Below are 57,671 nucleotides of genomic sequence, written 5' to 3' on the forward strand. Positions count from 1 at the left end.
AGCTCGCTGCTCTCGCCGCGCCCCTCGTGAAAAGCGGCTACGGCACCTACCTCCAACGACTCCCCGAACTCGGACGCTGAGGCGCCGCGTGCCGGGTCGGGTGGAGGACCGGCTCAGCGCCGCGGGCGCAGGCGCATGAGTGCCACCCGAGCACCGAGCCCGAGTCGCATCGCTGCCCGCACCGGCGCCTGATACCAGGCGTCGTACTTCTGCGAGAGGTAGAGGTAGGCGCTGCGGTGGTGCACCGCGAGCATCCGAGCAGAGGCGAGGCGCGTCGAGTGCCCGCCGAGGTGCGAGACGAGGGCGTCGGCGAGGTAGACGTTGGTCCAGCCATGCCGACCCAGGGAATCGCCAAGCTGGACGTCTTCGAAGTACATGAAGTAGCGCTCGTCGAAGCCGCCGATCTGCTCGAAGGCGCTCCTGCGCACCATGACGCAGGCGCCCGAGAGCCATCCCGCCTCCATGCGTCCGTGCTCGAGCGTGCCGACGGCCTTCGAGCGGCGGTAGCGCGCCGACCACGGATTGCCGGGCCAGACGTGAGCGAAGACGGCGTGTCCGATGCCGGTGCCCAGCGAGGGCAGCGCCCGCGCCGAGGGGTACACGCTGCCGTCGGAGTCGAGGATTCGGGGGCCGATGGAGCCGATGCGCCGATCGGCGACGGCCGCGTCGTAGAGCAGGTCGATCGAGCCGGGGAGGAAGACCGTGTCCGGGTTCGTCACCAGGATCCACTCGACCTCGGGGCCGAGACGGTCGACCGCGTAGTTGACGGCCTTGCCGTAGCCGAGGTTCTCTCCCGTCTCGTGGAACACCACCTCGGGGTGACGCGAGACGACGGTGCGCACTGAGGAGTCGGTCGTGGCGTTGTCGACGACCACGACGCGCACGTCGTGCTCGGTCGCCTCCGACACCGACTCGAGGCAGGCGCCGAGGACCTCACCCGAGAAGTGGGTGACGACGACGACCGCGATGGGCAACGTCGAGCGGGCGATGAGGGCCTCCGGGGGAACGGCGTCGGCGCGCCCTGAGGCGTCGCCGGAAGAACTCGACGAGGCTAGCACGGGCCTCCTGCGGGCAGGGCGGCGCCTCGCCCAGCGGCACGTGGCCCAGCGGCGACCGCTTAGCGGACGATGTCGACGGGCTCGGTGCTGACCGCGACCGCGGCGGGCGAGATGGTCTCGATCGCGGGCAGCGTCTCTTCGCCCGGCGCGCGGAAGACCACGAACTTGTACATGCAGAAGTTCCACACGAGGCCGACGAGGACGGCGACGGCCTTCGCGATGTTGATGGCCAGGAACGCGTTCTCTCCCGAGCTGGGGAGGAAGAGGAGAGAGTTGCCGAAGCGAGTGTCGAAGAAGACCTCGAAGCCGTAGATGATCACGGACTGCAGGACCAGCGAGCTGAACCCGGTGACGAGGAAGAACTTTGCGAAGGTCGCGATCGAGATGCGCCCGGGGTGACGGAACACGAAGAAGTGATTGAGCGCGTAGGAGATGGTGATGCCGACGAGGACGGAGACGACGTTCGCCGCGAGGGTGGGCAGATGGGACATCAGCACCAGCGCGTTGAGGATCAGGAAATCGATCGCGGTGTTGGTGCAGCCGGCGATCAGGAACCTGACCTTCTGCGACTCGAGCAGTCTCTTCATCTGGTGAGGGGTCCCGTCCCCCTCAGCGTCGATTGCTTCCGTCGGGGCCCGACGGACGTGCATCGGCGCCCGCAGACGAGGGGTGGACCGCCGAGCGCTTTCCGTCCATCGTAACCGGCGGGCTCCGCGGGGTGGGGGATGACGACGTGGCATGTTCCTGAGAAAGCACGCGGATTCCGGCACGCGATCCGGGGGGTCGTTGACGATCGTGGAAGGCACGCATCGTTATACTCGCAGGGCTCTCACCGGTCCGCCGGTGCACCGGAAGAACGGATTTCCCTCGAATCATGCCCTCCCTCGCCGTCGTCGTGCCCACCTACAACGAGGTCGCGAACATCGCGACGGTGCTGCCACGTGTCGCCGCCGCCGCGGAGCGCAACCCCGACTTCCACATCACGGTCGCCGTAGTGGACGACAGCTCGCCCGACGGCACGGCCGCGCGGGCCCGCGAGCTCGCCGACGAGCTCGGCTCGGACTCCTTCGCGGTCCTCGTGCTCTCTCGCGAGAAGAAAGAGGGGCTCGGCGCCGCCTACATCTGGGCGTTCCAACACCTGCTCGCCGCTGAGCACGGCTATGACTACGTCCTCCAGATGGACGCCGACCTCTCGCACGACCCGGACTACATCGACGCGTTCCTCACGGAGGTACGCGGAGGGGCCGAGTTCGTTGTCGCGTCGCGATACATCGCCGGGGGTGGCACTCCCGACTGGACCCTCGACCGCAAGATCCTGAGCGGAGGCGGGAACCTTTACACCCGCCTGTTCCTCGGCTCGAAGATCACCGACTGGACCGGCGGCTTCAACCTCTTCAGCACCCGACTGTTGCGCACCCTGCACCTCGAGACCATCCGCGCCGCCGGCTACGGCTTCCAGATCGTGCTGAAGTCGCGCGCGCTGCGTCAGTATCCAGGCGTCCGCGAGATCCCGATCGTCTTCCTCGACCGCACCGTCGGGTCCTCCAAGATCCCGGGGGACACGCTGTTGAAGAACCTCCTGCTCGTACTGCGGATCCGATTCGGCCGCTCGCAGCGGTGACGGGTCGTCCTCCCGCCCTGGTCCGGCTGCGCCCGCTGCTGCTCGACCTGCTCGCGGGCCTGCTCGTCGCCTCCGCGGCGTTCGCGGTGATCGGGACTCTGCTCGGCACGGGGTGGCAGCCCTACTTCCTCCGTGACGGCGACTCGCTCGCGCTCCCGCTCATCGTGCAGTCGCTGCTCAGCGGTGAACCGCTGCAGTGGGTCATGACGAGCCAGCTCTTCTTCTTCCCCGAGCTTCCCCTCTACGCGATCTCCTCGGTGGCCGGGAGCCCGAGCGCTTCGTTGCTGCTCAACGGCGTGCTGAACGTCGTCGTCCTCTTCGCGCTGGTGCGCTGGGTCAGCGCGCTCGTGCTCGTCGACCGGGCGGTCTGGCTGCGGCGTGCGGCGGCGACGGCCACGATCCTCCTCTTCCTCCTCCTGTGCTTGAGCGAGACCCGAGCGCTCAACAACGTCGGCGCACTCGCGACGACGTTCCTGCTGACGACCTACTACCACGGCTCGGTCCTTGTCGCGGTCGGCGGACTGGCGCTGATCCTGCGACTGCTCGACCCGGCGGCCCGTGGCCGGGCCTTCGGAGGCGTCCTCCTGGTCGTCCTGGTCGCCGCGACGAGCCTGTCGAACCCGCTCCTCCTGGTCCATTTCACCGCCCCCGGCCTGCTCGGGCTGGCCTCGCTCTGGCTCACCGCCCAGCTCCCGGGGAGACGCGCCGTGGCCCTCGCCGGTCTGCTCCTCGGCGGTAGCATCCTCGGCTCCCTCGCACGGCTGCCGCTCGCGTCGTTCGTTGCCGCGGACGCCTCGACGTACATCCGTACGCCGCTCGCGGGCCCGGCGCTGACAAGTCTCCTCGAGCAGATCGCCGACGTGAAGTCGACGCCGAAGGGTCTCGTCGAGCTCATCACGATCGGCTTCTTGTTGCTCGCGGCCCTGGCGCTCGTCCTGGTGCGCGTGCGCGGTCTCACTCGTCGGGGTCAGGGTGGGGAGGCGGCAGGCGCCTCGCCCGCCTCTCGCGTCGTCTCGCATCGTTCGTGGTTCCTCTGTGTATTCGTGCTGTCGGAGGCGGGAGTCCTCCTCGCGGTCCAGGTCGCCTCGGGCAGCTCTGTCAGCAGATACCTGATGCCGATCGCCGTGTTCTCCTGCCTGGTCCTCCTCCCGCTCCTCGGACTCGTGCGCGTGCGCGCGCGTCGTCGCCTCCGTCTTGCCGCCGCGGGCAGCGCCGTCGTGGTGGCGAGCTCGGTTCTGCTCACCACCGTCGGAGCCTCGGGTGCCGAGCGAGCGCTCGCCGACGGACCACTTGGCGCCGACGCGGCCTGCGTGAAGGACTGGATCGGCGGTCGCGACATCGAGGGGGTGGGCTCGTTCTGGATCGTCCGGCCGCTCGCGCTCTACGATTCGCTCCCCGTCCAGCAGGTCAATCCCGACTTCAGCGTGCAGGTCTGGATGAGCAATCTGGCCTCCTATGATGAAGACTTCAGCTTCGTGCTGGTCGATCCGGCCTCGCCCTGGCCCGGCGCCACCGAGGATGCGTTCGGGCCTCCCGCCCGGACCATCGACTGCGGCGCGATCCAGATCTACGACTACGCGGGTACGGCCGGACAGCAGCGGCTCGACGAGGTCATCGCTTCCAGTCTCGAGAAGGCACGCCGAACCTATGGCTATTGATTCCGGGACGAGTCCGCCCCGCCGCCGAGGGCTGCGCGCCCTCCGTGAACTCGCCTGGGCCGTGGCGGCAGCAGTGGTCAGTGTCGTTGCCGCGGTGTCCGCTCTGGGCATCTCGCCCGACACCCTCGGTCAACGCTGGCGCATCGGCACCGACGACCAGGTGCTGCACTACATGCTGTTCTCGAACGCGACGCAGGTGTTCTCGTTCGACAACAATCCCGCCCTGGGGTTCCCCGACGGCTTCAACGCGTTCTTCAGCGCCCAGTTCGATGTGGCGTCGGCCTTCGCCGCGGGGGCTCTGGCGCTGGTGATCCACGACGGCATCCTTCTCTTGAACGTCTTCTACGTGCTGACCTTCGCGGGGGTAGCCGTCACGGCCTATGCCTTCTTCCGGGCGCTCACGGTGCGGCCGTGGATCTCTGCCCTGGTCGCCGTCGCGTACAGCGTCGCGCCCTATCACTTCCAGCGGATCGCGGCGGGCCATGCGTTCCTGGCCAACTACTGGGCGATCCCGCTGATCGGCATCCTCGTGCTGATGGCCGCGGGTGAACGCACCGATCCCTTCCGAGCGTGGAGTCTCGCGGCTCCGTCCCGCGCCGGCCGCATCGTTCGAGGTGTCCTCCCCGCGACGGTGCTCGCACTCCTCGTGGCGACGAGCGGCGGCTATTACTACGTCTTCGGCGTCATCGTGGTCGGAGGAGTATTCCTGCTCGCGACGATCGCGCGGCTGGTCGAGCGTGGAGCGTGGCGGGAGATCCTCCGCACCGCTGTGCCCGTCGTCGCGTTAGCGGTCTTCGTGGGCGTCGAACTGGTCGTCCTCGTTCAGGGCTTCGGAGAACGGTACGAGCCCTATTTCGAGAGTCGCGGAGTCGCGGAGTCGGAGCTCTACGCGGGCAAACTCGTCCTCCTCATCCTCCCCTGGCTCGGCTCAGGCCTGCCTCAGGCCGAATGGCTCCTCACGCGCTACACGAACCAGACAGGGTTCATCCAGACGACCGAGGCTCCCGGCTTCTCCGTTCTCGGTACGCTAGGCCTCATCCTGCTGATCCTCGGCAGCCTCGTCGTCCTGGTGTCGAACGGGAGCCGACAGCACGGAGCGGTGGGGACGTTCCTGCGGCAGCCGCGCTTCCGCCTCCTCGCGACCGCCTCCTACTGGACCTTGCTCTTCTACACGGTCACCGGGATGGGGGTGATCGTCGCGCTCGTCGCGGGCCCAACGATTCGGGCGTGGGCGCGACTGTCGATCCTGCTCCTCCTGCTCTGCCTCGGCGTGATCGCCGTGCTGCTCGAGCAGGTGACATCGCGCTGGGGGCTGCGCGCGATCCTCGCCACGGCCGTCGCAGCGCTCGTCATCGTCGACCAGCTCGTCGGGGTCTCGAGGCTCGTGACGCTCGATCCGACCGCCGATGACGAGATGCGGCAGTTCGTGACGAGCGCGGACGATCTTCTCCCCGACGCGTGCGGCGTCGTGCAGCTGCCCCTCAAGAGCTTCCCTGACACGGGGAAGATCGGGAACATGTCCGACTACGACGAGGCGCTTCCCTACCTCGTCACCGAGCACGGCGATCTCGAGTGGAGCTATGGATCGGTGACCGGCACGTACGGCTGGGACGTGTGGGGCTCGGTCCACGATGTTCCTGCCTTCCAGCAACGGGTCGAAGAAACAGGCGCCTGTGCCGTGTACGTCGACACGTTCGGCTACACCGACAACCCCCAGGGCTGGGTTCCCTTCGTCGATGCGGCCACGGGCAGCAGCACCCCAGCTGTCACGTCGAGTTCAGGGCGCTGGCTGCTCTTCACCCGTGCGGGATGACGAGCGTCGCCTCCTCGAGCACAGCGGCGGAGGCACTCCAGTCGGCCAGGACGGCCGGCTCCGCGTCTCGAGGGGAGGCGATCTCGCGCTCGATCGCCCGAGTCCACGCGCTCACGTCGGCGGGATCGAGGAACACCGCGCTCTCCTCGTTCCCTGCGAGAGCCTCGCGGAGTCCCGGGATGTCGGCGGCCAGGACCCGGGTGCCGCACGCGAGCGCCTCCAGGGCCGGAAGTCCGAAGCCCTCGTGCCACGACGGCATCGCGAGCGCATCGGCGCCGGCGAGCAAGGCAGGCAACTCGTCGTCGCCGACGTACTCGTCGGCGATCCTCACGTCGGCGCCCGAGGCGAGGGCCGCCGCCATGGCCCGATGGACGTCGGCATTGTCCCAGCCGTCGCCGCCGACGAGCAAGAGGCGGTGGCCGGTGGGCCGCTCTGCGGCGGCGTAGGCCGACACGAGGGTCGCCAGGTTCTTGCGCCGCTCGATTGACCCCACGAACAGGAGGAAGCGCTCGAGCCCGTGCCGCTCGGCCGTCGCCCGGACGTGTTCCTGCGACGGCCGCTGGAAGACCGCCCGCTCGATCGTCGTCGGCACGATCAGGAGGCGCTCGGGGTCGATCCCCAGCGTCGTCGTGAGCTCGTCGGCCGCCGAGCGGCTCCCCGTGGCGACCAGGTCTGAGCGGCCGAGCCAGCGGGGGACCCAGTGAGCCAGCAGCGCACGCCGTGCTGAGGGCACGAGCTCCGGCATCACGGCAAAGCATGCGTCGTGGACGAAGGTGATCGAACGCGAGTGGGCCAGTGGCCAATTGCGGTAGTTGGGGAAGAAGTAGGTCGCCCGTCCGAGGAGGCGGTCGATACCGGGGGCGAGGGGGAGGCGGGTGAGCAGGCTCCACAGTCGCCCCGGGAGTGGCACACCGACGACCCGCGCCGACGCGAAGCCGTGGCGGAGCACGGCGGTGCGCTCGCTCGCGGGCACGACGAGCGACAGCTCGACTCCCGAGATCGGCGCGCGCTCATCCAGGGCACGCACAAGGCTCAACAGAACCCGGCCGACACCCGTGAGGCGATCGGCCGCGAGAGGAGTCGCGTCGATGACCAGGCGCCGACGCCCCGCCGTCACGGCGTGGTGAGCCGGACGGTCGAGTCGATGTCGACGACTCCGTCGTGCACGGATGAGCGCTCGACGGTGAATGTCGCGGCAACGGGAATGCGCATGGTCTCGCCCTGCGAGAACGTCGCGGCCGAGGCATGGACGGCGTAGTTGCCGCCTCCGAGATGGAGATCTGGGAGCGTGAACGTGACGGTCATCTCGCCGTGGACGGGACGAAGGGCGGTGCCGATGCGCTCGGTGTTGGTGCCGAAGACGCGCTGGCCGAGCGGCGTGTCGATACCCATGCCGATGTTCCAGTCGGCGACGGGACGGCTCGTGCGGACCGTGACATCGAACTCGAGCGTCTCACCGCTGCGCACCACGGTGCCTCCGTGCTCGATCGACCCCCCGCGCAGCTCGCAGCCCAGGATCTCGATCAGCTGCGGCGCAGGTTCGGCGTCGGAGTCGGCGGCCGCCGCCTCGCGCTCCTGACGCGCCGCGCGCCGGTCCTCGAAGCTCTCGCGGAGCACCTGGAGGCCCTCGGAGGTCTCTCCGTCGAAGACGACGTTGCCCTTCTCGAGGACGATGGTGCGGTCGCAGAGCTCACCGACCTGCTCGAGCGAGTGGGTCACCAGGATGATGGTCTTGCCGGCGCGCTGGAAGGCACGGATGCGGTCCATGCACTTGCGCTGGAACGGCTCGTCGCCGACGGCGAGGACCTCGTCGACCAGAAGGAGGTCGGGGTCGGTGTGGATCGCGATCGCGAAGGCGAGACGGACGTACATGCCCGAGGAATAGAACTTCACCTGGGTGTCGATGAACTCTGCGATTTCGGAGAACTCGACGATCGAGTCGAACTTGCCGTCGAGCTCGGTGCGCGAGAGCCCGAGGATCGCTCCGTTCAGGTAGACGTTCTCGCGGCCCGTGAGGTCGGGGTGGAATCCCGCTCCGAGTTCCAGGAGGGCAGCGAGGCGCCCGCGTCGCTCGACCGTGCCCGTCGTGGGCTGGACGATGCCTCCGATGAGCTTGAGCAGGGTGCTCTTGCCCGAGCCGTTCGCCCCGATCAGGCCCACGGTCGAGCCCAGAGGGATCTCGAGGTCGACGTCGCGGAGCGCCCAGAACTCGTCGCGATGCTTACGGCCTCGACCGAAGTTGACGATCCGCTCCTTGAACGACTTGTCCTTGCGGATCACGAAGCGCTTGGAGGCATGGCGGACGCGGACGACGGTGGGTGCGCCCGCGGAGGGGGTCTCCGACTCGGACTTGCTGGTGAGGGTCACGATCAGATCTCCTGGGCGAAGTTGCCCTCGAGGCGGCGGAAGATCCGGTGGCCGATCCACACGAAGATCACGCCGATGGCGAGGACGATGAGAAGGCGGAGGTCCATGTGGGGCGGCCAGACCTGGGGCTGGATCACGTTGCCCTCGATCGTGCTCACCCGCGAGCCGTCTCCCCAGATGGCGCGCTGGAAGGCGAGGATCGCGTTCGACATCGGGTTCAAGAGGTAGAGCTGCTCGGCCCAGCCGTGACCGGTTCCCGAGGCGGCGTTCACTACCAAGTTCCAGGCGTAGACGATGGGCGAGAGCCAGAAGAAGATCTGCAGCCCGACCTCGACGAGGAACTGCACGTCGCGCAGGTAGACGTTGAGCGCCGAGAGCGCGAGCGCGAGCGCGAGGCCGTAGACGAGGGTGATCGCGAGGGCCGGGAAGATGTAGAGCAGGTCCCAGTCGAAGATGAGCGAGCCCGTGAGCGCGGCTCCCGCGATCAGCACGACGAACTGGACGCCGAAGTTGAACAGGGCCGAGCCGATCGCCGCCACGGGGAAGATCTCGCGCGGCAGGTAGACCTTCTTGATCAGTCCGCCGTTGCCCAGGATCGAGGTCGTGCCCGCGGTGACGATCTCGCTGAAGAGCCCCCAGAGGGTGAGCCCGGAGAAGACGAAGATCGCGAAGTTGGGGACGCCCCGCGAGGCTCCGAGGATCTGGCCGATCGCCACGTAATAGATGAGGAGCATGATCAGCGGCCGCACGAGGCTCCACACGAACCCCAGGCTGCTGTCTTTGTAGCGTGACTTGAGCTCGCGGCCGACCAGGAGGCGCAGCAGTTCGCGGTGACGCAGGATCTCGGCGAGCGAGGCGATGAAGCCGCCTGAGCCGCCCCCGACCGCTGAGGTGGTCCCGGCGAGTTGGAAGGGCTCGTCGGCGATCGCCCGCGCGCGATCGACTGGACTGCTGGGCATGGAACTCCAAGGTCTGGGCCTCCGCCGGGCGACGGACCGCATCATTATACGTGCGGGCTCGGCCGGGGAGCCGGGGCGGCGTGCCGCTCGGCGGCGCGTGGCGGGTAGTCTTGCTCCCGCTTGCCGACAGAACGACACGAACGAGGTGTTCGCCATGCCCACACCGCCCTCTGACGTCCCGCTGGAGCCTCAGGCCCCGAGCGCAGGCGATTCGCCAGGTGTGCCGAGCGCGCCGCTGTCCAGCGACGAGCAGGAGCGGGAGATCGCGCGCCTGCGTTCGCAGGTCGACGCCCTCCTCAACGACCCCTTCGACGAGTGGGTCGAGCGCATCCAGGTCGGGGGAGTGACCGCCTCCGGCTTCGAGCGCACACTCTCGTGGCGCGTGACGAAGCCCCTTCGACTCGTGCGCACCTTCCAGATCCGGGTGCAGCAGCTCGGCCTCCCCGGCGCGATCCGCCACACGGCGCGGTTCGCCAAGCGCCGGCTGTCCGGTCGGGCGCGATGAGCGAGGGCACCGCCGCCGCGCGTCGTCGCCGCTCCGAATCGATGCTCCAGCGCCTCGAGCAGGTGGGCGCTCTCCTCTTCGACGAGGCGACCCGCTCCTCCCTGCGTTCGCGCGGTGCGGGGCTGTACCTCCACGAGGTCGCGCGGACGGTGCGCGCTCGCGAGGACGACGAGCTGACCTGGGTTGCGCTCGTCGCCTTCACCGCCGCGTACCCCACGAGCGAGCTCTTCGACTGGTTCCGCCGCGCGCTCGCCCTCGCGCCCGAGGAGGCTGCGCTGCGGATCTTCCTCGAGGCCGGCTCGCGCACCGCCACGGGCTTCGCCGATCTAGGGGCGACCGTCGAGGTCGTGACGGGCGCGGTCGTCGTCGATGTCGACTTCCCGGCGCGGCACGGACACAACACGGGTGTGCAGCGCGTGGTGCGACAAACGGTGTCGCGCTGGGCCCAGGACCACGACATCATCCCGGTCGCCTGGGTGCACGGCTCCCTCTCGTTCCGTCGCCTGAGCGAGATCGAGCACGAGCGCGTCGTCGACTGGGCGGCGGCGGACCGCGGCGAGTGGCGGCACGGCGACCCCGACCAGGTCGCGTTCGTCGTGCCGTACCGCAGCGTCGTCGTCCTCCCGTCGGTCCCGGACTACAACCAGTGCGGCCCTCTCGCCGCTCTCGCCGAGTACTCGGGCAACGAAGTGGTGATCGTCGGGCACGATGCGATCCCCGTCGTGAGCGCCGACACGGTGCCCCCCGAGGAGACCGTGCGCTTCGTGAACTTCCTCTCGGTGGTCAAGCGTGCGGCGCGGGTCGCCACAGTGAGCTCGGCCGCGGCGCTCGAGTACGGAGGCTTCGTCCGAGCGCTTCCCGCTCAGGGGCTCGTCGGCCCGAGCATCGAGGCGGTCCCTCTGCCCGTCGAGCTTCCGGATGGTCTGGAGGCGCCTGCGGGCGCCGCCTCGGCCGTCCCGATGGTGCTCTGCGTCGGCAGCCAGGAGCCGCGCAAGAACCACCTCGCGGTCCTCCACGCCGCCGAGATCCTCTGGCGTGAGGGTCTGCGTTTCCGTCTGCGTTTCCTCGGCGGAGCCAATCCGTGGGCGCACCAGGTCTTCGACCCGCGCGTGCGCGAGCTCGTGGTCGCCGGCCGGCCGATCGAGGTCCTTCGAGGCGTCGGCGACGACGTTCTCGTCGCGAGCTACCGCGAGGCGCGCTTCCTCGCCTTCCCGTCGCTGCACGAGGGGTACGGCCTCCCCGTCGCGGAGGCCCTCGCCGTCGGGCTCCCCGTGCTCACCTCGCGCTTCGGCAGCACGGCGCAGATCGCCGAGCACGGCGGCTGCGTGCTCGTCGACCCCGCTTCCGACGAGGAGATCATCGACGGCATGCGGCGGATGCTCACCTCGGCGGAGCTCATCGACTCGCTACGGGCCGAAGCGCTCGCGCGGCCCCAGCGCACGTGGGACGACTACGCGCGCGAGCTGTGGGAGGCGCTCATCAGGCCCTCGGCCGTCGTCGTCGATGGGACGGCGCCGGCAGCGCTCACCGAGCAGGAGGAGGCGCGCCATGCGCAGTAAGCAGTACCTCGTCGACCGCCTCAGCACGCTGGTGCGCACGCTCGCGCCGACGGTCGAGCCCCTGGGCAGCGTCGATGCGCTCACCGGTCAGCTCAGCGTCCTTCTGCCCACGCCGACGGACCGTGAGGTGTGGCTGGTGCTCGCGGTGCTCCGGGGGACCCTGCCGCGCCCCGAAGACGTCATCGACGGCCGCCGACGCGCGCGCCTGGACGGTACCGCCGCGCTGCTGCGGCACGCCGCCTCCACGATCGCGTCGACCAGGGTCTTCGCCCGCTTCCACCACCCCGAGGTCGAGGTCGTGGTCGGAGCGGTCGTCGTCGACGTCCACCACACCGCACGGACCGGCCTCGCGACAGGCATTCAGCGCGTCGTCCGACAGAGCATCGCGCGCTGGACCCGCGACCACGAGATCCTCCTCGCTGGCTGGGACAGCACCCACGAGTCCCTCGTGCGCCTCACGCCAGAGCAGAGCCGCAACGCGGTCGCCGGGGACGTGCCCGACGCCCCCGAGGATCGTTCGCGCGTGATCGTGCCCTGGGAGGGGACCTACCTCCTCCCCGAGCTCGCCGTGGAGGACGAGCGCACCTCGCGGGTCGCCGCCCTCGCCGAGTTCAGCGGCAACCAGACCGGCACGATCGGCTTCGACTGCGTCCCCGTCACGACGGCCGAGACAGCCAGCACGGGAATCAGCGCGGCTTTCTCGCGGACCCTCGTCGCGGTCTCGCACATGGACCGCATCGCGACGATCTCGGAGGCGGCCGCCGTCGAGTACTCGGGCTGGCGGCACATGCTCGGGAGCGTCGGCGTCACCGGGCCGGACATCCGCCCGGTCCTGCTGCCCTCCCAGCCGGAGGACGTCACTCCGGAGGAGCTCGCGAAGGCCTCTCGGACGCTTCTCACCGGCTCCCTCCCGCTGGTCGTATGCGTCGGCAGCCATGAACCGCGCAAGAACCACCTCGCCGTGCTCCACGCCGCCGAGCTGCTGTGGCGCCGCGGGCTGGAGTTCAGCCTCGTCTTCATCGGCGGGAATGCGTGGAACAGCGCCGAGTTCGAGTATCGCCTTGAGGTGCTCCAGGGCTTCGGGCGTCCGGTGCGCTCGCTGTCGTCGATCACGGACGCGCTGCTCTGGAGCGCCTACCGTGTGGCGCGCTGCACGGTCTTTCCCTCGATCAACGAGGGCTACGGTCTGCCGATCGTGGAGTCCATCTCGGTCGGCACGCCCGTCATCACCTCGGGCTTCGGCAGCATGCGTGAGGTCGCCTCGCACGGCGGCGCCCTGTTCGTCGATCCGCACGACGACCACGACATCGCCGACGCGATCGAGCGCCTGCTGACCGATGACGTCCTGCTCGAACGTCTCTCGACCGAGGCGCTCGCCATCGACGGCGGCACCTGGGACGCCTACGCCGAGCGTGTGTGGAGCTATCTCGTCGAGGGCGAGGAAGTGGACTCCTCCGGCGTGGCGTCCGTGGAGACGGCCACGGCCTGACGCCTCGCGCACCGCGGAAGAACGGCCCCGCTCCGACTCTCGTCGAGGCGGGGCCGTTCTTCCGCGACCGGGCGGCTCAGCCGGAGCGTCGAGCCAGCTCGAGGTCGTGCTCGACCATGCGCGCCACGATCTCCTCGAAGCCCACGGTGGGCGCCCAGCCGAGCACCTCGCGGGCGCGGGAGGCGTCTCCGCGCATCTCGGGGGCGTCGACCGGTCGGGCGAAGCGCGGGTCGAGCTCGACGAAGCGCTCCCACTCGGCGATGCCGGCCGCGGCGAAAGCGGCCGCGACGAACTCGCGCACCGAGTGCGCGACTCCGGTCGCCACGACGTAGTCGCCGGGCTCGTCGGCACGGGAGGCGCGTACGAGCGCGTCGACGTAGTCCGGCGCCCAGCCCCAATCGCGGCGCGCATCGAGGGTGCCCAGCGACAGGGACGAGCGGGTGCCGGCGGCGATCATGGCGGCTCCGGCCGTGATCTTGCGCGTGACGAAGCTCGTCGGGCGCCGTGGCGACTCGTGGTTGTAGAGGATGCCGGAGGACGCGTGCAGGCCCCGCCCGCGGTAGACCGCGACGAGGTGGTGCGCGAACGCCTTCGCGGCGCCGTAGGGCGACACAGGGCGCAGCGGAGTCGCCTCCGTCTGCGGGTTCTCGGTCGCCGCACCGAAGATCTCGGACGACGAGGCCTGCACGAAACGCACCTGTCGGCCCGAGGACTCCTGGAGCGCGAGGGTCGCCTCCAGGAGCGCGGCGACGGCGGTGCCCGTCACTTCGGCGGTGAGCACCGGCTCCTGCCATGACAGGGCCACGGACGAGAGGCCGGCGAGGTGGAAGACCGTGTCCGGCGCGGCCTCCGCGACGATCCGCTCGAGCCCGGCGGGGTCGCGCAGATCGCCGGAGAAGGCGCGGACCGCGCCGGGCAGGGCGGCGGCGTCGTCCCCGCGCACGAGCGCGGAGACGTCCCAGCCGTCGGCGAGGAGGCGTTCGACGAGGTAGCCCCCGTCCTGCCCGCTCGCTCCGGTGACGAGGGCGGCGGGCATGACTACTTGATCAGCGCGGACTGCTCGGCGAGGTCGTTCTCGACCATCATCGCCACGAGCTCGGGGAACGAGACCTTCGGCTCCCAGCCGAGCACGTCGCGCGCCTTCGCCGGGTCGCCGATGAGGAGGTCGACCTCCGCAGGACGCATGAACGCCGGGTTCTGGGTGACGTACGGGGTCCAGTCCTCGATGCCGACGTGGTTGAAGGCGATGTCGAGGTACTCGCGGATCTCGTGGGTCTCTCCGGTGGCGACCACGTAGTCGTCGCCCTCGGGCTGCTGCAGCATCCGCCACATCGCGTCGACGTAGTCGCCGGCGAAGCCCCAGTCGCGCTTGGCGTCGAGGTTGCCCAGCTCGAGGGTCTCCTGCAGGCCGAGCTTGATGCGCGCGACCGCGAGGCTGATCTTGCGGGTCACGAACTCCGGGCCACGACGGGGCGACTCGTGGTTGAAGAGGATGCCGGAGGAGGCGTGCATGCCGTAGGACTCGCGGTAGTTGATGGTCATGTAGTGACCGAAGACCTTCGCGACGCCGTAGGGCGAGCGCGGCCAGAGCAGGGTCTCTTCGCTCTGGGGAACCTGCTGCACCTTGCCGAACATCTCGGAGGAGGACGCCTGGTAGAACTTCACCCGTGACATGTCCGAGCCGGCGTACAGGCGGGTGGCCTCGAGGATGTTGAGGACGCCCTTGCCTGTGACGTCGGTCGTGAGCGAGGCGTTCTCCCACGAGTAGGCGACGAACGAGATCGCGCCGAGGTTGTAGACCTCGTCGGGCTGGGAGGCGGCGAGCACGCGCACGAGGCTGGAGACGTCGGTGAGGTCGCCCGTGAGCAGGGTCACGCCGGGAACGGTGCGGCGGACGAGCTCGTACTTGGGGTTGTTCTGCCCGCGGACCAGGCCGAAGACCTCGTAGCCCTTCGAGAGCAGCAGCTCGGCGAGGTAGAGGCCGTCCTGGCCGGTGATTCCGGTGATCAAAGCGCGGGGCACGTGGTGGTCCAATTCGTCGGGGTCGATGACAGCGGGCTACATACTACCCACCGGCCTCCGCGGGGCCCGGATCGGTGTGCGTGGCGCGGGTATCCTGACCCGGTTCGCACCCGATTGGACGCCATGCCGCACCCGCTCCCCGTCACGCTCTCCGTGCTCACCGTCGACCCGGGAGGCATGGGCGGCGGCGAGACCTACGCGCGGGCGCTCACCCGCCTCCTCGTGCCGCGCCCGGGGGAGGAGGACCTCGCGGTCCAGGTGCTTGTCCCCGAGAACGCGCGCGGCTTCAGCGAGGGGGTGCCGGAGCTCGTGGCCGAGGGCGTGCGCAGCGGCGCCGGACACCGCCGGCGGGCAATCGGGATGCTGCAGGCGCTCCTGCGGACCCCGGCGCTGCACCGCCTCCTCGGCCGCGAGGGGATCGTCTATTTCCCGTTCACGGTCCCGCTGCCCTTCCCCTCCCGGCGCCAGGGTCATGTGCAGATGCTCTTCGACCTCCAGCACCGCGACCTGCCCGAGCTGTTCCCCCGTGTCGAGCGCGTGTTCCGCCGTCTCGCCTACGAGGCGACGGCTCGCCGAGCGGACGCGATCATCACCATCAGCGCCTTCACCAAGGGTCGGATCGTCGAACTGCTCGGCATCCCGGAGGAGAGGATCCACGTCTCGCACCTCGGGGTCGACACCGAGCGCTTCCGCCCCCACCTCGGCGAGCGGGACGACTTCATCTTCTATCCGGCGCGAGCCTGGCCGCACAAGAACCACGCGCGGCTCTTCGAGGCCGTGCGCCTCCTGCGCTCCGAGGGCCACCCGCTCCGCCTCGTGCTGACCGGGGGAGACCTCGATCGGCTCGGCCCGCTGCCGGAGGGCGTCGAGTGGCGGGGCCACGTCACTCCCGACGAGCTGGCCGAGCTATACCGTCGGGCCGCCGTGCTGGCGTTCCCGAGCCTCTACGAGGGCTTTGGCTTCCCGCCGGTGGAGGCGATGGCCTCTGGCTGCCCCGTCGCAGCCGCCGACTCCGGATCGCTCCCCGAGATCTGCGGAGACGCGGCCGTCTACGTCGACCCGCTCGACCCGCGGTCGATCGCCGACGGGATCCTCGAGGCGATCGCGCGAGCGGCGGAGCTGGGTCCACGGGGGATCGAGCGGGCGCGGCTCTTCAGCTGGGAGCGGTGTCGGGACGAGCACCTGGCGGTGTTCCGCGCGGTCGCTCGGCAGCGGGGCGCGCGCGGGAGGCGTCGCTAGCGTTCAGCGACGAGCCGCGTCGGGCGCCTCCCGCAGCGGGGCCGCCTCGACCGCCGGCTGCTTCGTCTGCACCGCGAGCGCGGCGAGCACGAGCCAGCCCCCTTCGATCGGGACGCGGCCCTCGAGGAGTGACGACGTCAGGACGGCGACGACGATCAGTAGCGGCGCAAGAGCGAGGGGTGCGTAGGGGAGGGTCGAGGTCGCGGCCACCCGCACCGGGTCGACCGCGCGGAACCAGGAGCGCCACAGGGTCGAGACGGCGACCGCGATGAGGAGCACGAGGGCGACGGGCCCGAGCTCCGGGGAGGTCGCGGTCACGTGCGCCAGGTCCGGCCCTCCTGCGAGGAGCACGCCGGCGGCGATCGCGACGAGGAGGACGGCAGCGCTCACGTAGACGACACCGCGCCGGTCCTCGCCGCGCCTGCGGGTCCAGAGCGCGAAGGCGGCGACGACCACGACGGCCGCGAGAGACAGCGCCGCCGTGCCCGATCGCGAGAGCAGCAGCGCCGCCGCGAAGAGCACGAGCCACAGCACGCCTCCTCGCCGCCTGGCCCTGCCGGACGCGAGCTCGATCGCGACCACGGCGAGCCCCAGCACCGCGAGCAGGCCGAGCAGCCCGGCGTCTCCGACAAGGCCCTGGATCGGTCCGCCGCGCAGGAGCGCCGCCTGCGACCACGGCTCGGGCATCGCGACGGTCAGGGGCGCGACACTCCGGCGCACGGCGACGGCCGCGACGAGCTCGAAAACGAGCGAGAGGCCCACGAGGATCCGCAGCGCGCGTCCGAGCGCCGTCACGAACCCGTCGGGGTCGAGGATCAGTGCGACGACGGCGCCGACGACCCCGGTCGCGAGCAGCGCGAGGACTCCGGCGCTGCCTCCCGCCGACCAGGGCAACGAGAGCAGGGCGACCACCGCGAAGGCCACGAGGGACTTCGGCGTACGGCTCCAGCGCAGTCGCGGCCGGAGGCGTCGCGCCAGCAGGATCGCGGCCACGAGGAGCAGGACGAGCGCGACCCCCCAGGCGCCCTGCCCCAGCAGGGCACGGAGAGCCGGCGCTCCCAGCACGACCGTCAGCGCCACCGCCGCGAACGCTCGAGGAGCGACGGACGCGGCGGAGCGGGGCATGGCGATCAGTCTAGGGAGCGGCTCGACCTCGGGGCGGCCTCAGACGAAGGCCGCGGTGCCGGTGATCGACCGGCCGACGATCAGCGTGTTCATCTCGCGCGTCCCCTCGTAGGAGTAGAGGGCCTCCGCGTCGGCGAAGAAGCGGGCGACGCCGTAGTCGAGCACGATGCCGTTGCCGCCCATGACCTCGCGGCACCAGGCCACGGTCTCGCGCATCCGGGCGGTCGTGAAGGCCTTCGCGAGCGCGGAGTGCTCGTCGCGCTGCTCGTCCGCGTCGAGCATCTCGGAGACGCGCGTCGCGAGCGCGATGCTCGCGGTGATGTTGCCGATGCTCTTCACCAGGAGGTCCTGCACGAGCTGGTGGCCGACGAGCGGCTTGCCGAACTGGACCCGCTCCTTCGCGTAGCGCAGCGCTGCGTCGTAGGCGCCGATCGCGACTCCGATCGCCTGCCATGCCACTTCGGCGCGCGTCAGACGCAACACCTTCGCCGTGTCGCGGAACGAGTCGGCTCCCTGGAGGCGCAACGACTCCGGCACCCGCACGCCCTCGAGCACGATGTCGGCGTTCTGCACGGTGCGCAGACTCTGCTTGCGGGCGATGGCGGTGGCGCGATAGCCCGGGGTCGAGGTCGGCACGAGGAAGCCCTTCACCTGGCCATCGGCGACGTCCTTCGCCCAGATGACGGTGATGTCGCTGAAGGTCGCGTTGCCGATCCACCGCTTGGCCCCGTCGAGGATCCAGGTGTCGCCATCGCGACGGGCCGTCGTACGCAGGCCCTGCGCGGAGTCGGAGCCCGAGTGCGGCTCCGTCAGCCCGAAAGCGCCGATCACCTCGCCCGAGGCGAGCTTCGGGAGCCACTCCGCCCGCTGCTCCGCGGAGCCGGCGACTCCGACCGTGCCCATCACGAGGCCGTTCTGCACTCCGACGTAGGTGGCGATGCCGGCATCGACGCGGCCGAGCTCGAGCGCCACCCAGCCGCGGAACACCGCCGAGTTCTCGAGCGTGCGCGTCTCGGGCCAGGAGAGGCCGACGATCCCCGTCGCGTGCAGCCCGGGGAGGAGCTGCCGGGGGAACTCGGCCCGCTCCCAGTAGTCGTCGGCGATCGGGCGGACTCGCTCCTCCAGGAAGGAACGCAAGCGGGCGATCACCTCCTTCTCTCCGGGCGTGAGGCGTGCCTCGAAGCCGTAGAAATCGGCGGCCAGGATCTCGAGGGTCGTGCTGTCCATGCTCCATCGCTCCATCGCTCGGGACGCATCGAACGGGGGCCGCGCGGGCGGCGACGATGCGTCCGACCAGCGTACGAAGGCTGCCGCGAAGCGCCGCGTCCTCTGGTGGGGAACGTCAAGCGGACACCCTTCGCCCGCGGTCGCCGTTGTGGATCCTGCTACCGTCGGGGAGGAGCGGCCCCGGCGGATCCGGGCGCGCGACGAGGCTCCCTCTCATCCGGACGGAAGGCGATCGCCCCGTGTTCATCCCGATCGGCAACACCCCCCGCGACTACGCCTGGGGCTCGCTCACCGGCATCTCGGAGGCGCTCGGCACGACCCCCTCCGGCCGCCCCGAGGCGGAGCTGTGGCTGGGGGCGCACCCCGGTTCGCCCTCGCGAGTGCTCGACCCGAGCGCGCTCGGTGTCGACACGCTCGCCGAGTGGATCGCGCGCGAGCCGGAGGAGGCGCTCGGCGGCGTGGAGGGGTCGACCGATCCGGTCTCGGGCGCGCCGCGCCTCCCCTTCCTGCTCAAGATCCTCGCCGCGGGCGGCCCGCTCTCGCTCCAGGCGCACCCGTCGGCCGACACGGCGCGTCGCCGCTTCGTCGACGAGGAGGAGTCGGGCCTCGCCCGCGACGCCGCCGAGCGCAACTACAGGGACCCCTTCCACAAGCCGGAGCTGATCTACGCGCTCAGCGAGAGCTTCGACGCCCTCTGCGGCTTCCGCGAGCCCTCCGCCTCCCGCGCGCTGCTCGCCGAGCTCGCCGGCCGCTCGACCGGAGCGGAGGCGGTGGCGATCGAGCGCTTCGCCGCGTCGCTCGAGGGCGAACCGGCCCTCGTGCTGCGCCGGGCCGTCACGTGGCTTCTCGCCGAGGGCGACCGCGCCGAGGTCGCGAGCCTCGTCGAGGCCGTGGTGGGCGCCTCCGCCGCGGATGTCCGTCTCGAGACGACGACCGTCCGCGAGCTGGCCCAGAGCTACCCGGGCGATCCCGGGATCGTGCTCTCGCTTCTGCTCAACCGGGTGCGGCTCGCGCGCGGCGAGGTGCTGTACCTGCCCGCCGGCAACATCCACGCCTATCTCGCGGGCACGGGGGTCGAGCTGATGGCCGCCTCCGACAATGTGCTGCGCGGAGGGCTCACCCCCAAGCACATCGATGTGCCCGAGCTGGTCGACGTGCTCGAGTTCTCGCCGCTGCCGGTGCCCTACCTCGAGCCGGAGGAGGCGGAGCCCGGCGTGCGCGTCTATCGCCCCGACGTGCCCGACTTCGTCCTCGCGGTCGTCGAGCCCGTGTCGGAGGCGCCGGCACGCGTCGCGCTGCACGGCCCGGCGATCGCGATCGCGACCGAGGGCTCCTTCACGATCGAGGGCGCGGAGGGGTCGACGCGCGTCGAGCGCGGCGGGAGCGTCTTCGTGACCCCGGCCGAGCGCGAGCTCCTCGTCTCGGGTCGGGGGACGCTCTTCGTGGCGACGGTCTGAGCGGACTCCGACCGACCCCGGACGGCCGCGGAGAGCGGCGCGCGGATAGGGTGTCTCCCGGCGCGCGGCGCGCGCTGACACCGAGGAGGATGCGCATGGCATGGCTGGTCACCGGGGGAGCCGGGTACATCGGGGCGCACGTCGTGCGCGCGTTCGCCGAGCAGGGGATCGCTCCCGTCGTCGTGGACGATCTCTCGTCGGGACACGCGTCGTTCGTGCCGGAGGGAGTCCCCTTCCATCACGGCTCGATCCTCGATGGGGCGCTGCTCGAGCGGGTCTTCGCAGAGCACGAGATCGAGGGGGTCGTGCATGTCGCCGGCTTCAAGTACGCCGGCGTCTCGGTGCAGAGGCCGCTGCACACCTACGAGCAGAACGTGACGGGCACTCTGCGCGTGCTGGCCGCGATGGAGCGTGCGGGAGTCTCGTCGATCGTCTTCTCGTCGAGCGCTGCCGTCTACGGCGCGGTCGACGTCGACCTCGTCACCGAGGACACGCCCAAGAGCCCCGAGTCGCCGTACGGCGAGTCGAAGCTCATCGGCGAGTGGCTGCTCGCAGACGCGGGACGCGCGTTCGGCGTGCGCCACACCTCCTTGCGCTACTTCAATGTCGTCGGCTCGGGCTACCCGGACGTGTACGACACGAGCCCGCACAATCTCTTCCCGCTGGTGTTCGAGGCGCTGCTGGAGGGCCGCACCCCGCGCATCAACGGCACCGACTACCCGACTCCCGACGGCACCTGCGTCCGCGACTATCTCCACGTCGCCGATCTCGCACTCGCCCACGTGGCGGCGGCGCGACGCCTGGTGGCGGGTGAGCCGATCGAGCCGGTCTACAACCTGGGCAGCGGCGCGGGGGCGTCGGTCGGGGAGATCATGCGCGCCATCGCGGAGAGCACGGGGATCGACTTCACTCCCGAGGAGGCGCCGCGCCGCCCCGGCGACCCGCCGCGCATCGTGGCCTCGGGCGAGAGGGCCGCCCGCGACCTCGGCTGGCGGATGCGCCATTCGCTCGGCGAGATGGTCGAGAGTGCGTGGGGGGCGCGCCGCTCCGCCTCCTGAGCTGAGGGAGGGTCACGACACGCCGGTGTGTCGTAAACCCTCCACGGCGGGTTGAGGGTTTATGGTCCGCGACTTGACCTCAGCGAATGACACCGATGTAATTACTTAGCGGCGGCTCCGGAGGAGTCGTCGAATCATCGGTCAGAACGCGGGGTAGGAGACGGTATGGCGCTTCCCGACTATCGTCCCGGAGTCCCCGACGACTGGTTCGTCGATCCCGTCCGCCTCGGCGTGCCCGGCGTCCGCCGCGGCATCGACTCCGAGACCGAGGCCCCCGGCGGCGTGCTCGCCTGGCAGGTCGACTCGCTCTGCGCCCAGACCGACCCCGAGGCGTTCTTCCCCGAGAAGGGCGGATCGACGCGCGACGCGAAGAAGATCTGCACCTCGTGCGAAGTGCGCGCGCAGTGCCTCGAATACGCGCTCGAGAACGACGAGCGTTTCGGCATCTGGGGCGGCCTCTCCGAGCGCGAGCGTCGCAAACTGCGCCGCCGCGCCTGAGTCCCCTCCTCCCGGCGCTGCTCCGCGCCGACGGTGCGCCGATCAGCGAGCGCGTCCGGCGCGACCCGGTGCCGGGATGCGGTGACGGCTTCGGCAGGGCGGCGAGCCGCGGAGGGTCGGCGAGCGGCATCGCTTAGGGTGGTCCGCGATGTATCCACGAGTCACCGCCGTCCTCGTCGCGCGCAATGGCGCGGCGTACCTGGAACGAACCCTCGCGGCGCTGCGGGCGCAGACCCGCCAGCCCGACGCGACGGTGTTCGTCGACGGAGGCTCCAAGGACGGCACGGGCGAACTGCTCGCCGCCTGGGGGCCGACCCAACTCGTGCAGGTCGCCGAGAACCTCTCCTTCGGGCAGGCCGTCGCCCGCGCCACACGAGTGATGCAGTCCCCGCAGGGGCAGGACGAGTGGCTGTGGCTGCTCGCCCAGGATTCGGCTCCCGAGCCGGGGGCCCTCGCAGCGCTCCTCGGCGCCGTCGAGGTCGCCCCGTCGGTCGCGGTCGCGGGCCCCAAGGTCATGGACTGGACGCGCTCGGGCTACCTCCGCAGCTACGGCGAGTCGATCACCCGCGCCGGCACCACCGTGCACCTCGTCGAGGACGAGCTCGACCAGGGCCAACACGACTCGTCCCCCGACGTCCTCGCGGTCGCCGCCGGCGGCATGCTCGTCCGGCACACGCTGTGGGAGGAGCTCGGCGGCTTCGACCCGGGACTTCCCGTCGTCGACGATGCGCTCGACTTCTCGATCCGCACCCGTCTCGCCGGCCACCGCGTGAGCCGCGTCCCGGATGCGAGGGTCACGACCGCACGTATCGGACTCCAACGACCCGACGGCCGTCGGATCGACAGCGGAGAGCGTCGCCGTGCCCGCCAGCAGCGGGCTGCAGAGCTGCACCGGCGACTCGCCTACTCCTCCGCGCCCCTCCTCCTCGTGCACTGGCTCTCCCTCGTGCCGTTCGCGATCGGTCGCGCGATCCTCCGCCTGCTGCGCAAGCAGCCGGGGCTCGTCGGAGGCGAGCTGCTCGCGGCCATCGTCGTCGCGTTCGGGGGCACCAAGGTCCTCCGCGCCCGTCGGGCGCTGCGCTCGGCGAAGAACGTCGGCTGGAAGGCGATCGCTCCCTTGCGCATCCCGCTCGACGTGGTGCGGCAGCTGCGCTCGGTGCGACACGACGCCGTGCGGGTGCAGGCCGGGCGGGAGCGGCATCCCCTGCAGTTCTTCCAGGGCGGAGGCGTCTGGGTTGTCCTGCTCGCCGCTCTCGTCGGACTCGTCCTCTACACCCCACTCCTCGCCGCGCCCGCGATCAGTGGCGGCGGCCTGTTGACCCTCTCGCCCGAGGTGGGCGAGCTCTGGCGCAACGCCGCCTACGGCTGGCGCGACATCGGAACGGGATTCGTCGGCGCCGCTGACCCCTTCGCCGCCGTGCTGGCCGTGCTCGGCTCGGTGACCTTCTGGTCGCCGAGCTTCTCGATGGTGCTGCTCTACCTGACGGCGTTGCCGCTCGCGGCGATGGGCGCGTGGCTGATGATCGCGCGGATCACTCCGAGGACGCTCGCCCGCGCCGCCGGCGCCCTCGTCTATGTGCTCGCCCCCGCCTTCTTCGCGGCGCAGGTGGACGGACGGCCGGGGCCGATGCTCGCGCACGTCTTGCTGCCCTGGCTGTTCTTCGCGGGCTTCGGCGCCTCCCGCTCGTGGTCGGCGTCGGCGAGCGCCTCGCTGCTCGCGGCGGCCGTCGTGGCGTGCGCGCCCGTGCTCGCCGTGCCGCTGGCCGCCGTCTGGATCGTCGTCGTCGTCACCTCGGGGCGCCGTGTCGGCCGCTTCCTGGGGTTGCCGATCCCCGCGCTCGCGCTGCTGTTCCCGCTGATCCTCGCCCGGGCGCCTCGCGGCGAGTGGCTCGCCCTGCTCGCCGATCCGGGCGTGCCGCTGCCCTCGTCGACGAGCGACTTCTTCACGCTCCTCGCCGGCTTTCCCTCGGGGCTGCCCGGCGCCGGGCAGCCCGGTGGCTGGGTCGGCTTCCTCGAGGGGCTGAACATCCCCGCCTCCGCCGCGCCGCTCGCCACCGCGGTGCTCGTGCTGCCGCTGATCCTCGCCGCCGTGGCCGCGCTCCTGCTGCCGAACAACCTGTCGGCGCTCGGAGGCGTGGGCCTCGCGTCCGCCGGACTCGTCACCGCCACGCTCGCCCAGGGCGTGCAGCTCGCCACGGCGGGGTCGGCGACGGTCGCCGTGTGGAGCGGCACCGGCCTCAGCCTGTACTGGCTCGGCCTCGTCATCGGCTTCTCGCTGTCGATCGCGGCGCTGCCGTCGTTCCGGCTCGTGCCGGCACTGCTCGTCATGGCGGCGGTCGCGGCGGTCGTGTCGCCCTTGGCCGCGGTCTTCCCCTCGGGGCAGAGCCCCGTCACCGTCGCCTCCGAACGATCGCTGCCCGCCTACGTCGCCGCGGAGGCACAGAACGACCCGCGGATAGGGACCATCGTGCTCGTCCCGCAAGCCGACGGCGGCATCCTCGCCCGCCTCGAACGCGGCTCCGGGGCGACCCTCGACCAGCAGTCCACCCTGGTGTCGACCGGGGCCGAGCGGAACGACTCCCTCGACGAGCTCGCCGGCAACCTCGTGTCGCGCTCGGGCTTCGATGTCGCGTCGTCGATCCAGGAGCTGGGTGTGCGCTTCGTCGTCCTCGCCCAGCCCCAGGGTGCGCAGGCAGGGGACGCTGCCTCGGCCGTGCGCTCGCGCGCCGCCGTGTCTCTGGACGCCGATCCGACGTTCTCGGCGGTCGGCGACACCCGGTACGGCCTCCTCTGGAGCGCCGTCGACACCTCGAACACCCGTTCCGAAGCCGCCCCGAGCGGAGTCATCGGCCCCTTCGGGCTCGCCTACACGATCGGTGTGCTCCTCATCTTCCTCGTCGCCCTGCTGCTCGCCGTGCCGACGGGGCTCTCGCTCGAGCGTGGGCGCTCCGCGGACGCGGTCGCGGGTATCGACGACGAGCCGGGCGAGGCGACCGGGCAGTTCGACGACGGGAACGACGATGTCTGACCCGGCCGATCAGGAGACGCGCATGACCGACCCCGACACGCCGTCGCGACCATCCCGGGCCGAGCGCCGAGCCGAGCGGGTCGCCGCGAAGCAGAACGCGGCGACCTCCGGCCATGACGTGGAGCCGACGTCCCGTCGAGGCTCCAGCCCGTCCTTCGCGCGTCGTCGCAGGGCGGCGCTGCGCGTGGGCGCCGGAGTCGCCGGGGCGGCTCTCGCGGCCGCGGCCGTCGTCCTCCCGCAGCTCGTACCCGTCCCGCTCGCCTCCCGTGCCGCGGAGGGAGTCGTCGTCACCCCTGTCGCCGCCGACAGCACGCTCGTCTGCGGGGGAGACCTCGTCGACGCGAGCGAGCCCGACCAGTTGCGCGCCTTCGACGGCGCGAGCACGACCGTCTGGCCCGACGGCTCCGCGTCCGCACCCCGTCCTCTCGAGGAGAGGGACGTCGCCGCGCCGGGAACCGGCGCGACGAGGCTGAGCGTCCCCGCCGACGCCGATCCGGTGCCCGGCGGAGTCACGACCCAGGCCCTCGCGAACGACACGATCTCGGGTCTCGCCGCTCGGGGGTGCGCCGAGGCGTCAGCCGACAGCTGGCTCGTCGCCGGCTCGACGGACGTCGGACGCACCTCTATCGTCGTGCTCGCGAACCCGAGCGCCGTCTCGGCCACGGTCGACCTCGCCCTCTACGGAGAGAACGGTTCGATCGCGGCGACCGGAGCGACGGGGATCGTCGTACCCGCCGGATCGGTGCGCTCGCTCCCGCTCGCGGGACTCGCGCCCGACGTGGTGCAGCCGGTCGTGAGGATGACGGCACGGGGCGGCGAGATCGCGGCGAGCCTCCAGAGCAGTGCCATCTCGGGTCTGACCCCCGAGGGCGTCGAGAGCACCGGACCCGCGGCGGCGCCGAGTACCACCACCGTGATCTCGGGGTTCACCGTCGCCTCGCCTCCCGCAGCCTCCGGCGACGACGACGGCGGAGGCAGCGCCCCGTCGCTGCGTCTGCTCGCCCCGGGCACGGCCGACAGCACCGTGTCGATCGAGGTGGCGAACGAGGACCCGGCGGGGCTCGGGACCTCCACCCAGGTCGTCGTGCCCGCGGGGCGCGTCTTCGAAGTGCCCCTCACGGGGCTCGGCGAGGGCTCGTACAAGGTGACGCTCACCTCGGACCAGCCCGTGGTGGCCGCGGGACGCTCGACATCGACCGGCCAGGCGGGGACCGACTTCGCATGGTTCGTCTCGGGCACCGCGACCTCGAAGGCTTTCGGCGTCGCCAACACGGGACTGCCCGGGGCGCGACTGCACCTGGCGAACGCGAGCGACACGTCCGCCTCTGTCGTGCTGTCCTCGGCCGGAGGATCCCGCACCGTTGCGATCGGACCGTTCGCGGCGGTCTCGACCGAGCTCGGCAGCGACTCCGTCGTCGTCACGAGCGATCAGCCCGTGCAGGCCTCGGTGTCCCTCGCGGCCGAGGGACGCATCGCCTCGTATGCGATCGTGCCTCCCGGGCCGCTGTCGTCCCCGGTCACGGTCTACGCGCACTGAGCCGTCCTGGCCTCCGGCGCTGCGACGCGAGGCGCGCCCGGCGCCGACGTCAGTGGTCGCGGTGGCGATCCGGGGAGATGTCCCACGGGTCCCGGCCGAGCAGCTCCGCGACCGCGCGGAACACGTAGCCCTCGATCAGCATCCGCTGGTGCCATTCGTCGCGCCGGTGCAGCTTCGCGAGCCGCTCGATCGGCACGCGGTAGAGGGTGATGCGGCGGCCTGCGTGGTCGACGCGCCAGCGCGCGATCCCCGTGCCCATCAGGCGTGACGGGTCGACGTCGGGAGTCGCCGCGACGTCGACGTGGATGCCGGCCAGCTCGTCGGGCCATGTGCCGCGGAGGTAGTCGATGGCGGAGCCGATCGTCGCCTCGAAGAAGTCGGTACGCGTCTGGAGCGGCGGCAGATGCGGGCCGGTGACGGGGCCGCGAACGCCCCGACCATGCCGATCGTGCGAGCTCCGGCGTGCCGAGCCCGCCTGACGAGCGGTGGAACGGCGGGCGCGGGGCATGTCTCCAGCCTATTGCTACTGTGGGCGCGATGACCGGACGGCTGTGCTCGCGGACGGGCTGCCGGGCTCCGGCGGCCGTCACGCTCACGTACGACTACCGCGATTCGCTCGTCGCCGTGGGCCCGCTGAGCCCGACCCCGGACCCGCACGGCTACGATCTCTGCGCCGAGCACGACCGGCGCCTCCTCGTGCCGCGGGGATGGCGCACCGTGCGCTACGGCGGTCGCGTCGATCCGCTCGACTGATCGACTGATCGACTGATCGACCAGGCTCCGTCGAGGGCCTACGAGTCGCGTTCCGGGAAGCCGCGCGGCGCGCTCGCGAGGACCGGCCGGAGGCGGGCCAGGCGCTCGTCGGCGAGCCGGAGCGCCCGCTCCTCGCGCGCCCGCCGCAGCGCCGCCACCGCGAGCAGGAACTCCTCCGCGGGTGCGGCCGGAACCGGTGACACCGACCCGGCGACCTCCTGAGCGAGCGCCGCGGCGAGCTGAGAGCGCGACGGCTCGGTCATCCCCTCGCGCTGGCGGAGGAAGTGGGCGAGCCGCCGGGCGAGCGCGTCCGGGAGACGCGCGACATCGGCCGTCCGTGCCCAGCCCACGAGCGGAGGCGGCACATCGACGAGCAGCGGAGGAGCCGCGGGCACCCGCTCGATCTGGCTGTGCGTGCCCGCCAGAACGTCGCCGAGGCGACGAGAGTCCCGTGAGAGCAGACTCACGACCGCGGCGAGCCCGCCTCCGGTCATCAGGATCTCGAGGACGCCCGTGAGGGCACGGACGAGGGCGTGACGGAACCCGATCGCGCCTCCATCGTCGCGCACGACCCGGGCGCCCACGACCAGCTTGCCGAGCGACCGCCCGCGCGATGCGGTCTCGACGGCGACCGGGACCAGCACGACCGAGATCACGAGGGCGGCCACGGCGACGGCCGCCGTGGCCGCCTCGTCGAGGCCATCGTCGCCCGAGAGGCTCGCGACGAGAAGGAACAGCCCCAGCGCGAGCAGCAGCTCGGCCGCCAGATCGACGATCGCGCCGACCGCCCGCACGACGAAGGAGGCGACGGGCACCTCGAGTGCGATCGCCTCGCCGGTGACGAGAGAGGCGTCGTCGAACGAGGCGCTGCGCGTGTCGACCATGCCGCTCCTCCCTCCCCGACCGTGCGGGATACACGGTGGCTATCCTCTCAAGAGATGGACATCGACGCGCTCTCGGCCGCCCGCCGCCCGCAGTGGACGCGGCTCGACCAGCTCTCGCGCCAGCGCAGGCTGAGCGGACGCGAGGCCGACGAGCTCGTGGAGCGATACCAGTCAGCCTCCGCCGACCTGGCGACGATCACCTCGACGGCGGGATCGACCGCGGTCGGCGCGCGTCTGGCCGTTTCGCTCTCGCGCGCCAGGGGGAGGCTCACAGGCACGAGGGGGGAGCCGCTCGCGGCGATCGCGCGCTTCGCCGTGCTCTCGCTCCCGGCCGCCCTCTACCGCCTCCGCTGGCTGACCCTCGCCGTCGCGCTCGCCACCGTGCTCGTCGCCACCCTCTTCGCCGTGTGGATCCTCGGCGACCCGGCGCTGCTCGCCTCCCTCGGCGACGATGCGCAACTGCGTCGCTTCGCGCAGAACGACTTCGTCGACTACTACTCCGAGAACCCGGCCGCGTCGTTCGCGGGCCAGGTGTGGACGAACAACGCATGGATCGCGGCGCAGTGCGTCGCGTTCGGGATCGTGGGCGTCTACGTCCCCTACATCCTGCTGCAGAACGCGCAGAACCTGGGCACCTCGTTCGCGGTGATGCTGCACGTGGGGGAGGGCGACACGTTCTTCGCCTACATCCTTCCGCACGGACTGCTCGAGCTGACGGCGGTGTTCGTCGCCGCGGCCGCGGGGCTGCGGATCTTCTGGGCGTGGATCGCGCCCGGGCCGCGTCCGCGCGCTCAAGCGCTGGCAGAGGACGCGCGCAGCCTCTTCACGGTCGCGATCGGCCTGGTGTTCGTGCTCCTGGTGTCGGGCGTGATCGAGGGATTCGTGACCCCGGCCCCCTGGCCGTGGCCGATCAAGATCGCGATCGGCGCAGTGGCGCTCGCGGTGTTCCTCGCCTACATGATCGTGCTCGGCGGGCGCGCCGTGCGAGCCGGTGAGACCGGGGACCTCGACCGCTTCGCCGCGGGCTCGCGGAGCATCGCCGAGGCCTGACCTCACGCGGGGGGAGCCGCCACCCTCAGGCGCTCGCTCAGAGGCGTCCGCTCGCCTTGAGCGCCAGGTACCGGTCGGCGAGCGCCGGCGGCAGCATCGCGGGACTCGCGAGCACCACGTCACCGCCGAGCCGACGCACGGCCGCCGCGATCCGGTCGGACTCGGCCAACGAGCGTTCGGCTGCGGCGGCGGTGTACACGGAGGCGCGATCACCGCGCTCGGCCGCCATGCGCGCAAGCTCGGGATCGACCGCGCAGGCGACGACGACCGTATGACGCCGGGTGAGCGGGGGAAGGATCGCGAGCAGTCCCTCCGCGGAGCCGAGCGAGTCGAGGGCCGTCAGGAGCACCACGAGCGAGCGCTGTGACACCAGGGCGCGCAGTTGTGCCGGCACGGCCGCCCAATCGGTCTCGAGCAGTTGCGGCTCCACGGGAGCCAGTGCCTCGACGACGCTCCGCACCGCCTCCCCGCCGCTCGCGCCGTGCACGCGGGCGCGGCGTCTGCGGTCGAAGGCGAGCACGTCGACGCGGTCGCCCGCGGAGGCGGCCAGCGCCGTGAGCAGCAGGCTCGCCTCGATCGCCGTGTCCAGGCGCGGCTCGTCCTCGATGCGGGCCGCGGAGGTGCGCCCGGTGTCGAGGACGACGACCACCCGCCGATCGCGTTCCGGCCGCCACGTGCGCACCACCGGCTCGCGCCGGCGCGCGGTCGCCCGCCAGTCGAGGGAACGCAGGTCGTCGCCGCGCACGTAGTCGCGCAGACTGTCGAACTCCGTCCCCTGACCGCGCAGCATCACGCTCGTGCGTCCCTCGAGCTCGCGGAGCCGGGCCAGGCGAGAGGGGAGGTGACGGCGGGAGTGGAACGCCGGCAGCACCCGGATCGCCGCGGGGAGGAAGCGGGTCGCCTGCCGGCCGGCGAGACCGAGCGGGCCCAAGGACCGGAGGGTGACGTGCAGCGCCCGCCGCTCGCCGCGGCGGCGCGGCTCGAGCACGGTCGTCACGGCGCGCCGCTCTCCAGGAGGCAGCCGGAGCGCCGAGCGCGTCGCGACCGCGCCCGCGGAGGGCTCCCACGCGTCCCTGACGGTGCCGCGCAGGTGACGCCGGCCGGTGTTCGCGAGCAGCAGCATCGCCTCCGCCCGCTCGCCGAGCCGCGCGCGTTCGGGCACCCGCCGCTCGAGCGCCACCGCCCGCGGCGAGCCTGCGACGAGGAGGTCGAGGGTCACGAGCCCGGCCCAGGCGAGCGACCAGAGCGCGAGCACGAGGGAGGCGACCTCCGCGCGCGCGCCGAAGAGCACCACCGGCACCAGGCCGAGGAGAAGGACGAGGACACTGCGTCCGGTGAGGAACACGCGCTCAGACCGGGACGCGGACCTGCTGCATGATCGCACCGAGGACCGCCTCCGTGCGCACACCCTCGAGCTCCGCCTCCGGCTCGAGCTGGAGGCGGTGGCGCAGCACCGGCAGGACCATCGCCTGGACGTGGTCGGGCGTGATCGAGCGGTAGCCGTTGAGCCAGGCCCAGGCGCGCGACGCGGCGAGCAGCGCGGTGGAGCCGCGGGGGCTCACGCCCAGCCGGACGCTCGGGCTGTCGCGGGTCGCTCGCGCGAGGTCGACGATGTAGGCGAGGACGTCGGCTCCCGCTCCCACGCGCCGCACCGCGGCCTGGGCGGCACGCAGCCGGGCGGGGTCGAGCACCGGATGCACGCCCGCGGCGGCGAGGTCGCGCGGGTCGAAGCCGGACGCGTGCCGCGAGAGCACCTCGACCTCGACCTCGCGCGGGGGGACCTCGAGCACGAGCTTCAGGAGGAACCGGTCGAGCTGCGCCTCGGGCAGCGCGTAGGTGCCCTCGTACTCGACCGGGTTCTGGGTCGCCGCGACGAGGAAAGGATCGGGCAGTGCGAGAGTGCGGCCGTCGGCGCTGACCTGGCGTTCTTCCATCGCCTCGAGCAGCGCCGCCTGCGTCTTGGGCGGCGTGCGGTTGATCTCGTCGGCGAGCAGGAGATTGGTGAAGACCGGGCCCTCGCGGAACGCGAAGTCGGAGGTCGAGGCGTCGTAGACGAGCGAGCCGGTGATGTCGCCGGGCATGAGGTCGGGCGTGAACTGCACGCGGCGGGTGTCGAGGCCGAGCGAGACCGACAGGGCGCGCACGAGGAGTGTCTTCGCGACTCCTGGAACGCCCTCGAGCAGCACGTGCCCACCGGCGAGCAGCGCGATGAGCAGGCCCGACACGGCGCCGTCCTGGCCGACGACGGCGCGGCCGACCTCGGTGCGCACACGGTCGAGCTCGGCGCGCAGCTCGTCGTCGGGGCCGGCGTCCTGCGGCGTCGTCGGGTGCTGGGCGGAGTCGCTCATCGGAGGGGGCCTTCCGGTCGTCGGGCGGTGGTCGGTGCGAGGGAGGCGCGGAGCGCGCCCTCGAGGCGGAGCAGTTCGTCGGAGGCGGCGACCAGGGCGGCGTCGTCCGCCGGCTCGTCGTCGAGGAGGAGGCGCCGCAGCGCGTGCGGATCGCGGCCCAGACGCGCGGCAGCGGCATCGACGATCTCGTCCGCTCCGCTCGCCGGCGGCAGGGCGAGCAGGGCCGCCATGCGGTGCAGGGTGCCGATGCGGAGGGCGTCGAGGGCGCGCAGCCGGCTGCTGCCACGGGCATACAGGCGTGCGCGGCCTCGGGTGCTCTCGCTCGCGTGCACCACGACCGGCAGCGGTTCGACCGCGAGCGGCCCGAACCGCCGCCCCCGCCAGACGGCCGCGGCCACGAAGACCCCGACGAGCAGCAGGAGCGCGGGCGTGACCCAGCCAGGCGCGAGAGGTGAGGGGTCGATGGCTGCGCCCGCCGCATCGTCGGCAGCGGTGCGGTACCAGACGAGGCGATCGCTCGCACCGAGCAGGCCGAGTGCGAGAGCCGCGCGTCCCTCCTCGGCGATGGTGCCGTTGCGGAGGAGGTCTGCGTCGCCGACGGCGGTGATCCCGACTCCTCCTGGGCCTTCGGCCGTCACGAGGGCGAACGCGTCCTCGCCCGCGGGGAAGCAGCCGGTGGTCGCAACATCGAGCACGCGGAAGGTCGTGCCGCCCGACGGGATCGTGCCGGCCCGCTCCGCGGCGGGCAGCGCGCAGTCGGCCGTCAGCACACCCGTGTCGGAGGGAGCGCCGGCGAACGCTGCGCCCGGCAGAAGGGCCTCCAGCGCGGTGCCCGTCGGCCGCACGAGGACGACCGAGGACGCCGCGCGCGCGAGTCGCGCGTACTGGCTCGCGTCCAACGACGCCTCCGGATCGTCGACGAGAAGGGTGGAGCCCGGCGCGAGACGGAGGAGCGCCTCTTCGTAGGAGTCGGCCCGGAGCATCTCGACGCCCTGCTCGCGCACCACCTGCGCGACCGCGCGGGCGCCGTCGGGTGCGGGGCTGTCGACATCGAGGTCGGGGGCGAGCGCTGAGCTGCCCGTCGCCACCATCAGCAGCACGGTTCCCACCGCCACGAGCGCGAGGAGGGCGGCCCAGACGCGCCCGCGACGCAGCAGCACGCCGATGCTCGGGGTCGAGACCGTGTCGACGCTCATCGGAGCAGGTCGACCGGGGCGAGGGTGCCGGTGTCGAGGCGGGGCTGCTCGGCGGCGAGGCGGCGGTCGAGCGCCGCGACGCGCTCGTAGTCGGAGGCTCCCGCCGGGAGCCCGAGGTAGCGCACGCGATCGAAGTCGTCGGCCGTGCGGCGCAACGATTCGGCGGCGGCGGGAAAGGCGGCTCCCGCGGCGAGGGAGAAGGCTCGCGCCGTCGTGCCGGGCGAGACCCGCAGCACCGTCCTCTCGTCGAGCGAGCGCACGATCGCGCGGAACCGCTCGACGAGGGCCTCCTCCCACGCGCCCCGCGTCGCAGCCGCCTCGGCCAGAGCGCGCAGCTCATCGGATCCGCGGGTGTCGTCGGCGGCGAGCACCGCCGCCGAGAGCCCGCTGCGCCGCGCCAGCCGCGGTCGACCGGCGATCAGCAGCGCCGCGACGACGAGCGCCGCCAGCACGAGCACTCCAACGACCGCGGCGATCGGGAAGGAGGGGCCGTCGGTGGGCAGGGTCAGGGAGGCGAACCAGTCGCGCACCGCCTGGACCGTTCGGTCGAACCAGCTCGGCTCGGCCGCCCGGTACCGGGGGTCCGACAGCTCCTCGAGCAGGAGTCGTCGCGCCTCGGCGGCGTCGGGGTCGAGCGGGGCGAGGATCACGGTCGCTCCGGTGCCGGGAACGGGTCGGGGGAGTCGCGGCCCGCGGCCCGCTCCTCGACGTGCCGCATCAGCACGAGGTCGAAGCCCTCGAGGCGCATCCGCCTGTCGAGGTAGAGCAGCCCCGTCACGGCCGACTGCAGCACGGTGCCGACAGCGCCGACGACGAGGCCGATCGCGACCGAGAGCACCGTCACCGCGAGCGAGGCGACGAGCTGACCGTTCGGGTCGGTCGGCGAGATCAGGCTGGCCACGATCGGCAGCAGGAGGCTGATCGGCGTCGTCACGACCTGCCCCGCCACCTGGACGATCGCGGACATCAGGGCGAGCGCTCCGAAGGTCCGCCAGAAGCCGCCGCCGACCAGACGCCAGGATCGGGCGACCGCACGCCGGAGCGGGAGGCGCTCGATCACGATCAGGCAGGGCACGAGCGCGAGCCGCGTCCCCAGCCACACGCCGAGTGCGAGGGCCGCGGTGCCGGCGAGGAGGAGGACGAGGATGCCTCCGATGATCGCGCTCGCGCCGGCGTTCTGCGCACCGAGGAGGAAGAGCGGGACGGCGAGCGCCACCGCCACGAGGGCCAGGAGCACGATGCCCACGCCCTGGAGGAGCGTCCACGCCACGAGGGCCCAGAACCGCCCCCGGAGGCGCCACACGAGGTGCGCGAGGCGTGGCCGCTCGCCGAGGACGCCGCGCGACACCTCCACGACCACCACGCCCTGCACCAGCGCGCCGGTGAGGAGCGAGACGGCCCACGGGAGGAGAGCGGCGAGGACGACGAGCGCGATCGAGCCGGCGCCGACCGCATCGCGATCCGCCGCCTCCGCCTGCGCGATGCGGCTGACCGCGAACAGCGCCACCGCGCCGTAGGCGAGCAGAGCCAGAGTCGAGCCGAGCCCCTGCACGAGCAGCGCGACTCCGAGGGTCGTGCGCGGGCTGCGCCGCAACACCTGGAAGGGGGCGCCGAGCAGGGTGCCGAAGCCGAGCGGGCGGAGGGGGATGAGGCCCGGTCGCGGCGGAGGCGTCCATTCCCGCGAGGGCGTGACGGAGGGCGCGCCGGTCTGCCACGGCGACGTGCCCCAGCCGGCGGGGGAGGGAGGGGACCACGCAGCAGTCGGAGCGGCCGGCGGGGCGCTCGGGGGCACGGGGCGCTGTCGAGCGGGCGCCGGCTCCGCCGCCGCGCGGGCCCCTGCGCTCGGCTGCTCGTCCGGGTGGCCTGCGGGCGGCGGCCAGGGGGCTGCGTCGGTCATCGTCCCCATGCTGTCACAGCCCTGCCCGCTCGGCCCCTCCCTCGGGCGCTCGCGGGTTCGAGGCCGAGCCCCGCTTCGCTCCGTCCCGTGTCGGTTAGCCTGGGGGATGTCCGCGAGCGCCCCCGGGGCGACGCGACCCGAGACGAGGAAGACAGACTCATGAGCGCGCGCATTTTGGTGGTCGACGACGACGCGGCCCTGGCAGAGATGATCGGCATCGTGCTCGGCGGCGAGACCTGGGAGGTCTCGTTCTGCGCCGACGGATCGAGTGCGCTCGAGGCCTTCCGCAAGGCTCGCCCCGATCTGGTCCTGCTCGACCTCATGCTCCCCGGGATGGACGGCATCGAGGTCTGCCGCGCGATCCGCACCGAGTCGGGCGTGCCGATCATCATGCTGACGGCGAAGTCCGACACGGCCGACGTCGTCCAGGGGCTCGAGTCGGGAGCGGACGACTACATGGTGAAGCCCTTCGAGCCCAAGGAGCTGGTCGCGCGCATCAAGACGCGACTGCGCCCGGCGCAGGTCGCGGCCAACGCCGTGTTGCAGGTCGGCGACCTCAGCCTCGACATCGCCGGCCACGAGGTGCGCCGCGGAGAGACCCGGATCGGCCTCACTCCGCTCGAGTTCGATCTGCTGCTCGCACTCGCCTCGAAGCCGCAGCAGGTCTTCACCCGCGAGATGCTCCTCGAACAGGTGTGGGGCTACCACTACAAGGCCGACACGCGGCTCGTGAACGTGCACGTGCAGCGCCTGCGCGCGAAGGTCGAGAAGGACCCCGACGACCCTCGTATCGTGATGACCGTGCGCGGCGTCGGCTACCGCGCCGGCGCCGTGGTCCCGAGCTGACCGTGCCTCCGGCTCGTCCGGGCGTCCCCGCCCTCCGCCGCTGGCCGGGCCGGGTCCTGCGAGTCTGGAGAACCTCGCTGCAGTTCCGCGCCGTGGCCATCACGGTGCTGCTCTCGGGCATCGCCATCGGCTCGACCGGGGGGTACCTCTCGTACAGCATCAGCGACAACCTCTTCCAGTCGCGACTGTCGCAGGTCACCGGCGACACCTCTCGCGCCACGCGAGCCGCGCAGGGCTACCTGGACGCGGCGACGGTGTCGACGCGGCAAGACATGGAGGAGGTGATGAGCTCGGTCCGCACCGCCATCCGCGACGCGTCCTCCTCGGCGCTGATCGCCGTGGTGCGGGCGCCCGGCCAGGACGCGTCTCCGCTCGCCCCGCAGGACGTCTACAACCGGGAGCTGCAAGACGGCATCATCAGCTCCCAGCTCCGTGCGCGGGTGCAGGCCGGCTCCGACGGGCAGTACTGGCAGTCGGTGACGCTCGGCGACCCGGGTCAGGAGCAGCCGGGCATCCTCGTCGGCTCGACCCTCGAGCTGCCGAGCTCGGCGGGGCGGTACGAGCTCTATATCGGCTACTCCCTCGTCGACGCCGAGCGGACGCTGCAGTTCGTGCAGCAGGTGCTCGCCATCGCGGGCGTTCTGCTCATCCTCCTGATCGGCGCAGTGAGCTGGGTCGTGGTGCGCCTCGTCGTAGCGCCCGTGCGCGTCGCGGCGGTCACGAGCCAACGTCTCGCGGCGGGCGATCTCGAGGTACGGATCCCCGAGCGCGGTCAGGACGTGATCGCGACGCTCGCCCGTTCCTTCAACGGCATGGCCGACAGCCTCCAGGATCAGATCAGCGAGCTCGCGACACTCAGCCAGGTGCAGCAGCGCTTCGTCTCGGACGTGTCGCACGAGCTGCGCACGCCGCTGACGACGATGAAGCTCGCGGGAGACGTGCTGTATCACCAGCGCGAGGACTTCCCGCCGGTCGCCGAGCGGACCGTCGAGCTGCTGCACGGCCAGATCGCGCGGTTCGAGAGCCTCCTCGCCGATCTGCTCGAGATCTCACGGCACGATGCGGGTTCTGCCGAGCTCGAACTCGAGCCCGTCAACCTCGTCCGGCTCGCCGACGACGAGATCGAGAGCATGCGGGGCATCGCCACGGCGAACGGCTCCGTCCTCACGCTGTCGGCGCCCGGCGGCTACTTCGACGCCGACCTCGATCCGAGGAGGATCCGACGCATCGTGCGTAACCTCCTCGGCAACGCGATCGAGCACGGCGACGGTCGTGAGATCGTCGTCACCGTCGACAGCAACGAGTCGGCGGTCGCGCTCGCCGTCCGCGACTACGGCCACGGCATGAACGATGAGGAGGTGGCGCGCGTGTTCGATCGCTTCTGGCGCGCCGATCCCTCACGCCGCCGCACCCTGGGCGGCACGGGACTCGGCCTCTCGATCGCACAGGAGGACACGGCCCTGCACGACGGCTGGCTCCAGGTGTGGTCGATGCCCGACCACGGCGCGTGCTTCCGTCTGACCGTGCCGCGCCGACGCGGCCAGCGGATCGAGTCCTCGCCGCTCCCGCTTCCGCCCGCGGACGCGGGGGAGCAGGCCTTCACCGGCCCGATCGTGCTCCCGCCGCTCCTCCTGCCGCCCGAGCAGCGCCCCGAGGCCCCGCAGCCCACGACGGAGGCGGCACCGTGAGCCGGCTGCGCGCGCTCGCCGGCGTCCTCCTGCTCGCCCTCGCGCTCGCGGGCTGCGCGGGCATCCCGCGTGACGGCGACGTGGGGGTCGGTCAGCCCGACGCGGCCCCGCAGGATCTGCAGTACGACTTCCTCCCGTCCGGCCCCGCCGCCGGAGCCTCGCAACGCGACATCCTGAACGGTTTCATCGACGCCGCGTCCAGCCCGCAGAACAACTACAAGATCGCGCGGGAGTTCCTCGCGAGCGGAGCCGCCTGGACGCCGGGCGAGCACGTCACCGTCGACGAGGGCCAGCGCACCGCGACCACGAAGTCGGACTCGGTGCTCTCCCTGTCCCTCACTCCGGTGGCCGAGGTCGACGCGACCGGGGTGTACGCCGACGTGGCAACGACCGCCGCGCTCACCCTCGACTACGGCTTCGTCCAGGAGGGCGGCGAGTGGCGGATCAGCGCGCCGCCCAGCGGCGTGGTCATCGACCGCACCACCTTCGGCCAGGTGTTCTCGACCCACGCGCTCTACTTCTTCGACCCGAGCTACAGCTACCTGGTCCCGGATCTGCGCTGGTTCGCCTCCCGGGCCGACAGCTCGACCAGCACCACGATCGTCACCGAGCTCTTGCGCGGTCCGACCGCATGGATGCGCGACTCGGGCGCCGTCGTCTCGGCGTTCCCGAGCGGCTCGGCGCTCGCCGCCGAGACGGTGCCCGTCGAGGCGCAGCGCGCGGTGGTCGACCTCAACTCCGCCGCGCTCGGCGCCGACCAACGCCAGTGGCGCCTGATGGCGCTCCAACTCAACCGGAGTCTCGCCAACATCTCCAACGTCACCGGCGTCACACTCTCGGTCGAGCAGAATCCGATCGAGGTGCCGGCGGAGGTGACGGGGCTGCCGACCTCGCCCCGCGTCGACACGAGGCCTCTCGTGCTCACCGATCAGGGCTTCGGCTTCCTCGGCTCGTCGGGGCTCGCCGAGCTCGGGATCTCGGACCGCGTGCGCGCGCTCTCGCCGCGAGCCGCCGTCCTCGGCGTCCAGAAGGGCACCGGCTCCGACGCGAGCGCTGTCGTCTTGGCGAACGCGGGAGTCACGGTCGTCGCTCCCGGTCGCCCCGACCTGCTGCTCGACGCGCGATCGGGCCTGGTGGCGCCCACCGTGGATCCGCTCGGCTACGTCTGGTCGGTGCCCTCCTCGGCCCCCAACCAGCTCGTCGCCTACGCCGGCGACGGCTCGACCTCCTTCCAAGTGGCGACCGCGTGGTCCGAGATCGACTCGATCGCCTCGATCGCGGTGTCCCGAGACGGCACGAGGATGCTCGCCCTCGCGCAGGACGGCCAGCAGGCGACGGTCCTCGTCGCGGGCATCACACGCGCCGGGGACGGCCAGCCGGTCGCCGTCGGTGAGCCCGTCGTCCTGCGTTCGACGCCGGGGACGGCCGTCGCCGCGAGCTGGACGGACGAACTCGACGTCGCCTCCGTCGTGCGCTCCTCGAACGGCGAGGACACGGTGACGATGGACGTCGTCGGAGGCGGAGAGACTCCGCTCGGCACCACCAGCGGCACGCGTCAGATCGCCGCGGGCAACGCGTCCACGCAGATCCGGCTGTTGGCCGAGGGGGGCGAGCTGCGCCAGCAGCGCGGCTCGGCCTGGCAGACGATCGCGACCCAGGTCCGGGTGCTCGCGTCGCAGACCGGGATGGGGTCGTGACGCGCGGGCGGCTGGTGCCGGGGCGGTGACGTCGAGCCTCCTCCACAGTGCGGTCCCCGCGGCGTGTCCTCCCCGGAGGGCGTCCACCAGGCCCGGCCGCGGGCGGCGACGATCATGCTCGGAGGATGCTGCGCGATCACCTCCTCGATGCCCTCGCCGTCCTCCTCCCGCTCGACTGCCCTGCGTGCGGCGGCGAGACCACCCGCGCGCCGTGCGGTCCCTGCTCCGCTGAGCTAGCGCATCAGGCCGTGCTCGGTCACCGTGTGCTCGGACCTCCCGACGATCCGCTCGAGGTCGTGACCGGAGCCGCCTACACGGGGGTCGTTCGGCGTCTGGTGCTCGCGCTCAAGGAGGAGGCGCGCACCTCGGCCGTTCCGGCGCTCGCCGGGGTGCTCCGCCCCGCGCTCCTGGCCGGCCTCGCACCGCGCGACGCTCGCGCTCCCGCGACCCTCGTCGTCCCTCCCGGATCCTTCCTGCGCCGGCTTCGGCGCGGCTTCGATCCGGTGCCCCTGCTTGTGCGTGCTGCGGGCGCTCGGGCGAGTTCTCCCGCCCGCCGGAGGCGTCTCGTGTTCGATCAGGTCGGCCTCGGCCGGCTCGAGCGCAGCGGCAACGTCGACGGCGCGTTCCGCGTCCGGCGCCCGCTCGACGGCGAGGTCGTGCTCGTCGACGACGTCGTCACTTCCGGGGCGACCCTGCTCGAGCTGCGCCGAGCGGTCAGGGCGGGGGGAGGCGGGGTACGCGGAGCCGTCGTGCTCGCGGGTACGCCGCTCCGTCACGCCGACAGATCCGCCGACCGCCCCTCGCGGTCCCCGGCGAGTTCCCGATGAACGTTCGGTGACAGTTCGGGGGCCGGGGGCTACGGTGGGGGTCACGGCGCGAACGGTCCGCCCGGAGCAGGGCGGCACGCCGTACTCGACTGGGAGGTTGTCATGGACATCGACATCACAGGACGCAACGTGGACATCACCGATCGTTTCCGCGCGTATGCGACGGAGAAGTCGGAGAAGATCTCGCACCTGGCCGATCGTGCGCTCGCACTCGAGATCAAAGCGAGCCGGCACAGCGAGGGCAAGGGCGCGGGCAACGGAGATCGCGTCGAACTGACCTTGATCGGCAAAGGGCCCGTGGTTCGTGCCGAAGCGAGCGGAGCCGACAAGTACGCCGCGTTCGACGTCGCGATCGGCCGCCTCCTCGAACGCGTGAGACGCGCCAAGGATCGCAAGAAGGTGCATCGTGGACAGCATCGGCCCACCTCGCTTCGCGACGCGGCGGCCGACGACTTCAGCGTGGTCGCCATCCAGCCCGCAGACGCCGAGGTCCTCGAGAAGCTCAGCACCGGCGTGGTCCCGGTGCAGGAGCAGAGCGCGCCAGAACCCGCGGACGACGACGCCGAGGAGCCGTACTGCCCCGTCGTGATCCGCAAGAAGGTCTTCGCCTCCGTGTCGATGACCGTGGACGACGCCGTCGACTACATGGAGCTGGTCGGTCACGACTTCTACCTCTTCATCGACTCCGAGACCGACCGGCCGAGCGTCGTCTACCGCCGCAAGGGGTGGGACTATGGCGTGATCGGCCTCGGCGACGAGGCCGACGAGCTGGCCGAGCAGGCGGCGGGCTGAGCCCCACGACCCCCTGGAGGGGCCCCGGCACCGAGCGTGTCGGGGCCCCTTTTCTGCTCGGTCCTCCCTCCTCTCCTGCACGTCCGCCGAGGGAGGACGGCATCTCCGGTCCGCGCACAGCGCTCCGCGACTAGGCTGGTCGCGCTCCGCGCTCCGGCGCGCAGTCCTGTCTTCTACTTTTTTGGAGTACCCCGTGGCCTCAGTTCTCGAAAAGGTCCTTCGCGTCGGGGAGGGGCGGGTCCTCCGCCGCCTCGAGAACTACGCGAAGGCCGTCAACGCCCTCGAAGAGGACTTCACGCACCTCAGCGACGAGGAGCTGAAGAACGAGACGGTCGAGCTGCGCGAGCGCTACTCGAACGGCGAGTCGCTCGACGACCTCCTCCCGGAGGCATTCGCCGCCGTGCGCGAGGCCTCGCGCCGGACCCTCGGACTCCGCCACTTCGACGTGCAGCTCATGGGCGGAGCGGCCCTGCACCTCGGCAACATCGCCGAGATGAAGACGGGAGAGGGCAAGACCCTCGTCGCGACCCTCCCGGCCTATCTCAACGCCATTGCGAGCCGCGGCGTGCACATCGTCACGGTCAACGACTTCCTCGCCTCCTATCAGTCCGAGCTCATGGGACGCGTCTTCCGTGCCCTGGGCATGACGACTGGCGTCATCCTCTCGGGGCAGACCCCGGAGCAGCGCCGCGAGCAGTACTCCGCCGACATCACCTACGGCACCAACAACGAGTTCGGCTTCGACTATCTGCGCGACAACATGGCGTGGCAGGCGCAGGACATGGTCCAGCGCGGCCACTTCTACGCCATCGTCGACGAGGTCGACTCGATCCTCATCGACGAGGCCCGCACCCCGCTGATCATCTCAGGCCCCGCCTCGGGAGAGGCCAATCGCTGGTTCGCCGAGTTCGCGAACCTCGCCAAGCGCCTCGTCGACGGCGAGGACTTCGAGGTCGACGAGAAGAAGCGCACCGTCGGAGTGCTCGAGCCCGGCATCGAGAAGGTCGAGGACTACCTCGGCATCGACAACCTCTACGAGTCGGCCAACACCCCGCTGATCTCGTTCCTCAACAACGCGATCAAGGCCCGCGCGCTGTTCAAGAAAGACAAGGACTACGTCGTCCTCAACGGTGAGGTCCTCATCGTCGATGAGCACACTGGCCGCATCCTCGCGGGGCGCCGCTACAACGAGGGCATCCACCAGGCGATCGAGGCGAAGGAGGGCGTGCAGGTCAAGGCAGAGAACCAGACCCTCGCGACCGTCACGCTGCAGAACTACTTCCGGCTCTACTCCAAACTCTCCGGCATGACCGGAACCGCCGAGACCGAGGCGGCCGAGTTCATGGCCACCTACAAGCTCGGCGTCGTCCCGATCCCCACGAACCGCAAGATGCAGCGCATCGACAACGCCGACCTCGTCTACAAGAACGAGCAGGTCAAGTTCGAGCAGGTCGTCGAGGACATCGCCGAGCGCCACGCGGCGGGCCAGCCCGTCCTGGTCGGCACGACGAGCGTCGAGAAGAGCGAGTACCTCTCGCGCCTCCTCGCGAAGAAGGGCGTTCGGCACGAGGTGCTGAACGCCAAGAACCACGCGCGGGAGGCGGCGATCGTCGCGCAGGCCGGTCGCCTGGGCGCCGTCACCGTCGCGACCAACATGGCCGGCCGCGGCACCGACATCATGCTCGGCGGCAACGCCGAGTTCCTCGCGGTCGCCGAGATGAACGGCAAGGGGCTCAGCCCCTCCGAGACCCCGGAGGAGTATGAGGCCGCGTGGGACGAGGTCTTCGCGGCGGTCAAGGCGACTGTGAACGAGGAGGCCGAGAAGGTGCAGGCCGCCGGCGGACTCTACGTCCTCGGCACCGAGCGCCACGAGTCGCGCCGCATCGACAATCAGCTGCGGGGCCGTTCGGGCCGTCAGGGCGATCCGGGCGAGAGCCGCTTCTACCTCTCGCTCACCGACGACCTCATGCGTCTGTTCAATTCCGGAGCGGCTGAGGCGCTGATGGGGCGCAGCAACGTCCCCGACGACATCGCCATCGAGTCGAAGGTCGTCTCGCGCGCGATCCGGAGCGCGCAGTCGCAGGTGGAGGCGCGCAACGCCGAGATTCGCAAGAACGTCCTCAAGTACGACGACGTCCTCAACCGTCAGCGTGAGGCGATCTACTCCGACCGACGCCACATCCTCGAGGGCGACGACCTGCACGAGCGCACCCAGCGCTTCCTGGTCGACGTGATCGACGAGATCCTTGAGGTGCACACGGGAGACGGCAACGGCGACGACTGGGACTTCGACGCCCTCTGGACCGAGCTCAAGACGCTCTACCCCGTCAGCCTCACGATCGACGAGGTCGTCCAGGAGGCGGGGAGCCGCGGCCGCATCAACAAGGAGTTCATGCGTCGCGAGATCCTCTCGGACGCCAAGCTCGCCTACGAGCGACGCGAGGAGCAGCTGGGCTCGGCCGCGATGCGCGAGCTCGAGCGCCGGGTGGTGCTCTCGGTGATCGACCGTCGCTGGCGCGACCATCTCTATGAGATGGACTACCTCAAGGACGGCATCGGCTTGCGCGCGATGGCGCAGCGCGACCCGCTGGTCGAGTACCAGCGTGAGGGCTTCGCCCTGTTCCAGCAGATGATGGGCCAGATCCGCGAAGAGACCGTCGGCTTCCTCTTCAACCTCGAGGTCGAGATCACCCAGGAGCAGGGCGAGGTCGCCGGAGTCGCTGCCAAGGGGCTCGCTCAGCCCGTCGCCGCGACGGACAAGCTCAGCTATTCGGCGCCGAGCGATTCCGGCGGGGTCGAGGTCCGCAATCAACGCGGTCAGGTGCAGCAGGCCGCCACGGCGAAAGCGCGCGCCGCCGAGTCGCGTCAGGCGCGGCCCGAGGTCGAGCAGGCGACGACCACCGGCGCCTTCGGCCAGAAGTCGCAGGCGGGGGAGCAGCCTCCCGCCAACCGCGAGGAGCGCCGCGCGCAGTCCAAGCGTCGTTGAGCCGCGCTCTCGCGCTGCAGGGGTTCCGGTGCCGCAGCTGCGGGGCCGGGACCCCCGCACGCTCGGCGACTGAGGACCCGTCGGGCTCGGCGGCCGGCGCCGCGACGGGTACGCGGCCGACCGGTGCGCTCAGAGCACCGTGATCGCCGTCGCTCGCCATCGCGCGTCCCGTCCCTCGAGCCGGATCGCGACGGCGCGGGTGCGGATCCGGCTGTGCACGAGGATGACGCCCTCGATCACGCCGTCGCGCGGCTCGGTGGTCAGCACTCGGCCGATCGTGAACGGGATCCGCTGACCTGTGCGTCCTGTGACGCTCCGCGAGCGTGCGGCGAGCACCACGCGGCGCTGGAGGTTCGTGTAGACCTCGTCACTCAGCCAGCGCGCGATCTGGTCGATGTCGCGCGATCCCTCCATGATCTCGAGGACGAGCAGGGTGAGCCGCGCGAGCACCGGCTCCGGATCGGGCAGCTCCTCTCGGGCCGTCGGCTGCGGCGCGAAGTACGCAGCGACCGGGGACCGCGGTAGCGTGTCGGGCTCGAGCGGCAGCGTCCGGTAGTCGAACGCGGTCAACGGGAGGCTCATCGATGGGGCTCCTAGGACAGGACGAGCGTGTCACGGGTCGGGTCTCCTTCGGCTCGGTCGGGGCGGGTGCGCAGAGGGCGTTGCGCAGGATGTGCCCATCGAAGCAGGTGAGAGATGCTCGTTATCGGCTCGACGCCAAGCTGTGGATAACCCGGCGCGGTCCGTCGAGGTGCGGTGCGCCTCCTGCCCCGAGCCGCCCGAAGGTGCCGCTCGGAAGCGCCTAGTCTTGACGGGTGTCGACCCTCAGTGATCTCGTCCTCTCCCACGGCCGCTCCACCGAGGCGGATGTCGAGTGGATGCACCTCCTCGTCGGCGACCTGCAACTGCTCGCCGATCTCGCGTTCGCCGACATCGTGCTCTGGGCGCCGACGGCCGACGAGAGCTTCGTCGCGGTCGCCCACGCCCGCCCCTCCAGCGCGGCGACGCTCTTCTACCGCGACTTCGTCGGCCAGCGGCTCAAATCGGAGTGGCGGGCGCAGGTCGTCGAGGCCTTCGAGACGGCGCGCATCGTCGACACCTCGGCACCTGACTGGTTCGAGGAGACGCCCACGCGCGTGCGGGCGGTGCCGGTCCTGCGTCGGCTGGGTGCCTCCGACAGTCGCACATCGGCCCGGCCGATCGCCGTCGTCACGCGGCACACCAACCTCAGCGAGACGCGGACGCCCAGCCGTCAGGAGCTGACGTTCAACGACTGCGCGAACGACCTCTTCTCGATGATCGCCTCGGGCGACTTCCCCGACCTCGGTGCGCCCACCGGTCCCCGGCGCGGGGCTCCTCGCGCGTCAGACGGACTGATCCGTCTTGACGTCGACGGCATCACCACGTTCGCCAGCCCCAACGCCCTCTCGGCCTTCAACCGCATCGGCTTCGCGGACGAGCTCGAGGGGGAGTCGCTCGCCGAGGTCACCACCCAGCTCCTCACCGGCAAGATCGTCATCGACGAGTCGCTCCCCCTCGTCGTCACGGGCCGGGCGCCCTGGCGCACCGACATCGAGGCGCGTGGGGTCACTGTCTCGTTGCGTGCGATCCCCATTCGCGACCGGGGCGAGCGCGTCGGGGCCGTGGTGCTGTGCCGCGACGTGACCGAGCTGCGTCACCAGGAACGCGAGCTCATCACGAAGGACGCGACGATCCGCGAGATCCACCACCGGGTCAAGAACAACCTGCAGACCGTCGCCTCCTTGCTGCGCATCCAGGCCCGCCGCACCCACTCCGACCTCGCCAGAGAGGCGCTCACCCAGGCGATGCGTCGGGTCGCCGCGATCGCGGTCGTCCACGACACGCTCTCGGAGGGGCTCAATCAGAACGTCGACTTCGACGCCGTCTTCGATCGCGTGCTGCTGTTGATCGCCGAGGTCGCCTCGACCCACAACACCACCGTCCACCCGACGTTGAACGGAAGCTTCGGCAACCTGCCGAGCGAGTACGCGACTCCGCTCGCCCTAGCGCTGACCGAACTCGTCACCAACGCGGTCGAGCACGGACTCGCCGGTCGCGAGGGCGACGTCGAGATCGTGGCGACCCGCGTCGACGACGAGCTGACGGTGAAGGTCCGCGACACCGGAGTCGGGCTGCCGGAAGGGAAAGTGGGGTCCGGGCTCGGGACGCAGATCGTCCGCACCCTCATCCAGGGCGAGCTGGGCGGCACCATCGACTGGCACACTCTCGTCGGACGCGGGACCGAGGTCACGATCGAGGTGCCGCTGCGGTGGCTGGAGCGCTCGCGGTCCTGACGCCGCACGGGCCTCCGAGACGACGAGACCCCCACTGCCCTCAGGCGGCGGGGGTCTCGTCGATACCGCCGCGGGAACGGCGGAGATGCTCTAGGAGGCGCGGCGGGCGCGTGCCGCTCGGCGCTTGAGGGCGCGGCGCTCGTCCTCGCTGAGTCCGCCCCACACGCCCGAGTCCTGGCCGGTCTCGAGGGCATACTGGAGGCACACCTCGGTGACGGTGCAGCGTGCGCACACCGACTTCGCCTTCTCGATCTGGTCGACGGCGGGTCCGGTGTTGCCGACCGGGAAGAAAAGCTCGGGGTCAGCGGTGAGGCAAGCGGCCTTGTCGCGCCAGTCCATGCAGGTGCTCCTTGTGTGAAGGCGTGCGTGGAGGAACCACGCAGTGTTCGGGTGGGATGATCGAGTCACGCCGACGATCCCGACGAACACTCCGACCCGGCACGGGCACCAACCCAGCGCACTCGCCGGCGCACGCCTCGATGCCCCGAGCGAAGGCTCGGGGTGGACCGGGGAGGTGGACGGGACGGCGCTCGATTCGTGCCTCGTGCTGGGGGCACTGTTGACCGTCCGGCTCGTGGCCGTGCCTCGCGGCGCGGCTGGATCGGATGGTCACATCGGCGGAAACCCACGACCCTGTGAGCGGTGAAACGAACTGGACTAGCCTGTCACGGTGCTGAGCCCGAATCAAGAGTCCTGGATGGGATGTGGCTGTGATCAGTGAGCAGAACAGGCCGATCGACGGGCGCCGCGCACGGCGCCTACCCCCCGGTCTGGTGGTCCTGATCGTCGTCCTGGCGGTCGAGACCGTCGCCGTCAGCCTCGTCGCCCTCTGGCTCGTGGTCGAACTGCTGAGCACTCCGGCCGACACGGTGGGCGGAGGCGTTGCGATCGTCGTGCTGGCACTCATCGCTCTCGGGTGGGCGGCCGCGACGACGGCAGGCGCAGTGCGCCGGCGCGGCTGGATGCGCGGCTCCGCCCTCACGATGCAGCTCGTTCAGGCGGCGGTCGCCCTCGGAACGTTCCAGGGGCACTATGCGGTGCCGGAGGTCGGCTGGGCCCTTCTGGCTCCCGCGGCGCTCGGGGCGGCCATGGTGCTGCTGCCCAGCGTCGTTGCCGCCACACGGCGCGAGGAGGGGCCCGTCTGAGGCGTCTCGTGGGCCTCAGTGTCGGAGGAGAGTCAGCACCGGCTGGCGCTCGGCGTGGCCGGGTGCGACCCTGAGGCATCCCCTCCACCGACACGGGAAGCGACCCATGGACTCCACACGACTCGGCACCAGCGGACTCCAGGTGTCCGCCATCATCCTCGGCTGCATGAGCTTCGGTGCGCCCGACCGGGGCGCTCACGGTTGGACCATGGGCGAGGAGGAGTCCCGTCCCTTCCTCCGCCGCGCCCTCGAGCTGGGCATCACGACCTTCGACACGGCCGACATCTATTCGGACGGGACGAGCGAGGAGTTCGTCGGACGCGCCCTGGCCGACTTCGCGGTGCGCGAGGACGTGGTCATCGCGACGAAGGTCCACGGGCGGATGCGCCCGGGACCCAATGGGGGCGGACTCTCGCGACGACACATCCTCAGCGCGATCGACGACAGCCTCCGTCGCCTCGGCACCGACTACGTCGACCTCTACCAGATCCATCGCTGGGACCCGGAGACGCCGATCGAGGAGACGATGGAGACGCTGCACGACGTCGTCCGTTCGGGGAAGGCGCGGTACATCGGCGCCTCGAGCATGTGGGCGTGGCAGTTCGCGAAGGCGCAGTACACCGCCGATCTCGGCGGGTGGACGCGTTTCGTCTCGATGCAGGACCAGTACAACCTGATTCAGCGCGAAGACGAGCGCGAGCTGCATCCGTTCTGTCTCGACCAGGGGGTCGGCGTCATCCCGTGGTCGCCGCTGGCGCGTGGGCGCCTCACTCGCGACGCGGAGACGACCACGCCGCGCACCGAGACCGACGCCTTCGGCGCGACGCTCTACCACCAGCAGGAGGAGTCGGACCGGCGCACGATCGCGGCTGTCGCTCACGTCGCCGAGCAGCGCGGAGTGCCGAGGGCGCAGGTCGCGCTCGCCTGGGTTCGCCAGCACGAGGTGGTGACGGCGCCGATCGTGGGCGCGACCACGCTGCACCACCTCGACGACGCGGTGGCTTCGCTCGCGCTCGAGCTCACGGCGGAGGAGCTCGAGACACTGGGCGCCGACTACGCGCCGAGGTTCAACGAGGGTTTCTGATCGGCGCACGTGAGGGCGACGATCGCGCCCGATGACCGGCGCTGCTCGCGCCTCCCGCTACACTTCTCGCCGAAGTCGACGAAAGCTCGGGAAGGAGGCGCCGATGGCGCGGGGCTCCGGCGAGGCGTTGGGCGCGCATTACCGTCTGCTCGAGCGGATCGGAGCAGGCGCGTTCGGCGAGGTCTGGCGCGTCCGTGACTCCCGAGACGGCTCGGAGCTCGCCGCGAAGCTGCTGAGGCGCGAGCTCGTCCACGATCCGGGGCTGGTCGAGAGGTTCGTCCGCGAGCGCTCGGTACTGACCAGGCTCCGGCATCCGCGAGTGGTGGCCGTGCGCGATCTGGTGGTGGAGGGCGAGACGCTCGCGCTGGTGATGGAACTCGTCGGAGGAGGGTCGCTGCGCGACCTCCTCGTCGCCGAGGGGCCGTTGGCGCCGGAATGGGCGCTCGCGGCGACGGGCGCTGTGCTCGAGGCCCTCGCGGCGGCGCATGCGATCGGCATCGTCCATCGCGACGTGAAGCCCGACAACGTCCTGCTCGCCGCGGGGATCGACGACCTCGGCCAGGCGGTCCGCGTCTCGGACTTCGGGATAGCCCGGGTGGTCTCGGAGGGGCCGCGCTCGACGACGGGCGTCATCGGCACCCCCGAGTACCTCTCGCCCGAGATGCTGACGGTCGGAGAGGCGGGGCCTCCGAGTGACGTCTATGCCGCCGGCATCCTGCTGTACGAGCTGTTGAGTGGACGGACGCCCTTCGCTGGAGCCGGCACCGACCTGACCGTGGCATATCGGCACGTGTCGACGGTGCCGCCACAGCTCGAGCTGCCGGAGCGTGTCGCTCGGGTTCTCGACCGGATGCTCGCGAAGGATCCAGCCGCGAGGCCGACGGCCGCCGAGGCGGCTGGGCTCCTGCGTGCGCTCGAAGGAGCGGTCGCCGGGCTCCCCGCCCGTCCCCGCGCCGTCGAGGCCCCGTCGTTCGAGGAGGCGGCGCGGCCCGCGACGCTCCTGCGGGGCGGGCCGGCGATCGAGGAGCGCGGGGCGGAGGTGTCTCCGGGGCCTGTTCCCGAGCTCGGCCCGGCGTCGAGCCCCACGATCGTGCGCCCGGTGACCCGGCGGGAGCTGCGTGCGGCGGCTCCTGCCGCCTCCGCTCCCGCGACGCCCGCTTCTCGGCGCCGGGAGGTGCGGATGATCCTGGCCGCGGTCGGCGCGGCCCTGGTCCTTGTGGGGGCGGTCCTCGTTGCGATCCTGCCGCGCGCAGAGGGGCCTCCTTCGGAGTCGTCGGGTGGCACGTTCGCGGTCCAGCAGCAGGACCGCCCGCTCCCCGCAGGCCTGGGAGTCGCTCGCAGCGCGAGCTACGACTCCGAGAGCCGCGTCCTGTCGCTGAGATTCTCGTACTCGGCCCAGAGCGCGCCGCTGAGCGCGCCGCTGCTCGAGGTGCTGCCCGGCATGGCGGCGGAGTGCCCGGCCGTCTCGTGGTCGGGAGCCGTGGGTGTCCGGAACCGGCCGAGCGTGACGGGGGTCGGGGTCGACTGCGGGTGGAGTCTCACCGGAGTGGAGATCCCGGCTCAGGGCTCGGTCGAGGTCGCCGCGAGCATGGTCCTCGACGTCGGCGATCCGGGCGCCCTGCGTGCGTGGCTCGATCGAGCGGCCGCGGCGACGGCCGCCGCCGTGTCGGATGTCGGTGTCAGCGGCACCGCCTACGCGGTCCAACGGATCCGCGACGTCAGGATCGAGACACCGGCACGCACGGTCAGCCAGACCGCCCTGCCGGTGACCCTCGTGCCGGTGTGGCCGGCGGGTGTCGATCCCGTGAACCCGCTCTTCACGAGCCCGTCCACGGGGCGGGCGAGCGGCATGCTCGACGCGATCGCGGGCGGAGTCTCGGGGGTGCGCCTCAGCGACGGCTGCGGCGGGGCCGTCGCGGTGTCGTCCGACGGGTTGACGGTGACGGCGCTCTCAATGACGCCGGCGTGTGAGCTGCGCGCCCGCGTGGGCAACTTCGCCGATCTCGCGAGCGATCCGTTCGCGATCACGACACGCGAGTAGGCGACGTCCTGCGCCGGGTGTCGTCCGATGCTGTCGTCACCTCTCAGGGGTAAGAGGTCGGCTTCTACACTAGCGAGATATCCTCACTCTTGCCGCGCGGCGGGAGGAGGAGCCGAGCGGGAGGGTCCCGTCTCGAACACAAGAAGGGTGTGGTTCATGTCACGTGTCCTCTCGACCGAGCAGGCGAAGTCGGCGATCCAGCAGATCCAGTCGATCGTCAACGGCGGTCTGAGCGATCAGATCAACCAGTTAGACGCACAGGGTCGGACCCTGTCGGATCCGAACGTCTGGGACGGTCCGCTGGCCTCGCAGTTCCGGTCCTCGACCTGGCCCGAGACCAGATCGGCCCTCGACAGGGCCAAGCACGAGCTGGAGGAGCTGCGCACGCAGCTCGCGACGATCTCACAGAACATCTTCGCGGCCGGCGGCGGCAGCTGATCGGGGCCTTCCGCCCCCTCCGGCGATGGGCGGGGCGGAACACGCCCTACCTCGGGCGCGCGGGCGTTGGCGACACCGACTGCACGAAGTGGAGCGCCCCCGCGAGGCACGCGTAGCCGCGGCCGATCGTCGCGGGCACCGGGGTGCGCCTCGGGAGCGCGATGCCGAACAGGCTCCCGTCGCTGTCGACGTCGGGTTGGAGGAGGAGGCCGCATCGGGAGCGGGCGAGGGTCTTCGTCCAGTGCGAGTAGGAGTTCCGCAGCTCGGTCGAGCGGCCGGCCGCGACGACGCGGAGACCCGGACGAGGCGTCGTGATCAGCGTCGCGATCGCCTGGTCGGGGTCGTCCCAGCGCTCGGCGTCGTCGATGAGCAGCAGCACCGTGCTCGTCTCTACGAGGAGGCCGGCAAGGAGGTCTGCGAGCCCGCCCACGTCGACGGCGAGCCGGTCGAGCCCTGCGTCGAGGAGCGGCGATCGCCGACCGCAGGCACCCCACACCGCGACGGGGTGCTCCGGCGTCGAGGCCGCACGGGCCGCCTCCGCGATCGCGAGGAGCACCGTCGACTTGCCCGAGCGTGCGGGGCCGGCTACGAGGGCGTGCTCGCCCTCGAAGACCTCGAGCGAGACGGGGGCGAGATCGGCCTCGTCCAGCCCGATCGGGATCGACCACGGCTCGGAGTCGAAGCGCGCGTGTACGCCGAGGTCGCCCACCGCGACCCGCTCGGGCAGGATTCCGATCGCGGGGTGCTTCGCAAGGCTTGGAGGCGCGGTCGCCGTGATCTCGGCGACGGCGTCGATCAGGGGGGTCACCGTGGCCGCGACGTGCGACTGGAGGAGCGAAGTGGTCATCACGCAGCGACCCGGCACTGGCGGCGGCGTGTGTGTCGCCTTCAGCCCGGCGAAGGAGTAGTCCTGCGGATCGGCGAGGCGGAACAGCCACTTCTGCGTGGTGACCTCCTCCATCGCTGACGGCAGAGCCCTCACTCGCGTGGTGGTCACGGCGAAGTGCAGGCCGAGCGCCGGTCCGTCGGCGTAGGCGCGGTAGAGCCCGTCGAGGAGAGCTAGCCCCTCGATGTCCGAGAACTCGTCCCGGAGGGCGGCCAGTCCGTCGATCATCACGATGGTGCGGCGCCGGGCGTCGGCGGAGGCACGCCGACGGCGGACCTCGTCGCGCACGTGGCGGAGGAAGCGTGTCTGCGTCTCGTGCGCTCCGGGCCCCGCGCCGACGTACGCCACGGTGTGCGGGAGGGCCTCGAGCGGCGCACCCTCGCGGCCCGTGGCGTCGAGGACGAGAAGATCGAGCTCGTCGGGCGGGAAGTGCCGTGCGGCCGTGAGAGCGAGCGAGGCGAGAGCGGTGCTGGTGCCGCTGCCCGGGATCCCGATCAGCAGCAGGTTTCCCTCCCGGATATCCCATCCTGCCGCGATCTGCCGTTGGTGCTCCGGATCGTCTGACAGGGCGACCCGCACGACATCGTCGAGGACGGTTCCGAGCTCGGACTCCGCTGTGCCGCCTCCCAGGAGCACCCGCTCGCCGAGGGGCTCCGGCCAGACCGGACGCGGAGGCGCAAGATGAGCCTCCGCGTTCGCGGCGACCACGGCATCGAGGAGGAGGTCGAGGTCGCTCGGAGAGGACTCGTCGACCGTGGGGGGCGGCGGCGCAGTGGAGGCTCCCGTGAAGCCGACGGGCTGGATCTCGACCGTCTCGGCCGGCTCTGCCTCCGCTCGGCCCGTGACGAGCGCGGTCTGCACCGGCGTGATGTCGTTCTGCCCGAGCTTGACGTAGGCGCGGCCGGTCTGGGTGCGCGAGATCTCGGAGGCGCTCGGTGCGCCGATCACATGGACGGAGTCGTCGCGGCTCTGGACCCGCAGGGCGACTCGGAGGTTGGTGTTGGCGAGGATGTCGTCGGTGACGACTCCGGCTGGCCGCTGGGTCGCGAGGATCATGTGCACGCCGAGCGTACGGCCGACGGCGCCGATGCTCACGAGCGAGGAGAGCACCTCCGGATGCTCTTTCGCCAGCATGGCGAACTCGTCGACCACGAGCAGCAGGCGGGGCATGGGCTCGGAGGGCAGGGTCGCCGTGTAGGCGTCGAGCGTGTCGATCCCCTCGCCGGCCGCCGCGAAGATGCGCTGTCGTCGCTGCATCTCGGCTTCGAGCGAGCGAAGCGCACGGTCGGCCAGCTGGGCGTCGAGGTTGCTGATAGTGCCGATGGTGTGCGGGAGCCGCTCGCACGCGGCGAATGCCGCGCCGCCCTTGAAATCGATCAGGATGAAGTTCAGCCTCGTCGGGTCGTTCCTGGCCGCGAGCCCTGCGACGAACGAACGCAGGAACTCGCTTTTACCCGATCCCGTGGTGCCGCCGACGAGGCCGTGTGGCCCGTCTTTCACGAGGTCGAGCAGGAGCGGTCCGTGCTCGCTCGTCCCGACCGGTGCCTCGATCCCCTGCGCCGACGACCACCAGGCGAGCACGGCGTCGGCCGTGGGTCGCGAGACTCCCAGGAGCGGGGGCAGGCGCACCAGGGAGGGGAGGGAGGCGTCGCCGGTGGCCAGTTCCGGATCCTCGAGTCGAGCGAGGTCGCGCGCGCACCGCTCGGCGGTCGCGACGCTCAGCCCCGCGAGGACGACGTCGTCGACCCGCGTGCGCGCGTTCGGGCGGATCACGCTCGCCGCGGCGTCGGGTTCGACGGGGACCACGATGCTGCACGAGGCGGGCAGCTGCTCCTCGGTGGCTGCGATGACGATGCCGGCGATCCGGGTCGCGGGGGTGCGCTCGCCGCGCCCTGTCCCCAGCAGCTCCCGCGCGAGCGCGTCACGGCCGGCGAGGAGAACCTCGGAGTCGAGGACGAGGAGGAGCCCGGCCGTGGCGCTGTCGCGGAGGGCGCGGAGGAGCGCAGTGCTCCGCTCGCGCTCGCTCGAGAGTCGGCTCTCGCCTCCCGTCGTGCGCGTGTGCGGAAGCCAGGAGGTCCAGCTCCACTCGGCCTCTCGGCCCCGATCGCAGAACACTCCGACGGCCAGGTCGGCCGGACCGCAGTGCACGGCCGCCTGACAGAGCAGGCTGCGCGCGAGTGCCAGGGCCCCGGCTCGCTCGCCGACGATCCCCACGACTCCGGCGTCGCTGAGGTCGATGGCGACGGGGGCTGCGGTGATGACGCACGACCCGGCGATCTCTCGCACCTCCTCGTCGGCGCGCAGCCCCGGGCGCTCGTCGAGCGGTGGACTCCACGGGACGTCGCCGACCCCGGCGTGGAGCGACAGGAAGCCGGTCGAGTGGCCGCGACGCTGCCAGAGCGAGGTCGTCGGGAGAGCGGCGCGGCGCACGGCGGTGGCGGGATCGGGCGCGTCCTCCTCGAGCCGGCACCTCTCGGAGCGGCAGGCATGTGCCAGCTCGTCGCGGAACGTCTGTAGCGCCGCGGTGAAGCGCGCCTCCTCGGCCCGCGTCGATCGGGTGTGTCGGTGTCTCTGCTCGAACCACATGCCGACGCCGGCGATCGGGCTGAGCGCCGCGAAGAGGGCATATCGAGCGTCGCCCATGATGACCACCATCGCGAAGGCGAGAACCAGCGGCGCCGCCAGGGTGACCGCGCTGAACCGGGAGACGGAGGGGATCGAGACCCGCGCCGGCGGCACGACAGGCGGTACCGGCTCTGAGCGACCCGGCCGGGGCGGTCGATTGAACGGCACCGTAGCAGCGCGGGTGACGGTGCGCGGACGGTCGGGTCCTGGGACGCGTGGCTCGTCGAGCTCGGGTCGGAGGAGCAGGCTGACCCCACCGGCGATCATGACTGAGGTCGTGGTCACGAGGACGCCGGACTCATCGACCGCGGCACCCTCGACGAGAGTGCCGTTGGTGGAGTCGCAGTCGCGCACCCGCACTCCGTCCCCCTCGCGGATGAGCGTGAGGTGCGCCCAGGAGGCGCTTGCGCTCGGGAGGACGAGGTCGGCCTGCGGAGCCCGGCCGACTGTGAGCGGGCGGCTCCGTGGCACCTCTGCTATTGCTCCCGCGTCCGGCCCGCCGGACATCGTCACGGTCCAGCCGCGGACGGAGCGGGGGAGCTCTTGCGGGGAGCGGGCGATCCTGGTCCCCTCGAGCAGCAGGAGCTCGTCGAGCGGCGTCTCGGCCACGTGGAGCGCCGTGTCGACGGCGAGCACGCTCTCCGCCTCCGGTCGACGACCGGTGGCCGTCTCGACCAGATCGCTGAGGGTGGCGCCGGGGCGATGGCGGCCGAGTCGGATGTCGTGACGCTCGTCGTCGAGCTCGAGGAGCAGGCGCATGGATGTCCTCAGGGTCGGGGCTGCTCGGCGAACCAGAGCAGAGGCGTGGCCGCCGTGCGGGGGCGCAGGCCCAGGTCGTGTGCCGTGGCGTGCAGGGGGACGAGCGCGGCCGAGAGAGCGGATCGCCTGCCGAAGTCGAGCGGGGGGCCGGCGAGTCCTTCGGCGGTGCCCATCGTCGAGCCGCGGAGGGCGGCGGTGACGGCGGAGGGCTCGCCGCTGCCCGCCCTCGCCGCCGCGCGAACGAGTGCGACGACCGCGTCGTGACTGGGCGCATCGGCCGAGGCCGCGACGTCGGCGAACGGTCGGTCGTCGAAGAGGGCCGTGCGGCGGGCGTCGCCGGCGGCGATCCGCACTCCTGCGAGGAACGCCGACATGGCGAGCCCCGCTTCGTCGCCGCGCAGGGCGACGGCGTCGCCCGACTCGACCCCGACGGTGCTCATCTCTCCGGAGAGGGTGCCGCCCGCGGCGAGCAGCGCCGGCGCGAAGGCGGGACTGCGCGCATCGGGCGTCAGCAGGAGAGGGAGAGAAGCCCCCGCCGATTGGAGCGCTCCGACGGCCGCTCCTTGTTGTTCCGCCGGACCGGACACGAGAACCCGTTCGGCGGGTGCGTCGCCCGTGAGGTGACTCCGTACGGAGTCGATGAACGCTCCCGCAGGGTCCCCCGGCGCGAAGCGGAGCTCGGCCTCGGCGTCGAGTCCCTCGGGTGCGTCTCCTCCTCCGTTGACGAGAAGCAGCCGGGTCGGCGAGGTCGAGGGGGTGCCGAGAGAGGCGAGCGCGGTATCGATTCGGGCCCGGTCGGGTGCGATCAGCCAGGCGTCGTCGCCGATCGATGTGGCGTCCTGCGGGTAGGGGAGGATCGCGGCGAGGCCGTTCGACCGTGCGGCGTCGATCGCGGCGGACAGGTGGGGACCGCTGGTCGCGAGGACCACTCCGGCGACGCCGGAGTCCGCGAGGTCGGTGAGGGCGGAGCGGGCACCCTCGGCTGTTCCGTGATCGTCGGCCGCCACCAGACGGACCGTGCAGCCGCCGAGCGCGAACCTCTGCGCCGCGACGACGGCGCCGTTTGCGGCGTCCTTCCACTCGGCGCCTTCGCCCGGCGCGGAGCTCAGCGAGGCGACCACGCCGAGCGTGAGCGCAGAGGGCGCCCCGGCGCAGTCGAGGTCGACCGGCACCGAGGCTGCGGCCGACGTGCGGTTCGCCGAGCCGGTGCCGGCGGCGAGGAGGCTACCGCCCGCGAGGAGGAGGACCGCCACGCCGCCTCCGAGAGCGAGCAGGGAACGCTGCGGGCGCGCTCGTCGCCGTCGGCCGACGCGTCTCATGGTCGACCGCCGAGGTGGATCGAATACACCGTCCGGGTCACGGTCCCGGCGTCCACGTCGCGAGGGAAGGCGGGAAGCGCAGCCCCGGCGTCGAGCGAGGCGCGCTCCTGCGCCTGCGCGAGGAGGATCCCCGAGATGTCCTCCGCGCGAACGGCGGCGTAGCCCCGAGAGGCCTGCGAGGCGAGGGCGAGCTGCACATCGGCCGTACCGACCTTTGCGGCACTTGTCGTCATCGAGCCGAGGAGACCCGAGCCTCCCACCGTGCGGTCGCCGAGATCGAGAAGGACCTTGTGGAGATCGGCGGCGAGGAGGGCGGAGGCGGCATTGGTGTCGCGGGTGGAGGCCCCGATCGTCGCGGCGATCTTCGCGAGCGACTCGTGGGTGCTCTCCGCGACCGCGGCACCGATCGTCGACTCCGCTGAGTCGAGGGCGTCGTGTTCGGCGTCGAGCGTCGCGGCCCCCTCGCTCCGGATGTCGTCGGCGGTCGCGCGCAGGCCCGCGATCGACCGGTCGAACAGTGCCGTGACCGCGGCCGTGTCGGAGTCCGAGCGGGACGTCACGTGCCGCACCTGCTCGTCGATGACCGCCGTGACGGCGGAGGAGGCGTGCGAGTCGGCGTCCGCGAACGCCTCTCGGATCGCGACCGCGAGCCCCGCCTGCTGCTGGGAGAGTTCCGCGACCCTGCCGCCGAGAGCCTCGCGCTGCAGCCTGAGTGACGTGGTGGTCCGCGTGAGATCGGCGAGCAGTGCGGCGCGCGAGGAGCCCTCGGCGCTCGTGGCCGCGGCGGCGGCCGTCGCTGCGGTGCGCAGGACGCCGAGCGCATCGCGAACTCGGGAGAGCTCGCCGCCCGCACCGCTCGAGCCGGTGAGTCGGGCGACTGCTCGCCACTGTTCCGTCTGCTCGGCGAGCCGTTGGTCGAGGGGCGCCGGATAGCCCGTCGGCGCATCGAGGTCGCCGATGCCCGAGCACGGGACATCGGTGAGGTAGGAGCGGATCCGTTCGATCGCCTCCCGGCCCAGTGCGGGGGATGCGCGCGGCGTGGGAGAGGCGGTGCCCGCCGGGCTCGGAGTGAGGTCGCACAGCTGTCGTGCCACGTCTGCGGTCTGTGCCGCGATCGATTCTCTGTCGGTACGGGAGCCGAGTGGGGCGAGCGCCGTCGATGCCGCCGTCCCGATCGCGTCGAGAGCCGTTCCCAGTGCCGCCGCGCGATCGTCCAGGGCGTCCACCGTCGTCGTCAGAGTCGCGAGCTGTGGGGAGACCATGCTGTCGGGAGTCGCCGCGAGTGCATCGGAGGTCGCGGCGACCTCGTCGATGCGGGCGGAGAGTGATCGGTACTCGGCCGAGAGCCCGCTCCTCAGCTCGGGCTGCAAAGAGGTGACGAGGGCGCGTCCCTCGTTCACGAGACCCTGCAGGATCCCGTCCACCGCGCTCCGTGTCGTCGAGAGCGCGCAGGTCACCGATGCCGTCGTACAGCTCTCGGCGCTCGGCGACTCCGGGCCCACCGCATCGCGCAGCGAGGCGACGAGCTGCTGCCTGCAGGAGTCGGCTGCGGCGCCGTAGCCGTCGAGCTCGGCGACCAGCCGCAGCAGGTCTCCGTAGATCGTGGTCGCGTCCTCGGGGGCCCGGGCGATGATGGCGCACCCCGAGCCGGAGAGCGTCGAGGTGGGGGCGGGGGCCGAGGTGTCGCCGAGCATCGCGTCGACGGCGCCGACGGCGTGCGAGAGCTGCCGCACCAGCTCCGACTCCGTGCCGTCGACCGTCGCGGAGAGCTCGTCGCGCAACGCACTGAGCTGCCCTGAGAGGCCCTGCATCGACGAGGCGGTCGAGGCGGCGCTGCGCCTCAGCTCCTCAGCCGTACGGACGCCGAGCGTCTCG

The 57,671-nt window shown here is 71.6% G+C and carries 46 protein-coding genes (1 of these 46 running past the window's edge); 25 read left to right on the forward strand and 21 right to left on the reverse strand.

All coding sequences use genetic code 11. The annotated features are described in order from the left end of the window. Positions 1-113 precede the first annotated feature (113 nt). Together ITJ45_RS12490 and ITJ45_RS12495 are read right to left on the reverse strand one after the other, a co-directional pair. Positions 114-1,058 (reverse strand): glycosyltransferase family 2 protein, encoded by a 945-nt coding sequence (locus tag ITJ45_RS12490; RefSeq protein WP_323743053.1) that lies wholly within the window; start codon positions 1,056-1,058, stop codon positions 114-116. Between the two features lie 59 nt (positions 1,059-1,117). After that, positions 1,118-1,645, reverse strand: coding sequence for a GtrA family protein (locus tag ITJ45_RS12495; RefSeq protein ID WP_194610820.1), 528 nt, complete (start codon positions 1,643-1,645; stop codon positions 1,118-1,120). A gap of 287 nt (positions 1,646-1,932) precedes the next feature. Here ITJ45_RS12495 and ITJ45_RS12500 point away from each other — a divergent pair, with 287 nt between their 5' ends. Genes ITJ45_RS12500 through ITJ45_RS12510 form a run of 3 tightly spaced genes read left to right on the forward strand, consistent with a single transcriptional unit; the run spans position 1,933 to position 6,150 of the window. Then, positions 1,933-2,679, forward strand: coding sequence for a polyprenol monophosphomannose synthase (locus tag ITJ45_RS12500; RefSeq protein WP_194610818.1), 747 nt, complete (start codon positions 1,933-1,935; stop codon positions 2,677-2,679). Further along, on the forward strand, positions 2,676-4,337 hold the full coding sequence (locus ITJ45_RS12505; protein ID WP_194610816.1) for a hypothetical protein: 1,662 nt from the start codon (positions 2,676-2,678) through the stop codon (positions 4,335-4,337). Before ITJ45_RS12500 ends, ITJ45_RS12505 begins: the two co-directional genes overlap by 4 nt. Then, complete coding sequence (locus ITJ45_RS12510; RefSeq protein WP_194610814.1) at positions 4,327-6,150, forward strand: hypothetical protein; 1,824 nt, start codon at positions 4,327-4,329, stop codon at positions 6,148-6,150. The genes ITJ45_RS12505 and ITJ45_RS12510 overlap by 11 nt, the downstream gene beginning before the upstream one ends. Here ITJ45_RS12510 and ITJ45_RS12515 read toward each other — a convergent pair. From ITJ45_RS12515 to ITJ45_RS12525, 3 genes are read right to left on the reverse strand one after another with little or no spacing between them, the layout of a single operon-like run. After that, complete coding sequence (locus ITJ45_RS12515) at positions 6,134-7,267, reverse strand: glycosyltransferase family 4 protein (protein ID WP_194610813.1); 1,134 nt, start codon at positions 7,265-7,267, stop codon at positions 6,134-6,136. The two genes, ITJ45_RS12510 and ITJ45_RS12515, sit on opposite strands and share 17 nt — an antisense overlap. Beyond that, complete coding sequence (locus ITJ45_RS12520) at positions 7,264-8,523, reverse strand: ABC transporter ATP-binding protein (RefSeq protein WP_194610857.1); 1,260 nt, start codon at positions 8,521-8,523, stop codon at positions 7,264-7,266. The genes ITJ45_RS12515 and ITJ45_RS12520 overlap by 4 nt, the downstream gene beginning before the upstream one ends. Next, positions 8,520-9,476, reverse strand: coding sequence for an ABC transporter permease (locus ITJ45_RS12525; protein WP_194610811.1), 957 nt, complete (start codon positions 9,474-9,476; stop codon positions 8,520-8,522). The genes ITJ45_RS12520 and ITJ45_RS12525 overlap by 4 nt, the downstream gene beginning before the upstream one ends. A gap of 154 nt (positions 9,477-9,630) precedes the next feature. On the opposite strand from ITJ45_RS12525, the gene ITJ45_RS12530 reads away from it, so the two are divergent. Genes ITJ45_RS12530 through ITJ45_RS12540 form a run of 3 tightly spaced genes read left to right on the forward strand, consistent with a single transcriptional unit; the run spans position 9,631 to position 13,029 of the window. Beyond that, positions 9,631-9,981: a hypothetical protein gene (locus tag ITJ45_RS12530; protein WP_194610809.1), complete on the forward strand. Its 351-nt coding sequence runs from the start codon at positions 9,631-9,633 to the stop codon at positions 9,979-9,981. After that, complete coding sequence (locus tag ITJ45_RS12535; RefSeq protein ID WP_194610807.1) at positions 9,978-11,540, forward strand: glycosyltransferase family 4 protein; 1,563 nt, start codon at positions 9,978-9,980, stop codon at positions 11,538-11,540. The genes ITJ45_RS12530 and ITJ45_RS12535 overlap by 4 nt, the downstream gene beginning before the upstream one ends. After that, complete coding sequence (locus ITJ45_RS12540; RefSeq protein WP_194610805.1) at positions 11,530-13,029, forward strand: glycosyltransferase family 4 protein; 1,500 nt, start codon at positions 11,530-11,532, stop codon at positions 13,027-13,029. Before ITJ45_RS12535 ends, ITJ45_RS12540 begins: the two co-directional genes overlap by 11 nt. Before the next feature lie 76 nt (positions 13,030-13,105). Here the strand turns inward: ITJ45_RS12540 and ITJ45_RS12545 are convergent, their stop codons facing one another. Then, on the reverse strand, positions 13,106-14,065 hold the full coding sequence (locus tag ITJ45_RS12545) for a GDP-mannose 4,6-dehydratase (RefSeq protein WP_194610803.1): 960 nt from the start codon (positions 14,063-14,065) through the stop codon (positions 13,106-13,108). Positions 14,066-14,067: 2 nt separating this feature from the next. Continuing rightward, on the reverse strand, positions 14,068-15,051 hold the full coding sequence (locus ITJ45_RS12550; RefSeq protein WP_194610802.1) for a GDP-mannose 4,6-dehydratase: 984 nt from the start codon (positions 15,049-15,051) through the stop codon (positions 14,068-14,070). Positions 15,052-15,174: 123 nt separating this feature from the next. Here ITJ45_RS12550 and ITJ45_RS12555 point away from each other — a divergent pair, with 123 nt between their 5' ends. Then, entirely contained in the window at positions 15,175-16,290 is a 1,116-nt protein-coding gene (locus ITJ45_RS12555; RefSeq protein WP_194610800.1) for a glycosyltransferase family 4 protein, read from the forward strand. 3 nt (positions 16,291-16,293) lie between these two features. Here the strand turns inward: ITJ45_RS12555 and ITJ45_RS12560 are convergent, their stop codons facing one another. After that, positions 16,294-17,415, reverse strand: coding sequence for a hypothetical protein (locus ITJ45_RS12560; protein WP_194610798.1), 1,122 nt, complete (start codon positions 17,413-17,415; stop codon positions 16,294-16,296). 39 nt (positions 17,416-17,454) lie between these two features. After that, positions 17,455-18,642, reverse strand: a complete 1,188-nt coding sequence (locus tag ITJ45_RS12565) for an acyl-CoA dehydrogenase family protein (protein ID WP_194610796.1) — start codon at positions 18,640-18,642, stop codon at positions 17,455-17,457. A 239-nt stretch (positions 18,643-18,881) separates the two neighbouring features. On the opposite strand from ITJ45_RS12565, the gene manA reads away from it, so the two are divergent. The 5 genes from manA (at position 18,882) to ITJ45_RS12590 (ending at position 26,220) form a co-directional block, all read left to right on the forward strand. After that, positions 18,882-20,099, forward strand: coding sequence for a mannose-6-phosphate isomerase, class I (gene manA, locus ITJ45_RS12570; RefSeq protein ID WP_194610794.1), 1,218 nt, complete (start codon positions 18,882-18,884; stop codon positions 20,097-20,099). A gap of 95 nt (positions 20,100-20,194) precedes the next feature. Further along, entirely contained in the window at positions 20,195-21,157 is a 963-nt protein-coding gene (gene galE / locus ITJ45_RS12575; RefSeq protein WP_194610792.1) for a UDP-glucose 4-epimerase GalE, read from the forward strand. Positions 21,158-21,322: 165 nt separating this feature from the next. Then, a complete protein-coding gene (locus ITJ45_RS12580; RefSeq protein ID WP_194610790.1) occupies positions 21,323-21,655 on the forward strand; it encodes a WhiB family transcriptional regulator in 333 nt (110 codons plus the stop codon). A gap of 148 nt (positions 21,656-21,803) precedes the next feature. Continuing rightward, positions 21,804-24,683 carry a glycosyltransferase family 2 protein gene (locus ITJ45_RS12585; protein WP_194610788.1) on the forward strand — a complete coding sequence of 960 codons (2,880 nt, stop codon included), beginning with the start codon at positions 21,804-21,806 and terminating at the stop codon, positions 24,681-24,683. Positions 24,684-24,705: 22 nt separating this feature from the next. Beyond that, the gene (locus ITJ45_RS12590; RefSeq protein ID WP_194610786.1) at positions 24,706-26,220 is read left to right on the forward strand and encodes a DUF5719 family protein; all 1,515 of its coding nucleotides are present in this window, start codon (positions 24,706-24,708) and stop codon (positions 26,218-26,220) included. A gap of 49 nt (positions 26,221-26,269) precedes the next feature. Here the strand turns inward: ITJ45_RS12590 and ITJ45_RS12595 are convergent, their stop codons facing one another. Beyond that, the gene (locus ITJ45_RS12595; RefSeq protein ID WP_194610784.1) at positions 26,270-26,728 is read right to left on the reverse strand and encodes a metallopeptidase family protein; all 459 of its coding nucleotides are present in this window, start codon (positions 26,726-26,728) and stop codon (positions 26,270-26,272) included. A gap of 29 nt (positions 26,729-26,757) precedes the next feature. Between ITJ45_RS12595 and ITJ45_RS12600 the strand changes: the two genes are divergently transcribed. Further along, a complete protein-coding gene (locus ITJ45_RS12600) occupies positions 26,758-26,973 on the forward strand; it encodes a DUF3499 family protein (RefSeq protein ID WP_194610782.1) in 216 nt (71 codons plus the stop codon). 38 nt (positions 26,974-27,011) lie between these two features. Here ITJ45_RS12600 and ITJ45_RS12605 read toward each other — a convergent pair whose 3' ends face one another. Next, positions 27,012-27,857, reverse strand: a complete 846-nt coding sequence (locus ITJ45_RS12605; protein ID WP_194610780.1) for an RDD family protein — start codon at positions 27,855-27,857, stop codon at positions 27,012-27,014. A 54-nt stretch (positions 27,858-27,911) separates the two neighbouring features. Between ITJ45_RS12605 and ITJ45_RS12610 the strand changes: the two genes are divergently transcribed. Next, positions 27,912-28,907 (forward strand): stage II sporulation protein M, encoded by a 996-nt coding sequence (locus tag ITJ45_RS12610; protein ID WP_194610778.1) that lies wholly within the window; start codon positions 27,912-27,914, stop codon positions 28,905-28,907. Positions 28,908-28,944: 37 nt separating this feature from the next. Here the strand turns inward: ITJ45_RS12610 and ITJ45_RS12615 are convergent, their stop codons facing one another. The 5 genes from ITJ45_RS12615 to ITJ45_RS12635 are packed head-to-tail and all read right to left on the reverse strand — an operon-like array spanning position 28,945 to position 34,348. Then, on the reverse strand, positions 28,945-30,252 hold the full coding sequence (locus ITJ45_RS12615; protein WP_194610776.1) for a DUF58 domain-containing protein: 1,308 nt from the start codon (positions 30,250-30,252) through the stop codon (positions 28,945-28,947). A 4-nt stretch (positions 30,253-30,256) separates the two neighbouring features. Next, positions 30,257-31,255, reverse strand: coding sequence for an AAA family ATPase (locus ITJ45_RS12620; protein WP_194610774.1), 999 nt, complete (start codon positions 31,253-31,255; stop codon positions 30,257-30,259). Beyond that, entirely contained in the window at positions 31,252-32,451 is a 1,200-nt protein-coding gene (locus ITJ45_RS12625) for a DUF4350 domain-containing protein (protein WP_194610772.1), read from the reverse strand. The genes ITJ45_RS12620 and ITJ45_RS12625 overlap by 4 nt, the downstream gene beginning before the upstream one ends. Further along, complete coding sequence (locus ITJ45_RS12630; RefSeq protein ID WP_194610771.1) at positions 32,448-33,101, reverse strand: DUF4129 domain-containing protein; 654 nt, start codon at positions 33,099-33,101, stop codon at positions 32,448-32,450. The genes ITJ45_RS12625 and ITJ45_RS12630 overlap by 4 nt, the downstream gene beginning before the upstream one ends. Next, positions 33,098-34,348, reverse strand: coding sequence for a glycerophosphoryl diester phosphodiesterase membrane domain-containing protein (locus ITJ45_RS12635; protein WP_194610769.1), 1,251 nt, complete (start codon positions 34,346-34,348; stop codon positions 33,098-33,100). Before ITJ45_RS12635 ends, ITJ45_RS12630 begins: the two co-directional genes overlap by 4 nt. Positions 34,349-34,507: 159 nt before the next feature. Here ITJ45_RS12635 and mtrA point away from each other — a divergent pair, with 159 nt between their 5' ends. The 6 genes from mtrA to secA all read left to right on the forward strand — a co-directional run bounded on the left by mtrA (position 34,508) and on the right by secA (position 43,184). Then, positions 34,508-35,194 carry an MtrAB system response regulator MtrA gene (gene mtrA, locus ITJ45_RS12640; protein WP_194610767.1) on the forward strand — a complete coding sequence of 229 codons (687 nt, stop codon included), beginning with the start codon at positions 34,508-34,510 and terminating at the stop codon, positions 35,192-35,194. A gap of 2 nt (positions 35,195-35,196) precedes the next feature. Continuing rightward, positions 35,197-36,882, forward strand: coding sequence for an MtrAB system histidine kinase MtrB (mtrB, locus tag ITJ45_RS12645; RefSeq protein ID WP_194610765.1), 1,686 nt, complete (start codon positions 35,197-35,199; stop codon positions 36,880-36,882). Then, entirely contained in the window at positions 36,879-38,579 is a 1,701-nt protein-coding gene (locus ITJ45_RS12650) for a GerMN domain-containing protein (protein ID WP_194610763.1), read from the forward strand. Before mtrB ends, ITJ45_RS12650 begins: the two co-directional genes overlap by 4 nt. Positions 38,580-38,704: 125 nt before the next feature. Continuing rightward, the gene (locus ITJ45_RS12655; protein ID WP_194610761.1) at positions 38,705-39,406 is read left to right on the forward strand and encodes a ComF family protein; all 702 of its coding nucleotides are present in this window, start codon (positions 38,705-38,707) and stop codon (positions 39,404-39,406) included. Positions 39,407-39,508: 102 nt separating this feature from the next. Further along, on the forward strand, positions 39,509-40,198 hold the full coding sequence (hpf, locus tag ITJ45_RS12660) for a ribosome hibernation-promoting factor, HPF/YfiA family (protein WP_194610759.1): 690 nt from the start codon (positions 39,509-39,511) through the stop codon (positions 40,196-40,198). 193 nt (positions 40,199-40,391) lie between these two features. Further along, positions 40,392-43,184, forward strand: a complete 2,793-nt coding sequence (gene secA, locus ITJ45_RS12665; protein ID WP_194610757.1) for a preprotein translocase subunit SecA — start codon at positions 40,392-40,394, stop codon at positions 43,182-43,184. A gap of 129 nt (positions 43,185-43,313) precedes the next feature. On the opposite strand, the gene ITJ45_RS12670 is transcribed toward secA, so the two are convergent. Next, complete coding sequence (locus tag ITJ45_RS12670) at positions 43,314-43,766, reverse strand: Rv3235 family protein (RefSeq protein ID WP_228493945.1); 453 nt, start codon at positions 43,764-43,766, stop codon at positions 43,314-43,316. 233 nt (positions 43,767-43,999) lie between these two features. Here ITJ45_RS12670 and ITJ45_RS12675 point away from each other — a divergent pair, with 233 nt between their 5' ends. After that, positions 44,000-45,499, forward strand: coding sequence for a sensor histidine kinase (locus ITJ45_RS12675; RefSeq protein ID WP_194610755.1), 1,500 nt, complete (start codon positions 44,000-44,002; stop codon positions 45,497-45,499). Positions 45,500-45,589: 90 nt separating this feature from the next. Here the strand turns inward: ITJ45_RS12675 and ITJ45_RS12680 are convergent, their stop codons facing one another. Further along, entirely contained in the window at positions 45,590-45,838 is a 249-nt protein-coding gene (locus ITJ45_RS12680) for a WhiB family transcriptional regulator (RefSeq protein ID WP_055788231.1), read from the reverse strand. 365 nt (positions 45,839-46,203) lie between these two features. Between ITJ45_RS12680 and ITJ45_RS12685 the strand changes: the two genes are divergently transcribed. The 4 genes from ITJ45_RS12685 to ITJ45_RS12700 all read left to right on the forward strand — a co-directional run bounded on the left by ITJ45_RS12685 (position 46,204) and on the right by ITJ45_RS12700 (position 50,207). Further along, positions 46,204-46,644, forward strand: coding sequence for a hypothetical protein (locus ITJ45_RS12685; protein ID WP_194610754.1), 441 nt, complete (start codon positions 46,204-46,206; stop codon positions 46,642-46,644). Positions 46,645-46,750: 106 nt separating this feature from the next. Continuing rightward, positions 46,751-47,728: an aldo/keto reductase gene (locus ITJ45_RS12690; RefSeq protein ID WP_194610752.1), complete on the forward strand. Its 978-nt coding sequence runs from the start codon at positions 46,751-46,753 to the stop codon at positions 47,726-47,728. A gap of 103 nt (positions 47,729-47,831) precedes the next feature. Further along, the gene (locus tag ITJ45_RS12695; RefSeq protein WP_194610750.1) at positions 47,832-49,769 is read left to right on the forward strand and encodes a serine/threonine-protein kinase; all 1,938 of its coding nucleotides are present in this window, start codon (positions 47,832-47,834) and stop codon (positions 49,767-49,769) included. A 156-nt stretch (positions 49,770-49,925) separates the two neighbouring features. Next, positions 49,926-50,207, forward strand: coding sequence for a pyrophosphorylase (locus ITJ45_RS12700; RefSeq protein WP_194610748.1), 282 nt, complete (start codon positions 49,926-49,928; stop codon positions 50,205-50,207). Positions 50,208-50,253: 46 nt separating this feature from the next. On the opposite strand, the gene ITJ45_RS12705 is transcribed toward ITJ45_RS12700, so the two are convergent. The 3 genes from ITJ45_RS12705 to ITJ45_RS12715 all read right to left on the reverse strand — a co-directional run. Beyond that, the gene (locus tag ITJ45_RS12705) at positions 50,254-54,477 is read right to left on the reverse strand and encodes an FtsK/SpoIIIE domain-containing protein (protein ID WP_194610747.1); all 4,224 of its coding nucleotides are present in this window, start codon (positions 54,475-54,477) and stop codon (positions 50,254-50,256) included. An 8-nt stretch (positions 54,478-54,485) separates the two neighbouring features. After that, positions 54,486-55,730: a hypothetical protein gene (locus ITJ45_RS12710; RefSeq protein ID WP_194610744.1), complete on the reverse strand. Its 1,245-nt coding sequence runs from the start codon at positions 55,728-55,730 to the stop codon at positions 54,486-54,488. 62 nt (positions 55,731-55,792) lie between these two features. Continuing rightward, a protein-coding gene (locus ITJ45_RS12715) for a hypothetical protein (RefSeq protein WP_194610742.1) crosses the window boundary here: on the reverse strand, positions 55,793-57,671 show its 3' portion. The gene runs 869 nt beyond the window's last position; only the last 1,879 of its 2,748 coding nucleotides appear in the window; its start codon lies beyond the right edge, outside the window; its stop codon occupies positions 55,793-55,795.

The organism is Rathayibacter sp. VKM Ac-2879 (genome assembly GCF_015351245.1).
In the GTDB taxonomy this organism is placed as follows: domain Bacteria; phylum Actinomycetota; class Actinomycetes; order Actinomycetales; family Microbacteriaceae; genus Rathayibacter.

What these genes read in the sequence shown, in the direction of transcription:
- ITJ45_RS12510 (WP_194610814.1), top strand. Translation starts at nt 4,327, where the DNA reads ATGGCTATTGATTCCGGGACGAGTCCGCCCCGCCGCCGAGGGCTGCGC.
- ITJ45_RS12600 (WP_194610782.1), top strand. Translation starts at nt 26,758, where the DNA reads ATGACCGGACGGCTGTGCTCGCGGACGGGCTGCCGGGCTCCGGCGGCC.
- ITJ45_RS12635 (WP_194610769.1), bottom strand. Translation starts at nt 34,348, where the DNA reads ATGACCGACGCAGCCCCCTGGCCGCCGCCCGCAGGCCACCCGGACGAG.
- ITJ45_RS12560 (WP_194610798.1), bottom strand. Translation starts at nt 17,415, where the DNA reads ATGCCCCGCTCCGCCGCGTCCGTCGCTCCTCGAGCGTTCGCGGCGGTG.
- ITJ45_RS12595 (WP_194610784.1), bottom strand. Translation starts at nt 26,728, where the DNA reads ATGCCCCGCGCCCGCCGTTCCACCGCTCGTCAGGCGGGCTCGGCACGC.
- ITJ45_RS12525 (WP_194610811.1), bottom strand. Translation starts at nt 9,476, where the DNA reads ATGCCCAGCAGTCCAGTCGATCGCGCGCGGGCGATCGCCGACGAGCCC.
- ITJ45_RS12530 (WP_194610809.1), top strand. Translation starts at nt 9,631, where the DNA reads ATGCCCACACCGCCCTCTGACGTCCCGCTGGAGCCTCAGGCCCCGAGC.
- ITJ45_RS12605 (WP_194610780.1), bottom strand. Translation starts at nt 27,857, where the DNA reads ATGGTCGACACGCGCAGCGCCTCGTTCGACGACGCCTCTCTCGTCACC.
- ITJ45_RS12585 (WP_194610788.1), top strand. Translation starts at nt 21,804, where the DNA reads ATGTATCCACGAGTCACCGCCGTCCTCGTCGCGCGCAATGGCGCGGCG.
- ITJ45_RS12625 (WP_194610772.1), bottom strand. Translation starts at nt 32,451, where the DNA reads ATGAGCGTCGACACGGTCTCGACCCCGAGCATCGGCGTGCTGCTGCGT.
- ITJ45_RS12565 (WP_194610796.1), bottom strand. Translation starts at nt 18,642, where the DNA reads ATGGACAGCACGACCCTCGAGATCCTGGCCGCCGATTTCTACGGCTTC.
- ITJ45_RS12695 (WP_194610750.1), top strand. Translation starts at nt 47,832, where the DNA reads ATGGCGCGGGGCTCCGGCGAGGCGTTGGGCGCGCATTACCGTCTGCTC.
- ITJ45_RS12620 (WP_194610774.1), bottom strand. Translation starts at nt 31,255, where the DNA reads ATGAGCGACTCCGCCCAGCACCCGACGACGCCGCAGGACGCCGGCCCC.
- mtrA (WP_194610767.1), top strand. Translation starts at nt 34,508, where the DNA reads ATGAGCGCGCGCATTTTGGTGGTCGACGACGACGCGGCCCTGGCAGAG.
- ITJ45_RS12535 (WP_194610807.1), top strand. Translation starts at nt 9,978, where the DNA reads ATGAGCGAGGGCACCGCCGCCGCGCGTCGTCGCCGCTCCGAATCGATG.
- ITJ45_RS12545 (WP_194610803.1), bottom strand. Translation starts at nt 14,065, where the DNA reads ATGCCCGCCGCCCTCGTCACCGGAGCGAGCGGGCAGGACGGGGGCTAC.
- ITJ45_RS12500 (WP_194610818.1), top strand. Translation starts at nt 1,933, where the DNA reads ATGCCCTCCCTCGCCGTCGTCGTGCCCACCTACAACGAGGTCGCGAAC.
- ITJ45_RS12690 (WP_194610752.1), top strand. Translation starts at nt 46,751, where the DNA reads ATGGACTCCACACGACTCGGCACCAGCGGACTCCAGGTGTCCGCCATC.
- ITJ45_RS12580 (WP_194610790.1), top strand. Translation starts at nt 21,323, where the DNA reads ATGGCGCTTCCCGACTATCGTCCCGGAGTCCCCGACGACTGGTTCGTC.
- hpf (WP_194610759.1), top strand. Translation starts at nt 39,509, where the DNA reads ATGGACATCGACATCACAGGACGCAACGTGGACATCACCGATCGTTTC.
- ITJ45_RS12705 (WP_194610747.1), bottom strand. Translation starts at nt 54,477, where the DNA reads ATGCGCCTGCTCCTCGAGCTCGACGACGAGCGTCACGACATCCGACTC.
- ITJ45_RS12700 (WP_194610748.1), top strand. Translation starts at nt 49,926, where the DNA reads ATGTCACGTGTCCTCTCGACCGAGCAGGCGAAGTCGGCGATCCAGCAG.
- ITJ45_RS12670 (WP_228493945.1), bottom strand. Translation starts at nt 43,766, where the DNA reads ATGAGCCTCCCGTTGACCGCGTTCGACTACCGGACGCTGCCGCTCGAG.
- ITJ45_RS12680 (WP_055788231.1), bottom strand. Translation starts at nt 45,838, where the DNA reads ATGGACTGGCGCGACAAGGCCGCTTGCCTCACCGCTGACCCCGAGCTT.
- ITJ45_RS12555 (WP_194610800.1), top strand. Translation starts at nt 15,175, where the DNA reads ATGCCGCACCCGCTCCCCGTCACGCTCTCCGTGCTCACCGTCGACCCG.
- ITJ45_RS12610 (WP_194610778.1), top strand. Translation starts at nt 27,912, where the DNA reads ATGGACATCGACGCGCTCTCGGCCGCCCGCCGCCCGCAGTGGACGCGG.
- ITJ45_RS12540 (WP_194610805.1), top strand. Translation starts at nt 11,530, where the DNA reads ATGCGCAGTAAGCAGTACCTCGTCGACCGCCTCAGCACGCTGGTGCGC.
- galE (WP_194610792.1), top strand. Translation starts at nt 20,195, where the DNA reads ATGGCATGGCTGGTCACCGGGGGAGCCGGGTACATCGGGGCGCACGTC.
- ITJ45_RS12655 (WP_194610761.1), top strand. Translation starts at nt 38,705, where the DNA reads ATGCTGCGCGATCACCTCCTCGATGCCCTCGCCGTCCTCCTCCCGCTC.
- ITJ45_RS12495 (WP_194610820.1), bottom strand. Translation starts at nt 1,645, where the DNA reads ATGAAGAGACTGCTCGAGTCGCAGAAGGTCAGGTTCCTGATCGCCGGC.
- ITJ45_RS12590 (WP_194610786.1), top strand. Translation starts at nt 24,706, where the DNA reads ATGACCGACCCCGACACGCCGTCGCGACCATCCCGGGCCGAGCGCCGA.